Origin of the sequence: Methylobacterium sp., from assembly GCF_019750675.1 — a bacterium.
Lineage (GTDB): Bacteria > Pseudomonadota > Alphaproteobacteria > Rhizobiales > Beijerinckiaceae > Methylobacterium.
The window spans coordinates 1-42,330 of sequence record NZ_JAIEOF010000100.1 but is presented as its reverse complement, the minus strand read 5'-3'; the positions used below and the strand labels follow the sequence as shown (position 1 = coordinate 42,330).

Sequence of the window (42,330 nt, the reverse complement as noted above, 5' to 3'; positions counted from 1 at the left end):
TGGGAATCTCGCCAGTGGTTTGCAATGGTAAAAGCGTCACGAATCTGGTTCTCGGTTTCAGGATTCCAGGCGAGGTCACCCCCTATGACTTCGCTCGCCTGCCGTACGTCTTCAATTGAGTACGGAAACCCTTTGTGATTGGGCATTTGTTGCGGCCCTCGCCTATTTGTTGTTGCCAGTTTGAGTTAATGCCTACGCGATGTTGCCGACCAAGTTTCCATAACGAATAAAGCCATCGTATGCGCAGCATGAACCGCAAGTCGAGCATGCCGTGGCTCGATATTGTATCGACGCTGCTCAGTATCACCCTTACCGTGGGCAGACCCTTCATGGGTCCGAAGCGCGGCAATTCCATCCGCTAGGCTGTAAAGGCCCTGAAGAATGCGCTTTATGTCATCGTCGGCGACGGCAGCCGGGTTCAACCCTAGATGGCGTGCGGTCTCCGGCCAAACCGCCTGAAGGCCACGCATCTTCGGTGGCTCGATACCGGCGCTTTCCAGATAGGTGCGACACACACTTTCGAGGATTGCGCACGCTGCCGTCAGCGCCGCCCGCGAGTCGGACCCGATAGCGGCGTAAGCTCGCTGGTATTCATCCTCAACGGCTTTGATGCCCTCGCTACGGAGACGTTCGGCTAAAGACCGTGAAGGGCCTGAGAGATGAGCGCCAAGGATCATTCCGCCGCGCTGATAGCTAAGACCTTCCCTATCCAGCGCCGAGGCCAGAAACTGACGCGGGTCCGGCTTTTCCTCGCGCGGAGCCGACCATGAACTGGCGTACGGAATGCTCTGCTCCGTATCCATAAACTCGGCAATTAAGCGCCCGAACGACGCTAGAGGATCTGCCAGACGATGGTTCCCGCGCCGCAGCCAATCAAGACACTTCTTCTCCTTATTACCCTCCGGCGGGTCACCCGGGAAGCTGTTCGCCATGAACAGGGAGTTGAGTTCCGAGTGCGTGTACCTCTCCGCGAGAACAGGGGCGGCGGTGCCGATGATGGAAGGCGGTATCTGGGCCATGCGTCTAACAAGCTAGGCTAAACTCGCTGCTTGTACCATAAACGCCGCCTCGAATCCCCCGCCGACGATGGGGACTTCCGAACATACCCATAAGAGATTGCATTTCGGGCTTCTGCCACAGCGATTCTCGTCCGCAAGAGGTCGGTGACAGCCCACTGCAGCGCCTGGCTTAAATCACCTTCGGCCCCTCGACATAGGCGATGGCGGCAACGTCTACGTCGCTCATCGCCCTCACCTTCTCCGACTGCTTCGCGGTTGCCATGATCACTCTCATTGTAAGAACGAAAAAGGAACAAACGTAGCGCCATTAGAGTCAATGTGGGCTTGCCAACTACCCCCAACATCCTCATGGCTCAGTTGCAGAGGCCTTTGCACAACCCTTATCGGAAGGCGCCATGTACAACCTGTTTGTCTCCGGCAACGACGAGAGCTGGAACGGCGACCCGTGGAATATCGAAAAGGGTCGTTGCGTCTATGAGTATACCTCGGACGCCTTGCGGGACCGCTACGGAAACCTAGACGCAGCCGCTATCGCCGAGCTGAAACGCTATCCTTCCGTGTTCGCCTACGAATTAGGTCACGAGCTGGACCCAAAGTTCGGGATGATCCGCGACGTGATCGTTCGGCAAAACGACGTGCGGGTTGCGTATGAGCTTTTTGACGTTGATCCGTTTCTTGGCTTTGAGGATCTGGAGAAGCTGAGGTTCGAACTCGATATCGCGAAGATGGAGATGTACCGCACCCACTGGGCGGTGAAAGACGTGGACCTGACGGCTGTTCTAAATGCCCAAGGCATCGCCCTTCCGGGCTGGGCGCGGCATCCCGGCCGAGGTATAAATATCCGCACCCACGTGTTTGACGTAGCGCTGTCATTCCCCGGTGAAGAGCGAGACCTAATCGAGAAGATTGCGCGCGAGCTTGAGCACCGACTAGGGCCAGACAAATATTTCTACGACCGCAACTACCCGGGTCAGCTCGCCCGGCCGAACATGGATTTGCTCCTGCAGCAGATCTACGGCGAGCGCTCGAAGATCATCGTCGTTTTTATCAGCGGTCACTACCAGCTAAAGGACTGGTGCGGCATCGAGTTTCGCGCGATCCGCGATATCATCCTCCGTCGCGATCATGACCGGATCATGCTCATCCGAACGGGTGACGGTGACGTTGAAGGGATACGCGCCACGGATGGGTATGTGGACGCCCGCAGACACTCCCCCGAGGAGCTTGCCGCCTTCATCGAGCAGAGGATCGAAGAGCTTCAGCCGTAGCGCTCATCGAGCTTCCGAAAGAGCTTTTGGCGCTTTTCCTTGAAGCTCCGGTTCAGATTGGTGGTTCGGTTTCGCGGGGCCGACTTCCGGTTTTTCACCCCGAGCGGAAATTGCCCGGTAGCAAACCAATGGCCGCCTTCAGTAAGCGCCCATGGCGCCCCAGGCGACCGAGGCGGGTCGCAAACGGAACGTCTGCTTCCAGGCATGGGGCTGATGTCTGCTCATGGCGCAAATCGGCAGTTCGTCGAGACTCGTACGAACGTCAAATTTCAAGCTTTCATTTTCTAAAAGCAGAACGGCAAGGTCCTACTCGATTCGATCATAGAGCGGGCCGGCAGAAGCCGACCCGACCCAATCATTCGAGCTCCTAATTCCCTGGTCTGCATGCACCGCTGAGCGAGGGATCGGTGCGGCCAACGTAAGGACGGCCCCTTGCGGTGGTGCAGGTTCCGGGTGGCTCGCAGTCCTTCAACGCCGTGAACAGCCTGCGCGTGCTCGGGCGTTGGATCGGGATGGTCACGATCCCGAACCAATCCTCGGTGCCGATGGCCTACAAGGAGTTCGACGACGGCTGGATGAAGCCGGGCCCCCTCTACGACCGGGTAGAGGATGTCTCAGAGGAGCTAATGAAGTTCACGAGGGTGACACGCGCGCGGACAGACTACCTCGTGAACCGCTACAGCGAGCGGAAGGAGCGCGAGCCCGAACAGCTCGGGGCAGTCGCGGCCGACATCGGGTTCGTGAAACGGTAGGCGCAACTACCCAGCAACAAGGGAGAACTGTCGGTCGTGCCGACATAGTCCAAGCTGCGGGCTACAGATTGCACAGTTCGTTCTGCACGAAGGGAGCTGCGGCCCTCATCGCTTGCAGCGGGAGGGCGATCGATTTCATCCTCTGAGGAATTCACGTGAACCGAACGGAAGCTTGCATACGTTCTTGTTTTGTTCTATTCCCTCTCATATCGCCTATGAAGCAGGCGGTCTCCTGAAACCGACGTCCGCAGAGTGCTCCGACTACGAGCCAGCCACGTCGCTGCATCCGATCCAGCCATCATGCTGACGGCCGGCGCCGCTGCCCGGTCGCGGGAGATCATGCCATGTTGTCGACCTCAACAATCTCGCAGGACCAGCATCCGGACGCCGAACCCGCCGATTCACTGGCTCGAGCCTTCCTGCGAACCTTGGCGCAGAGCGAGCGCAGAAACCTTAAGGGCGCCCGGGACTTCGAGCCAGACTCCGAGTGCGATGAACCCACCAACGACCCCGTAGAACTCATCCTCGCCAAGACGGAAGGCGAGAGGAAGACCGAGCACGTACCCATCCCTGCGGATCTGGCTGCCGTGGCCGTGCTCGTCGCGCGCGCCATTGAGGCGGAAGACGGTTTGGTTCGTCGCCTGCGACGCGAGGCTCCGGTGGTCGTCATCACCACCCACCTGCCCGATCTCGTCGAGCCGGTGCGGGACGTTCTCGAGAGATGCGCCTTCAGACCCGGTGTTCGGGCAATGGATCTGAACGGCAACAGAGCTGTCGTTCTGGGACCGAAGCAGGGCGGTCTGCTCGTTCGCGATGGCTCCCACAAAGATCACAGACCGGAAATCGGCAATCTCATGGTGGCCTCGGCCCTCTATGCCCGGGTTCCCATTGTCGGCGTCGCCCCCGATCCGAAGCGCCAGCTGCCGCGAGATCTCCTGCGCGCTGCCGAGCATCGCATCTTGCTCCCGGTCCTAGATCAGAGCGGGCTCGACCTCGTCATCGAAGCGGTCACCGGTGGAATTCCTACGCGGCGGATCGATCCTGATCTCGTGCGTACCATCGAAATCTCCGATCTACCGATAGCACTCCGGGGAGCTGCCTCGCCGGACAACTGTTTGGATGCCGTTGCAAGGGTCATGGCCGCCAAGGCTGATTACCTCCAGACGGGCGTGACACTGGAAGAGCTCGACGGTTACGGCGCCGCGAAGGATTGGGGGCTGGCTCTTGCGTCCGATTTGCAGGCCTACCGCACTGGTGGTTTGATCTGGGATGCCATAGACAACCGAGGATTGCTTTTATCGGGTCCGCCCGGTGTTGGCAAAACAAGCTTCGCACGCGCATTGGCAAAGTCGGCACACGTTCCACTTGTAGCAACATCCGTCGCGGAGTGGTGCGCATCGGACTATCTCTCCGGCACCTTGCAGGCAATCCGCAAGGTGTTTGCGCAAGCTCGGGCGCAGGCGCCCTGCATCCTATTTATCGACGAGCTCGACGGCATCTCAGACCGCGCGCAGATCCGTGGCGAGAACGTCCAATACTGGACGCAGATCGTGAACCTGTTCCTCGAGTTGCTTGCTGGCGTCGAGGAGCGGCCGGGCGTGATCGTCGTTGCAGCCTCGAACCATCCCGACAGGATCGACCCGGCCGTAAAGCGGGCAGGGCGCTTGGATCGAGAGATCGTCATCGAAAAGCCTGACACGACAAACTTGGAGAAGATCTTCCGTCATCATCTCGGGGCCAACGTCCTCGCCGGCGATTCTCTGCTGCCACTCGCACTTGCCGCCCGTGGCAGAACGGGTGCCGATGTCGAAGCGTATGTACGCCGCGCTCGGGGCGCGGCGCGTCGTGCCGGGCGCCAGATCGACCTCAACGATGTCCTGATGGAGATCCGTCAGGGCCGAGATGGAATGCCCAGGGAGGCGCGCTTGCGCGCCGCAATCCACGAGGCAGGGCATGCAATCGTGGGCCGAGTGCTCGGTCGAGTCACGATCGTTGACCTATCGCTTCATGACGAAGGCGGCGAAGCTCAGTTCGCGCAGCTACCGAATGGTGCCGCAACGCTCCCGGAGATCGAAGCGGTACTCGCGGTTCTGCTGGCCGGACGCGCGGCCGAGGAGATAGAGTTCGGCGCAGCCTCGATCGGAAGCGGCCTCGGACCAAACTCCGATCTCGCCAAGGCGACCAAGATCGTGCGTTGCATGGATCTGCAGTTCGGCTACGGCAAACTGGGACTATTCCACGTCGACCCCGCCGAACGTGACCTCTTCCTCGCAAAGGGCATCGTCGATTCGATGGCCGATCGGTTGTGGGAGGCCTATGAGCGAGCCCGCGCAATACTGAAAACGCATTCGACCGCGCTGCGGGCTATTGCTTCGGAACTTGCCGAGGTCGGCTACCTCTCCGCACGAGACCTTGACCGAATCTTAAGGGATCAAGCAACCCACGCGCACTCAGCCGAGATGTCCGTACCGTCGGTTGCAACGGAGAAAGTCTGATGTTCGTGCTTCCTCTCGAAGAACCCGATATCGGCGAACTGCAGCCCCTGGTGGAAGCCATCGACGATTTTTGCAAAATTCTCGACGGCGACCGGGAGGCTGTCATCGAGGGCTTAGCCGAGATCCTGCGGCGTCGCATCGAGTTTGAAGCTTTAAGACAGCGAATGGACCCTCGGTAGGAATAACGGGCCGGGTTGGGCGCATCCTGTCGACTGGTTCGCCCTTCGTTCGTGAATGAAGCCGTAAGCTCGCCGGCTCCAATCAGATCGTCGCCGACCGAATCGACAGCGACGTTTTGAGCTGGCACCTCTTGGTGACAAGCGCCGACAAAGGAACGATGCTCTCGCGAAACGGACGAGCATGCCTTCCATTCGCAGATTACAGGATCCGAAAGAACCGACTGTGGTTGGAAAACCGCAAAGCTCCATCGCACCATTGTCTGCGGCTGAGTTTCGTGCGCGCCTGCGCGAGCTCGGCCGCACGCAAGACGGTTTCGCGCAGGAGATCGGCAGTTCGCTTCGCAGCGTCAACCGCTGGTCTAACGAGGGTCCACCGCCGGCGGTAGCATACCTCCTGGATCTGCTTGAGACCCTCGAATTGCATGTCGGGGCATCTCAGATGGAGCTTGCACCGAAACCACTAGACCTTGCAGTTCGAGACGAGCTCGACCGTGTTCTGGCACGGGCGACAGCGCTGGGACGCAGGACCGAAACTCTTAAAGATGTTCGCACTTGGCTGGCCGAAGTAGCAGACAAAGAAGATAGACCGGCCGGGCGACTATCAATCGAAGATTGAATCAAACCGAAAATCTATCAAAAGCAGTACGCAAACATAGCACGTCGGGTAATTCTCAAATTTACCACCGCAATCCACAGGCCCGACATTGGCATCTCAGCTTGTAATACGCCAATATGGCGCTACCATTACACCATAGCCATTTCGAGAAATTGTCCCTGCTTTGCGGTGATCCGCACTCTCGGCTATTAGTACCTAGCTAGATCGCAAATATGTTCCTGTCTATGGCATAGTCGACTTCGCGCAACGTTGTGATGCCGGCTTTTACGAGAGTGTGGAGCCGATCATCATGTTTGCACCAAGGCAAAAAGAACCTCAGCGACGGGAATTAATCACACAAAGGCCTGGCTTTAGATCCTGCAAGACCTTAGCCCCTATCCTCTATGTACAACGCTGGCATCGCGACATACTAATACAGCTCACGCTCGATGCCGCCGTACGACGAATAACAGCTGGACCAGGCTCGGCTTCAAGCGGAATTCTCGATCTCATCGTTGAGATGGACACTGGAGTTGTCCGTCTGCTCGGAGTTCGAGACGAGCTCGAGCTGCCGGCCGCTTTCGAAGATCAAGTGGATATTTGTCTTCGCAGATCCGCAGTGATCCAAGAACCCAGGATGAGTAATGCAAGAATAATATGGTCGATGCGAAAGAAAATCGTACCACCTGCGGATAGATTGAGAATCTTGATGCGCTTACAAAACGCACCAAGTGATGGAGTGGCAATCTCGGCGCTTATTTCCTGCGTTAACACATCTTCCATCGAGCCGGTGGACGCGGTCCTGTCCCTCGCTTGTGATGGCCTCCTCGTCCTTGATATCGACAGCCCGCTGGTTCCGGAGACGATGGTCCGGATTTGCCCTAGATCCGAAAAAGTCGACGAGTCGAATAGATCTCGGTCTCGAGATCCGGCCTGCTCACCGCACGATTGAACGTGACGAAGCATCTTGGTTGAGTCTGTCGTCCGAAGTGGCCGCAGCGTGTTGCATACTCTGACAGAACTCTCATCAGTTCGAAATGCATCCTCCTACAAATTCTTGATGAATTGTGAGACAGGCTTGGCCTTTCATCAGCCAGTGAAGCGACTGTACACGGTGGACATCTCACCGAACGATAAGCTGTGACCGCCTGCCGGAAAATCTCGCCCCCCAAATCTGTTCGATCACGACGTGTAAATATAGATATTCGGCAATAAAACTACACAGTTTCCGTAGTACAACCGCGAGTTTATAATCTGATACACAATTTTTTATATCTGATCAAAATTTTGAGACTGTTCCAGTGGAGCGAAGCGCGCACAACTTGATCGCAAGCGCACGTGTCTCGAGACGTTTTCTAGAAAGGCGTCGGCTCAGCCCCAACAAAGGAGCCAGAGGCAGTAAACCCGACGTTTGTTGGCGTGCTTCATTGCATCAATAGAGATTTTCACTCCTTCGAAGAAGGAGTGGCGGTGTGGCTGCGCGCACACGCAGAAGAGTCATCAAGAAGAAACGGGCCGATAGGATTTTTACCAACCTGAGGTAATAGAATTGGCTCGATTTGAGTGAATGGCTCGATCCGATGGTCTATAAGACTAGGAAGAAATCTTACTTTGCAGCTTCAAGCGAGCCTTCATTTGGATGGAGAGCAGTGGGATGACTTGCCCACATCATTCCTTCCCGATAGCATTCGGTGGCCGAAGCAGTGTCGGGAAAGACGTTCGGCTCTGAAAGCGACCCTCGGCCAAAGCCCGCGATCTTTCGAAGGAGAATGATCACCATGTCACGGAACAAGACCGATCCGCCTACAACGCAAGAAGCACGCGATCCTTTGGATCGCGTGCTTCCTCAAGCGCAGTAGGGTCAAGAGCGGGCGCCTTCGAAACCCTCGCTCAAAACCCAAATCTCGAACCACACCCGGCTGGCCGGACGCAATTGCGTTCGCTCTGCGACGACGTTTTTGCCAGATTCGGCAACGTCGCGCAACGAGCGCGCATGGATGCGCTTTGACCAGCAGGTGAGGTCGACCTTTCGAGGAGACTTCCCATGAATCTGTCGCGCATATCGAAACCAGACTTCCTGCCAAGCAGTTTTTCGGTTCTCCAGCCGATACAGAAGGCTTGGCGAAAATCTCATTGTGTGCTGTGGATCCACGAGTATGAATTCGAAGGCTGGGCAGTAGATCAGCCCGCTTCTCCGGGAGGATCTCAGGCGGCTAACCTACGCTTCTACATCGGGCTGCCATCGGCAGCGTTCGCGCCGTTTCAGATCAACTCCGAATATCAGCCGAGAGGAGGCTGACAGGCCTGGGGTCGAGATATCGAGGGCTGCCTACCGTGCCCCCCCGCCTGCAAAGCCGTCACGTCGGTCGGCCGAACCCATCACGCAAGCTAGTCACGGGACGACGCGACTGCATCACGGGTGAATTTCCATCTGGCAAGCCAGGAATGGGTTACCGCATGGTGGCCTACGAGGGGCTGCTCGCTAGGGACTTTATCATCCTACTCGAGCAGGACGATTCCGTCCTACGCTACCAGGAGGAACCCACCGCCTTTTGGTGGCACGATGGCTTCCGGAGACGAAGCTACACGCCAGATTTCGCCGTGGATCTCGACGATGGGCGCTCAATATGCGTCGAGGTCAAACCACTGAAGAAGGTGGTCAAGCTTGGCTGGGATGAATTCCGCCCCCTCATCGAAGTTGGAGCACGAGCAGCCGGCTACGATAGCTTCGAACTTTGGACCGAGATCGAGATCGACGCGCTCGGAGTTGCGAACGCGGCGCTGATTGCCAGCGAGCGTAGCTTCGTCGTCGACGAAACGGAGCAGCATACCATGCGGATGGTTTTGGATCGTTTTGGCGGCCTGGGCCGCGTCCGTGAACTTCGGGCAGCCTCAAGCCTCGGGGCTCGTGCTTTCCGAGCCATCGTCTCCCTTGTGGCCCGCGGAGAAGCCGAGCTCGCTGATTTAGGACGGCCCTTCGATGACTACGCTCTTATCCGACGTTCCACTGAGAGAAGGTAGATCCATGCCAGGACAAGCGTTTCGCTTCGGCACTTACCAGGATTCGCTCCCCAGTTGGCACCGAGATCCCTTTCGCATTGATGCGCAACGCGACGAGCGAATCTTGCGGCGACTTCGAACCGCTCGTACGGCGCCGCTCCCCAGCGAAGCTGCTACGGGTCTCCAGGACAGCAGTCAGCGGCGCCAAACTAGAAGCGTGATTGGACGGAGGCAGACATGCGCATGAGCGTCTGCCAAATCCGCCTGCACGAAGACGCCATCGTCATCATCGAAGGCGTGTATCACAAGGTGCTCTCGCGCGATGAAAGCGGCGTGACCCTACGCACTCTCGGAGCGCGACCAGTCTCGATCACGAAGACGCATGCTGAGCTCGCCGAGCTCTACTTTGGTGAGCCTAGACGACTACAGCTGATTACCGACTTAACTGACGGACTACCTCAGGCTGTCAAGGACAATATTCTTCGCAGCATTGATAGCTTCACCGTCCATCAGCAGGAGGTGGCATTGATGCGCCTGGACTATATGCAGGCCTGCGATCAGTGCTTCGCCTTGGGCACTCATACGAAGGTTCCCCAAGGTTTTGACGATATTTCGCAGCGCGTCGCAGCCGAGCGTCGCGAACGGGCCATCGAGCATGAATGCTCCAATCCGGCCGACGTGCCGCTCGAACGGTGGAGCGGCTCCGCGCTCAAGGGATGGTACGGGCGCTGGCGCAAGGGAGGCAGGTCTCTCGCGGCATTGATCCCGTTGGATGATCGGAAGGGGCGTACGGGTTTTCGCCTGGACCCGGAAGTCGAACACATTATCGCGAAACGGATACGCGAGGACTGGCTCCTACTAAACGGCCCTCCCTTGAGCCAAGTCATCAATCTCATCCAAGGTGAAATCGAGCGTAGAAACAACAAACAAGTTATAGCGTTGAAGACGCCGGACGGAATGACCATTCGGCGGTGGGTGAAGGCGAACGTCAGTCTGTTCGACCAAATCAGACATCGAGAGGGCAAGGCGGCGGCGGAGCAGCATTTCAGGCACGTCCAAAGGGCTCCTCAGTCAACGCGTCCGCTTGAGGTCGTCGAGATCGACCATACACCCCTCGACGTATTGGTCTTGGAAAGCGATGGAAGTCCGGCGCGGGACCGGCGTCGCAGGGAAAAGCGGACGAAGCGCGTCTGGCTTACGATCGCGATCTGCGCCACTACCCGGATGATTGTCGGATTTCACATCAGCGACGAACGCCCGTCTTGGACGTCGGTCATGCACTGTCTGCGCATGGCGGTGCTGCCGAAGGACTTATCCAACGTTCGAGTCATGACGGCTTGGCCTGTGTTCGGCATTCCCGAGGTGGTCAAACTCGACAATGGACGTGAATTCCACTCCCGCTCGATGAAGGCAGCTGCCGGGCAACTGCGGTTCGAACTCCGCTACATGCCGCGGCGCAAGCCACACCTTAAGGGGAAAGTCGAACGTGTCCTTGGCACGATTGCACGCGATTTCTGTGCCTACCTACCGGGTCGGACTTTTCGAGATGTCCGCGAGAAGGGCGATTACGACAGCGTCGGTCTGGCTGCTCTGACACTTCCCCAAATCGTCGAATACTTTACGTTATGGGTCGTCGACATCTATCACAATCGTGAGCATGGCGGCTTGCTTGGTCGCACGCCCCTGCAACGCTGGCAGGATCTGGGAGGTTGGGGCGTACGCCTGCCGCCGTCGGCCGACGACCTCGATCCACTGATCGCATTGGTCGTGCCAAGAACAATCCAACGGGATGGAATCACCTACCTCGGCCTTACCTATCAGTCGAACGAATTGAGGGGAGTCCGCCGCAGGAAAGGCTTCCACTTCGGCGATGAATTCCTCGTCAAGGTCGATGCATCCGATCTCAGTCACCTCCTTGTCCTCGTCGACGAAGGGGTCGGCTGGATCAAGGTCCCTTGCATTGATCCCCTGGCAGACGGCACCTCCCTTGCAGAGTGGCGCGACGTTGTCCGGACGGCCCGACGCATGACTCGAGAGGGCCAGCGCGTTGCACGTGCGACCCTTTTCCGTTCGATGGAGCTGCTTCGAGCCGAGTGCCGAAAGGCCGGCGTTAGGCCGCAACGGTTGGTCGATACCGATATCGACTGGTTCCGCGAGCACGCGGACGACCTGATGTTCGACATCGCTGGGGAGGCAGAGGACGATCAAGCCCATGGGGTCGAGCGCCTGCGTACGCGGCGCCCGGCGAGGTCTGCCCGGATGAACTCGGCCGAAAGCGGGAGAGCTTCGGCGCGTGTTGGACAAGGCGGCCGCCAGTTCATCGCTTCCCATGGCCAAACCGTAGCCCTGCCTGCGGTTTTTGCGGCGCAGGCGCACGCGTCGACCTCGTCGGCGGTGCCAAGCGCCGAGGCGTTCGACGCCGATGATCCCGACAACTGGACCGCCGAGTAGGGGCCAACCCATGCTGCAAGTGAACGATCCGAAGATCCTCCGTCCTGACGTCACGGTCACCGAGCTCCGAGAGGACGTCCCCAGGCTGCGCGAGCGATTTGCCGTTGCCGCAAGTTCTCAAGACTTGGAACGACGGGCATGGAAAAAGAGCGTCGACAGCATTCACATCAACACGAACGTCATTATCAATGGAGTTGCTCGCTTCAACCAAATGCTGGACAACGTTGCGGCAGAGATCGAAGGAGATTGCCTCATCATTCCGGCACCATCTGGAGCCGGGAAGTCACACCTTCTTGCTCGGCTACAGAAGAATTCGCTTCTCGCGCCGTTTAGCGACGAGACGGGTCCCGTCCGTCCGCTGGTCTTCATCAAGGCGCCGAGTCCCTGCACCCTAAAAACCTTGGGACTTTCTCTGTATAAATCTATGACAGGAGATGATCTAAGCGCAAATCTCAGAGAACACGACATCTGGTCCCGTGTTGTAAGCCAGATGCATGCCCAGCTTGTCTCCGTCCTTATTATCGATGAATTTCACCATACTTTGCGGGGACGCACCAGCGACGAGCGGCGAACCTTGGTAGAAACCTTGAAAAACCTCGTCATCCCGAACCCGGAAGATCCCCTTTTATCGCCCGGAGCAGTCACGCGGCCCATATGCCTCGTACTTTCGGGTATGCCCTGGTTGAGGCAAGTGCTCAAGGAAGATTTCCAACTGGTTCGACGACGTGCAGTTGTTTCCATCAAGCCCTTGGACCACACGGGTCCCGGTGTGAAGAAGGCCGAAAAATTCCTGAGCTTGGTTGAGCCAAAACTTGGATTCCCCGACCCTTCCGGCCTCTCCGACCCCGACATGGTCCAGCGCATGCTGAAGGCTTCGTCGGGATACACTGGGCGCATGATGCACCTAATCAAGAAGGCAGCCTTTCGCGCCATTGATCAGGGCGCCCCCTGCATCGATCAGACCAAGCACCTGGCCTTCGTATTCGAGGAAATCTTCGAAGTGGGCGCACGTCGCAATCCCTTCCTTGTACCGAACATCTCGATTTGCCCGAAAATCAAGGAAGCCGAGTTCGACACGCTCACTCGTCTGGTTGGCATGGGTGAAGACAAGACGCCCGCTGACGACGTCTCGTAGGAGGATGCCGATGCGCCTGACCATTATCCCGCCCGTGTTGAAGGGTGAGACCGCGGCCGCGCACTTACTTCGCGCCTTCGACATCAATGGCGAGCCTTGGAGCCGAGAGCGCCTCAGGACCGCCGGACACACCTTGAGCGACATCCTTCAGGGGCGCACGGCCAAACCCTTCCTGGATTTCCTAGGCCGAGACGACGATATGGTACGAAGGTGGACACCCGCCGAGGTGACGAAACGGGGAGTCACACTCGGGGGTGAGAAACTTCATAGGGATGACTGGACCACCTCGGAACGGCGCTGGTGTCCATGCTGCTGGGAGGACGATCTTCGCGCGCCTCCATCGGGACGTCATCTACATTGGAACATCTATCGCCGCTTCTGGTGGGACGTGGCCGTAGTCAAGACGTGTCCAATACATTGTACCCGCTTGGCCACGACTTGCATGACTTGCGGAACGGACGTCACTTGGGAAGCGGGCTCGCTGACCCGCTGCAGGAATGGCCACTCTCTGCTGACCTGCAAGGGTATATCGATCGCGGGTCGAGAAACGTTGGCGGACGCCTACGTCGTCGGACGTTTGGGCGGCATGCCTCGAGTAGATGTACCGATTCTCGACGGCCTAACGCTGGACGAGGCCTGCGATACGATGGAACGCTTGGGCGTTGCTCTCCTAGGGGGAGCAACTGGAGCCCTGTCAAAGTTTCCATCTGAACGCCATGCCGAGATACATTCAGCCGGTTTCGAAATTGCCCGAGACTGGCCTGACGCCTTCGATGCTCTACTAGACAAATTGGCGCGAGCTGATCACGTTGGGTTAGGTGCCTGGGGCGCAGAACAGGTTTATGGATATCTCTATCTATGGGCCAAGCGGCTACCAGTGGGCTTCAGCGGGAACGCCATCAGAGCGGCTCTTTTCACACATTCCGCAGCGCGAGGACCGGTTCACAAGACTTCGGTGGTGAACCGTCAGGCTGTTCAGCCCCTGCTTAGCCTTTCAGACCTCGCGACACGGTGCGGACGCTCACCACAGATTGCAGCAGGGTACCTCAAGGCACTCGGCGCATGGCCTAAACGAACAAAAAGGGGAACACCACTCGCCATTACTCAGGAAGTTGCCGACGAAATTTGTGCAATCCACGCCCGAATCGTTCGGGCAGATGAACTACCTGCCATGATTGGGCTGGCAAAGCGCCAGATCTACATGTTGGTTTCGGCTCGAATCATACTACCGGCCGAGATTCATCGACGATCAGGTGTGAAAACGGACGTGTTCGACAGAGACGAAATAACTGCTGTTTTAGACCGGCTCCGCGGTACTGCGCCGATCGTGGATGTCACTCCGATCGAACTTCTCCCGCTCGCACGTGCCAGCAAGTTCGCCAGAGTTGACGGTGTTCGAGGTAGCGCCGCCATGATCCTTGCCGGACACCTGAAGGTCAAAGCGGTCCTACGCGATGCACCCGGGTTTGCTGGTTTGCTCGTCGATCCGCAGGACATCAGGATTGCACGGCGTGCGCAGGCAGGCGGTGGCCTCACCCTTGAACAAGTTGGACGACGCATCAAGGTCCCAACCGACAACATCGGCCGGATAGTTCGAAAGGGCCTACTGAGAGGAGTCATGTCGCCCTGTGGAGAGATCTTGGTCAAGGAGGATGCATTGGCTGCCTTCGAGGCCACCTACGCAACCACAGGCGCGCTCGCCAGGGAGATCGGAACCGGCATCCGTTGGATGAGGGAAGCCCTGGATCAAGCCGGCATCGAGCCGGTCTTCGAAACGAGGGCCAGAAAGACGACGGCGGTGTGGTGCCGAAGCAAAGTACTGTCAGACCTCCAGCGACGAATGCAGAAGTCGCAGGCGCTGCAATCCTAGGCATGCCTGAGGCCTGTGTAAGCCTTAGTTCTCCTGCGAGCTCCTACAGCACCGCAAGCCCCGACTTCGACGGACCTCGCCATGCAGTGCGTCACTCTGGATCCACTTCTGAGAACGCGCGACAGATGATTGTACGGCCGGGTTGGGTCGAGGCCGTGTCAAAACGCATTGATCGTGGCCGCCAGCATCGATCAGCAGGATGACGACGGCGGCGCAGCGGGCAGCTTTAGGCTCGAATGGCCTGGATGAGCCAAGTTGCACCGAACAGGCGGATCATCCGCTTCACGTTGTAGGCGAGGATGGCGAGGCTCATCTCGGTTCTCACGCCTTTCAGGCCCTTCGTCAGGAAGGGCGTACTGCCCATCCAGGCTTTCAGCGTCCCGAAGACATGCTCGACCGTGGCGCGCCGGACCGCCATGGCATCGGGCATGGCATCGAGCCGCCTCTGCATGGCCTCCAGCACCGCCTCGTGCTTCCAGCGCTTGAAGCGCTTGACCTTCTCGGGCGTGCAGCGCGCCCGCGTCGCGCAGGCATGACAGGCGTCCAGGTTGCGGTAGTGGTCGATGTCACCGTGTCGATCGGAGCGCGCGTTGGACTTCGTCAGCACAGCGCCGGCGGGGCAGACGTAGTGATCGGCCGCGGCATCGTAGACGAAGGCGGCGCGCACGAAGAGCCCCTTCTTGGCCCGACCCGACGTGTCGGCCCGCGGCATGGCCGGCAGGACGCCCGTGCCTTCGCAGGCCAGAACCTCATCGCCGTTGTAGTAGCCGCGATCGGCCAGAACTGTGATCTCCTGCTCACCGATGGCCTGTCTGACCTGACCGCCCATCGGCACGAGCTGGGTGCGGTCGTGGCCCTCGTTGACGACCTCATGGGCCACGACGAGATGATGCTCGGGATCGACGGCGATCTGGACGTTGTAGCCGACGATGCCGGTGCCGCGCCCGCTCGTCGCCATCGAGCGGGCGTCCGGGTCGGTCAGGGAGACCTGCCCGTCGTCCGCGATCTCCACCTGCGCCTGCATCTCGCGCAGGAAGGCCATCTGTCGGCGCAGAGCGGCAATCTTCTCGCCGATGCGCTGCGTCCGCGCCTCGGGAACGTCGCTGCCTTCCCTGTCCGCCCGGTCGAGCGTCGCGAGATAGCGGGCGATGCTGACCTCCACCTGTTCCAGGCGCTTGGCGACCTTGGCCACGGTGTAGTTGCGGTCCCGGTTGTTGACCGCCTTGAACTTCGACCCGTCCAAGGCGACGGTTGCCCCAGCGAAGAGATGCAGATCGCGGCACAGCACCACGAACTGCCGACAGGCCGCCTGGATCGCAGGTCCGTTGTCGCGCCTGAAGTTGGCGATCGTTTTGTGATCGGGAGCCAGGCGGCCAGTCAGCCACATCACCTCGATGTTGCGCTGCGCCTCCCGCTCAAGCCGCCGGCTCGACGGGACCCGATTGAGGTAGCCATAGAGGTAGAGCTTCAGAAGCGTGGCCGGATCATAGGCAGGCCGTCCCGTCGCCGCGGGCTCGAAGCGGGTGAAGCCGAGGGTGCCGAGATCGAGTTCGTCGATGAAGGCCTCGATCACCCGAACCGGATTGTCCGCGGTGACATAATCGTCCAGCGAACTGGGCAGCAACCAGGACTGCCGACGATCCTGCCCTTCGACGAACCGACGCATGCTGGCCTCCGCAGATGAGGCCGCAAGTCTATCTCAGAAGGGACTTTTGACACAGCCTCGGTCGGAACCCGCCCGTCCTTTCGACGACCGGGTCGGGTGGTTTTCGGCCTGTCAGCTTTGGGGTGCGCGAATTGATAAAGCGGACGCTTGCTTCGAAGTCACCGCGAGTTGGCTCGTAGCGAGCCGCAAGCCTCCGCTCTTTCATGACGCGGCCAGCAAGGCCTCCGGCGTCCCGCGGCGGAAGACCGCTCCGGGATGGCTTGCCTTCAGGAGTGGGCCGCTGCCAGGGAAAAGCTTCTCGCGCATTGTGCCCTCCGCATACTGAGTCTTGAAGGCGCCACGCGTCTGGAGTTCCGGCACGACGAGGTCGACGAAAGCTTCCAGGGTTTCCGGCGCTACCGCGCGGGTCAGGTTGAAGCCGTCGGCGTCAGTGGCCTCGGCCCAGGCGACGAGTTCGTCGGCGACTTCCGAGGGCGCGCCGACGATGAAGGGCGCCCGGGCCCCGCGCGGGCCGAACGCTGCGAAGTCCGCCCGGGTGAAGGGCCGCTCCCCGGCTTGCGTCAGGGTCTCCACCAGGGACTGCATGGCGTTCGTCTGGACATAGGCCAAGCCCTCTTCGGGCCCCAGGGTCGAGAGGTCGATGCCGGTCCAGCCCGAGACCAGGGCGAGCTGGCCCTCGACGTCGATGTAGCGCGCATACTCGTCGCGTAAGGACAGGGCCTCGGCGCGGGTCGGCGCCACGATCACCGTGGCGCCGAGGAACATGCGGATGTCGTAAGGGTCACGCCCTGCGGCGCGGGCCGCCTCGCGCAGGTCGCGCACGGCCTTGGCGGCGAGCGGCTTCGTCTGGCCGTTGAGGAACACGGCCTCGGCGTGGCGCCCCGCGAAGAGCTTGCCCCGCCGGGAGGTGCCCGCCTGGTAGAGCACCGGCGTGCGCTGGGGCGAGGGCTCGGCGAGGTGGCGGCCGTCGACGCGGTAGTAAGGACCGTCGTGCCGGATGCGGTGGACCCGTTCCGGATCGGTGAAGACGCCGCCGGCCCGGTCGCGCCGCACGGCGCCCGCCTCCCAGCTGCCCTCCCACAGCTTGTAGGCGGCCTCCAGAAAGTCGTCCCCCGCCTCGTAGCGGGCGTCGTGCGCCCGGGCCGTGTCCTGGCCCATGCCGCGGGCGCCGCTCTCGAGATAGCCGGTGACGATGTTCCAGCCGACCCGGCCGCCGGTGAGGTGGTCGAGGGTCGTGATCCGGCGGGCGAAGAGATAGGGGTGCTCGTAGGTCAGATTGGCAGTGACGCCGAAACCAAGATGGCGCGTCGCCTGCGCCATGGCGGGCACCAGCAGGAACGGATCGAGATTGGGCGCCTGCGCGGCCCGCGCCAGGGCCGTGTCGGCGCTGCCGCCGTAGACGTCGTATTGCCCGAGCACGTCGGCGAGGAAAATTCCGTCGAAGAGGCCGCGCTCGGCGGTGCGCGCCAGATCGACCCAATAGTCGAGGCTGTAATAGGCGCTGCCGGTGTCGCGCGGATGCCGCCACAGGCCGGCCCAGGTATGGCCCGGCGAGGCCATCTGGAAGGCGTTCAGCCGCAGTTCTCGGCGCATCGTCATCGGAGGATCCGTCCGCAGGGTGGGAAGGTCAGGGTATTGGTCCCGTCCATCCGGTCAACAAGAACGTTCTTTTCCTCAATGACTTCGTAGTAGCAGGATCGTTCATCCATGGATGATCGAAGAGATACGCATCCCAAATTGGTGCGATATCACGGTATTATCGGCACGAAGACTTGAGTTTCGAGCGATAATCCCGGATTCCAACGGCTGCCGCCGCGTCTGGTCCGTTGGTTCGGACGCGGCTCAGGACGGGATTGCAGGATCATGTCGCAAACGGATGCGGGCTGGGGTGCCGGCCCGAGCGCTCGCTACGAGGACCTCGCCGCACGCTTCCGACCGGCCTTTGCCGAGATCCGTGCGACCGCCGTGGCCCGGGACGGCGAACGCCGGTTGCCGCATGCCGAGATCGGCTGGCTCAAGGAAGCGGGCTTCACCACCCTTCGGCTACCGGAAGCGGCGGGCGGGCACGGGGCGAGCCTGCCCGAACTGTTCAATCTGCTGATCGAGCTGTCGCAGGGAGATTCCAACGTCACCAACGCGCTGCGCGCGCATTTCGGCTTCACCAAGGACGTGCTGTGCTCGACCTCGCCCGAATGGCGGGCGCGCTGGACCGAGCGGATCGCCGCCGGGGAGACCATCGGCAGCGGCGTCTCCGAGACCGGGGAGGCCAAGGTCGGCCAGTTCGACACCATCCTCCGCCGGCGCGGGGCCGAGCGGGTCGTCGACGGTCGGAAGTTCTATACGACCGGCTCGCTCTTCGCCGACTGGATCCACCTCTCGGCCCAGGACGAGGACGGCGCGCCCGTGGTCGCGGTGGTCTCGACCCAGGCCCCGGGCGTCGAGATCGTCGACGACTGGGACGGGTTCGGGCAGGCGCTGACGGCGAGCGGCACCGCGCATTTCACCGGGGTGGTAGTCGAGGCCGATTGGATCAAGCCGGACCCGGCGCGCTTCCCCTACGCCATGGCGTTCTTCCAGCTCGTGCACCTCGCCACGCTGGCCGGCATCGGCCGGGCGGCGGCCGAGGACGTCGCCCGGCTCGTGGGCGAGCGCCGGCGCGTCTACAGCCACGGCAACGCGGCCCGCACCGGCGACGACCCGCAGATCCAGGCGGTGGTCGGCCGCGTGCGGGGCAACGCCTACGCGGCCGGCGCCATCGTGCTGAAGGCGGCCGAGGCGCTGCAGCGGGTGTTCGAGGTCCGCCGCGACGGGGCCGATCCGACGGGATCGGCGGCGCTTGCCGACGTCGAGGTCAACCAGGCGGTCACGGTGGTGACGAACCTCGTGCTGGAGGCCACCACCGGCCTGTTCGACGCGCTGGGCGCCTCCGCGGTGAAGGAGGGCCTGGGCCTCGACCGCTACTGGCGCAACGCCCGCACCATCGCCTCGCACAATCCGCGGATCTACCGCGACCGCATCGTCGGGGCCTTCGCGGTCAACGGCACCGCGCCGCCGCGCGAGTACCGAGTCGGTTCGGCCTGAGGTCAGCCCGCGATGCCGGCCCGCTCCGACCGCATGCGCCTCGGCGCCTTCCTGTATCCTGGCGGGCACCACGTCGCGGCCTGGCGGCACCCGTCCGCCCAGGCCGATGCCGGGGTCAACGCCGCGCATTACCGGCGGATCGCCAGGACGGCGGAGGCGGCGAAGTTCGATCTGATCTTCCTTGCCGACGGTGTCGCGGTCCGGGGCGAGGACATCGACGCCCTGAGCCGGACGGCGATCCGCTACGTCGGGCAGTTCGAGCCCCTGACCCTGCTCTCCCACCTCGCGGCGGTGACCGAGCGGATCGGCCTCGTGGCCACCGCCTCCACCACCTACAACGAGCCGTTCCACGTCGCCCGCAAGTTCGCCTCCCTCGACCACCTCAGCGAGGGCCGGGCCGGCTGGAACCTCGTGACCTCCGCCGATCCGCGCGAAGCCTGGAACTTCAGCCGCGAGAGCCACCTCGCCCATGCCCACCGCTACGCCCGGGCGGAGGAGTTCGTCGACGTGGTCCGGGGCCTGTGGGATTCCTACGCGGACGACGCCTTCGTGCGCGACCGGGAGTCCGGCCGGTTCTTCGACCCCGACCGGCTGCACCTGCTGGCCCACGAGGGCGCGCATTTCTCGGTGCGCGGCCCCCTCAACGTGCCGCGCCCGCCGCAGGGCCACCCGGTCGTGGTGCAGGCCGGCTCCTCCGAGGCCGGCAAGGCGCTGGCCGCCCGCACCGCCGAGATCGTCTTCACCGCGCAAGAGACCCTGGCGGATGCGACCGCCTTCTACGCCGACGTGAAGGGCCGCATGGCCGGCTTCGGGCGCGACCCCGATCATCTCAAGATCATGCCCGGCGCCTTCCCGGTCGTCGGGCGCACGGAGGGCGAGGCTCAGGACCGCTATGGGGAATTGCAGGATCTGATCCACCCCGTGGTCGGCCGCTCGCTCCTCGAACAGCTCGCCGGCGCCGACCTGTCGGCCTATCCGGACGAGGCCCCGGTGCCGGACCTGCCCGAGACCGAGGGCGGCAAGAGCCGGCAGGCCTTGATGCTGACGCTGGCAAGGCGCGAGGGGCTGACCATCCGCGAGCTCTACCTGCGCATCGCCGGCGCGCGCGGGCACTGGACCCTCGTCGGCACCCCGGGCCAGATCGCCGACGCGCTGCAGGAGCGTTTCGAGGCCCACGGCGCCGACGGCTTCAACATCATGCCGCCGACCCTGCCCGGCGGCCTCGACGACTTCGCCGCCCTGGTGATCCCCGAGCTTCAGCGCCGCGGCCTGTTCCGTACGGACTACGAGGGCCGCACCCTGCGCGAAAACCTCGGCTTGCCGCGGCCGCCCCATCGCCTCCCCGCCGCCGCGATCCGGGTGCCGACCGCCCCATGACCCGTCCCTCCTCTACGCATCAGGACCCCGAGCCCATGACGATCCGCCCGCGGCGCCGCCACGTCTCCCTCAACCGCCGCTTTCTCCTCGCCGCCGCCTGCGTGGCCCTCCTGCCGCTGGGCGCGGCCCGGCGGAGCGAGGCCGCCGAGGTGACGGAGGTTCGCCTCGACTGGGCGACCTACAACCCGGTCAGCCTTGTCCTGAAGGAGAGGGGCTTCCTCGAATCCGCCCTGAAGGAGCGGGGCATCGCCGTGCGCTGGACGCAGTCGCTCGGCTCGAACAAGGCGCTGGAATTCCTGAACGGCGGGGCCATCGACTTCGGCTCCTCGGCCGGGGCGGCCGCTCTGCTGGCGCGCCTCAACGGCAACCCGGTCAAGGCGATCTACGCCTACTCGCAGCCGGAATGGACCGCCCTGGTGACCACGAAGGACAGCGGTATTCGGACGCCCGCGGACCTCAAGGGCAAGCGGATCGCGGTGACGCGGGGCACCGATCCGCACATCTTCCTCGTCCGCGCCCTCCAAGGCGCAGGGCTCACCGAGAAGGACGCCAAGCTCGTCCTGCTCCAGCATGCCGACGGGCGCACCGCCCTGGAGCGCGGCGACGTCGACGCCTGGGCCGGCCTCGACCCGATGATGGCGGCCTCCGAGATCGAGGGCGGCACCCGCCTGTTCTTCCGGGACCCGGCCGCCAACACCTGGGGCGTCCTCGACGTGCGCGAGGATTTCGCCAAGGCCCATCCGGACCTCGTGAAAGTTGTCATCGCCGCCTACGAGCAGGCGCGCACCTATGCGATCGCCAACCCGGAGGCCGTGACGCGCGCCCTCGTGGCCGCGACCAAGCTGCCCGAAGCCGTGATCGCCCGCCAGCTCGCCCGCACCGATCTGAGCCGGCCCGAGATCGGCCGGGTCCAGGCCGAGAGCATCCGAGCGGCGGGTGTCGCCCTTCAGCAGGCCGGCGTGATCCCGGCGGAGACCGACGTGGCCGCGGCCGTCGACGGGCTGATCGATCCCCGCTTCACAGCCGGGTCCGAGCGGTGAGCGCGGGAACCGCGTCCCCGCTCCTCGCGTCCGGCACGGGAGGCGACGGCACCGCTCCGGCAATGCCCGGGCTGAACCGATCCTGGCGACGGGGTGCCGGTCGCACGGGCGGGCGCCTCGTCCTCGGCATCCTGATCCCCCTGGCCCTCGCCCTGGGCTGGGAGCTCGCTATCCGGTCGGGCCTCGCCCAGGGGCGGCTGCTGCCGCCGCCGAGCCGGGTCCTGGGGACGCTGCTGGCGCTGGCCCAGTCCGGGGACCTCCGCCTGCACGTCCAGGCGACGCTGCTGCGCGTCGCCCTCGGCTTCGTGGCCGGCGCCGGGGCGGGCATCCTCGTGGGCGCCCTCACCGGCACGCTGCCGCTGGCCCGTCACCTCCTCGACCCCAGCCTGCAGGCCCTGCGGGCGGTGCCCTCGCTCGCCTGGGTGCCGCTCTTCATCCTCTGGCTCGGCATCCTCGAGACGCCGAAGGTCGTGCTCATCGCCGTCGGGGTGTTCTTCCCGGTCTATGTTGGAGTTTCCGGCGCGATCGCGTCGGTGGATCGCAAGCTCGTGGAGGTCGGGCGCATCTTCCGCCTGTCGCGCCTCGCGCTCGCCCGCCGCATCCTCCTGCCGGCGGTACTACCCGGCACCCTGGTGGCGCTCCGCACCGGCCTCGGGCTCGGCTTCCTGTTCGTGGTGGCGGCCGAGCTGATGGGCGCCTCGGAAGGGCTCGGCTACCTCCTGGTGGACGGCCAGCAATTCGGGAAGCCGGACCAGATCCTGGCGGCCATCCTGGCCTTCGCCCTGTTGGGCAAGCTCGCCGACGGCCTCCTCGTCCTGGCGACCCGGCCGCTGCTGCGCTGGCAGGATGTCAGCCGCGGCGTCCTCTAGGACCGGCCCCGCCGAAATCATGGCTTCGGACACAGAGCGATGCTGACGATCCAGGACCTCTCGAAGACCTACGCGGACGGGACGCGGGCGCTCTCCGGCCTGACCCTCTCCCTCGCGCCCGGCGAGATCGTCGCCGTGGTGGGTGGCTCGGGCTGCGGGAAGACCACCCTCCTGCGCCTTGTGGCGGGCCTCGACGTGGCGACGGCGGGTTCCATCCGGCTCGACGGCGTCACCATTGACGGCCCGCATCCCGGCCTCGGCCTGGTCTTCCAGGAGCCGCGCCTGCTGCCCTGGCTCAGCATCGCCGAGAATGTGGGCTTCGGCCTCGCCGACCGGCCGGCGGCCGAGCGCCGGGCCCGGGTGGCCCGCGCCCTCGACCGCGTCGGTCTCGCCGAGCATGCGGGGCGCTGGCCGCGCGAGCTCTCCGGCGGCCAGCAGCAGCGCGTCGCCATCGCCCGGGCCTTCGTGGCCGACCCCCGGGTTCTCCTGCTCGACGAGCCCTTCTCGGCCCTCGACGCCGTCACGCGCGAGGACCTGCACCGCCACCTGCTGGCGCTCTGGGCCGAGGCCCGCCCGACCGTCGTCCTCGTCACCCACGACGTCGCCGAGGCCGCGTCCCTCGCGGACCGGGTCGTGGTCATGCGCCCCCATCCCGGCCGCATCCACGAGACGGTCGCGCTCGATGCGCCTCGCTCCGGGGACGCGGCGGCCCAGGATCTGACCGCGCGCACCCTGCGGGCCCTGCTGGACCAGTCCCTCGCCGCGCCCCCGCGTCCGGTGGCGCAGACCGCCTGACCGGCGCGGCCTACCAGCTCGTGAGCACCGCCCCGCCGAAGGTCGTCTCCACGAAGGCCTTGGTCTCCGGCGTGCGGTAGCTCTCCACCAGGGCCTTGACCCAGGGCTTGTCCTTGTCGGCCTCGCGGACCGCCAGCATGTTCACGTAGGGCCCCTTCGGCTCCTCCTTGAGGAGCGCGTCGGAGGGCTTGAGGCCGGCGGGCGTCGCGTAGTTGGTGTTGACCGCCGCGGCGTCCACGTCGTCGAGGGCGCGAGGCGTCTGGGCCGCGTCCACCTCGATGAAGCGGAGCCTGCGCGGATTCTCGACGATGTCTGCCACCGTCGGCTTGAACCCGGTGCCGGGGGCCAGCTTGATCACGCCGTTGTCCTGCAGGAGCAGCAGCGAGCGCCCGCCATTGGTCGGGTCGTTCTGGATCGCCACGGTGCCGCCGTTCGGCACCGCGTCGAAGCTTTTGTGGCGCTTCGAATAGATGCCGAGGGGGAAGTTCACCGTGAGGCCGACGCCGGTGATCCGGTAGCCCCGGTCGGCCTTCTGGTTGTCGAGGAAGGGCTGGTTCTGGAACGAGTTCGCCTCGATCTCGCCGGGCAAGAGGGCCTCGTTCGGCACGACGTAGCCGGAGAACTCGATGATCTGGAGATCGAGCCCCCGCTGCGCCGCGATCGGCTTCACCGCCTCGAGGATCTGCGCGTGCGGCCCCGGCGTCGCCCCGATGCGGAGCCGCGTCAGGGGTTCGGCCCGCACTGGAGCGGGCACAGCCGAGACGGACACGGCGAGGAGGGCGGCGAGGGTCAGGGCGCGCAGCATGGCGGATCGTCCGGGTTGGAGGCGGGAGGGGTGCGAAGGGGCGCGTCAGGCCTGCCGGATGCGCCGGTTCAGGCGCCGCGCCAGGCCCTCGCCGACGGTCTGCACCGCCTGGACGAGGACCACGAGGACGATGACCACGGCCAGCATCATCTCGGGCCGGAAGCGCTGGTAGCCGTAGCGGATGCCGAGATCGCCGAGGCCGCCGCCGCCGACGGCGCCGACCATGGCGGAGAAGCCGAGGAGGGAGACCACCGCCAGGGTCAGGCCCGACACGATGCCGGGCAGCGCCTCGGGGATCAGCACCTTGGCGATGATCTGCCCCGGGCTCGCCCCGAAGGCGCGGGCTGCCTCCACGAGGCCCGGATCGACCTCACGGATCGCCGCCTCGATCAGGCGCGCCAGGAAGGGCGTCGCCGCCACCGTGAGCGGGACCGTGGCGGCGAGGGTCCCGATGGAGGTGCCGGCGATGAGCCGGGTGAAGGGGATGATCGCCACCACTAGGATGATGAAGGGCGTCGAGCGGGTCGCGTTGACGACGAAGCCGAGCACGGCGTTTGCGATCGGCGCGGCGAGGAGCTCGCCCCGCCGGCTCGTGGCCAGGAAGATCCCCAGCGGCAGGCCGAACAGGGTGCCGAGGGAGGCGGCGAGCGCCACCATCGTGAGGGTGTCGCCGGTGGCCTGGACGAGGAGACGGATCAGTTCAGGCGACACGGGACGCCTCCTGGGCCGGCGGCAGGTATCCCAGGACCTGACTGTCGATGCCGTGCTGCGCCAGGTAGGCCCGCGCCCGTGCCGCCACGTCGGGCGCCGGCGGCAGCCCGATCGCCAGGGAGCCGAACGAACGACCGCCGATCTCGTCCACGGTGCCGGCCAGGATCGCGGCCTCGATGCCGGTGTCGCGGGCGAGCCGCGCCAGGATCGCGCTGCCGTCCGGGGCATCCTCGAAGGCGATGCGCAGCACCACGGTCGCGCCCGGGCGTGGGCCGGCTCCGATCCGCGCCGCCAGGACCGGGGGCAGCCCGTGGCCCATTTCGCCCGCGAGGAGGGAGCGCGTGATCTCGGTCTGCGGCCGGGTGAAGACGTCGAAGGCCGAGCCCTGCTCGACGATGGCGCCGTGCTCGATCACTGCGACGCGGTCGGCCACGGCGCGGATCACCGACATCTCGTGGGTGATGAGCACGATGGTGAGGCCGAGCTCCCGGTTGATGCGCGCGAGGAGCGCCAGGATCGACCGGGTGGTCTCGGGGTCCAGGGCCGAGGTCGCCTCGTCGGAGAGCAGCACCTCCGGCCGCGTCGCCAGGGCCCGGGCAATGCCGACGCGCTGCTTCTGTCCGCCCGACAGCTCGGCGGGATAGCGCCCCGCCTGATCCGTGAGCCCCACGAGATCGAGCAACTCGGCGACCCGCGCCCGGATCGCGACCGGTGCCCAGCTGGCGATCTCCAGGGGCAGCGCGACGTTGCCGGCGGCGTCCCGGGACGAGAGCAGGTTGAAGTGCTGGAAGATCATCCCGACCCGGGCCCGCAGGGCGCGCAGCTCCCGCGCACGCAGGGCCGACACCTCGGCATCCCCGACCCAGACACGGCCCGCACTCGGCCGCTCCAGGCCGTTGATCAGGCGGATCAGGGTCGACTTGCCGGCACCCGAGCGCCCGATGATGCCCAGGATCGACCCGGCCGGAACCGCGAGGTCGATGCCGTCCAGGGCGGCGACCGCCGCCCCGTTGCGCCGGGGCGCGTAGGTCTTCGAGACGGATTCGAAGCGGATCACGGCCTCGGCGGAATGGATGGTCGACGGCATGGACGGGATGATCCGCGGCCCGGCCCCGCGCTTGCCGATCTCGGGAGCCGGAAGACGAGGTCAGGTCTCTTGAAGCAAAGAAATGAGCTTCATTTATTCACGACCATTCCGCACTCAGTCAATGAAAGCAGAGGCCAAATTGCGACGCCATCAAGGATGAAAGCCGTGGTGCCGGACGGTCGCGCGAGAAGGGTCTTCCCCGGGCCCGCGATCCGCGCACCGGAGGCGTGATCCCGCTCCTGGCCATGATCAATGCCTCCCGGTGGAAAGAGGGGTGTGGGCCGCGTCACCCCGCGATGCAGTCCTGGACCGCCACCATTCTCGAGCATTGTCGATCCGCAGGCGCATTCCCCCAAGAAAGCGCACAAATTCGAAAAACTATTTTCTTTCGAAATCTTGGCGCGCGCCGGTAAATCTTCGGCACGGGATCGTGATCTCACAGCAACGGCACAAGTGATCCGCGAACGGTCCCGCGAAGACCGTCGGCGGCGCGGTGCGCGACGTTGTCCCACGAGACTTTCCACTGCGGGACTTGCGCCCTGCGGGACTTGCTCCGTGCAAGACTTGCCACCCGGAGACGATTCATGACCGACGACACGCCGCGCGGGACCGTCCTGTCGCGCCGGAGGATCCTGCGCGCCGGCCTCGGGGCCGCAGCGCTGGCGCCCCTCGGGATGCCGGCGCTCCACGCTGCCGAGCGGACCGTCCGCCTGAGCTACCAGCGCTCCTCGACCCTGCTCACCGTCCTGAAGGCGAAGGGTACCCTGGACGAGCGCCTGAAGGCCCTGGGCTTCGCGCCCTCCTGGCACCTCTTCACCAGCGTGATTGAGCCGATGAACGCCGGGGCCGTCGATCTCCACGCGGACGTCGCCGACGCGGTGCCGATCTTCACCCAGGCTGCCGATGCGCCGCTCACCTTCTATGCCCGCGAGGTCGGCTCGCCCTCGGCGGAAGCCATCATCGTCCCCGAGGACTCGCCGATCCGCTCCATCGCCGACCTGAAGGGCCGCATGGTCGGCGTCTCGCGCGGGTCGGGCTGCCACTTCATCCTGGCAGCCGCCCTCAAGCGGGCGGGCCTCGCCTTCACCGACATCAAGCCGGCCTATCTCCAAGCGCCGGAGGGGCTGGCGGCCTTCGGCCAGGGCAGCCTCGACGCCTGGGTGATCTGGGACCCGTTCCTCGCTATCGCGCAGGCCAAGCGGCCGGTGCGGGTGTTGGCCGACGCCACCGGCTTGTCGAGCTACCACCGCTACTATCTCGCCAACGACCGCTTCGTAGCCGAGAACCCGGGGGTCGTCAGGATCGTCTACGACGCGCTCCGGCAAGCGGGACGCTGGGTCAAGGCCGAGCCCGATGCGGCGGTGGCGCTCCTCGCGCCGATCTGGGGCGACCTCTCCCCGGAGGTGGTCGCCACCGTGAACCGGCGCCGGACCTACGAGGTCACGCCGGTGGTGCGGTCAGAGCTCGGCGAGCAGCAGGCCATCGCCGACACCTTCCGCGAGGCCAGGCTGATTCCCCGCGACCTCGACGCGACCGCGGTGAAGATCTGGCAGCCAGCGGCGGAGCGGGGCTGAGCGCATGACCCATCCCCTCCGCTTCGGGATCTGGGCGGCCGTCCACGGCTCCCGCGCCGCCCACCACGATCCGGACGAGGCCGACGACGCCAGCTGGGACCGCAACCGCGCCCTGGTGCTGGAGGCCGAGGCCCTGGGCTTCGACGCCGTGCTCGTCGCCCAGCACACCGCCAACCCCTACGACGACGGGCGCGACCAGCTCGAGGCCTGGACCGCCTCGGCCGCCCTGGCCGCCCTGACCCGGCGCATCGAGATTATCGCGGCGATCAAGCCCGGGCTCTACCACCCCGTGGTCCTGGCCAAGATGGCCCTGCAGATCGAGCACATCGCGCAGGGGCGGTTCGCCCTCAACCTCGTGAATGCCTGGAACCGGGCCGAGTTCGAGCGAGCGGGCCTGCCCTTCCCGGCCCACGACGCGCGCTACGCCTACGGCGCCGAATGGATCGGCCTCGTCGACCGGCTGATGCGGGGCGAGCGCGTCACCCATGCGGGTCCGCACTTTCGGGTGTCGGATTACCAGCTGCGCCCGGCCGGCAGCTTCCGGCCGCGCCCGACGATCTATCTCGGCGGCGAATCCGAACCGGCCCGGGCGCTGGCGGCGAGCGAAGCCGACGTCTGGTTCATCAACGGCCAGCCCCTCGCGGATGTCGCGGCGCTGATCGCCGACGTCGCCCGCCGGCCCGCTGCCAACGGCCCCCTGCGCTACGGGCTCTCGGCCTTCGTCATCGCCCGCGAGACCGATGCGGCGGCGCAGGCCGAACACGCGCGCCTCCTGGCCCTGGCCGACCGCGACGCGGGCCTGCGGGCGGACACCCGGGCGCGTACGGACACGGCGAGCGTGATGTTCGCCAAGACCGACGCCGCGGCCTCCCGCCATGTCGGGACCAACGGCGGCACCGCCGCCGGACTCGTCGGCAGCTACGACACCGTCGCGTCCCGCATCCGCGCCTTCCATGCCGCCGGCATCGAGCTCTTCATGCTGCAATTCCAGCCATTCGAGGCCGAGATGCGGCGCTTCGCAGAGAAGGTCTTATCCCGGGTACGCTGAGATTCAGGCCCGGGCGACGAACCGCTGGTGGACGGCCATGCCCACCAGCATGGCGGCGACGAAGATCGCCACGGGCAACGCCCCCGTCGACAGGGCCGCCACGGCGGGGCCGGGACAGAGGCCCGACAAGCCCCAGCCGATCCCGAACAGGGCCGCGCCCCCGATCAACGGCTGGTCGATCCGGCGGTTCGTCGGCAACTCGAAGGCGGCTGCCAGGGCCGGGCGCGGCAGGCGCCGGGCCAGAGCGTAGCCGAGGCCGGCGACGCTCACCGCGCCGCCGAGCACGAAGGCCAGGGTCGGGTCCCAGGCCTGACGCCCGTCGAAGGCGCCGGTCACGTCGAGGAAGCCCTGGACCCGGGCCGGGTCGAGCATGCCCGAGAGCGACAGGCCGAGCCCGAAGATCAGTCCGGCGGCGAGGGCCGCGAGCAGCCGGAGCGCCGCGCTCACGCCAGCGCCCGCAACAGGGCGGCGGTGAGCATGCCGGCCCCCAGGAAGGTCAGGACCGCCGCCAGCGAGCGGGCCGAGAGCCGGGCGAGGCCGGCGACACCGTGGCCGCTGGTGCAGCCCGAGCCGAGGCGCGTGCCGAATCCGACGAGGAGGCCGGCGACGGCGAGCACCGGCAGCGGGGCGACGAACCGCATCGCCGGCCAGGCCCCGGTGGCGAGGGCGAAGACCGGCGGCCCGGCGATCAGGCCGGCGACGAAGGCGGCATCGACCCACCGGCGCAGGCCCCGATCCCGGCCGAGGCCGGCCACGAGGCCGCTGATCCCCGCGATGCGCCCGTTCAGGAGCATCAGGAGCGCCACCGACAGGCCGACCAGCGCGCCGCCGGCGAACCCTGACGCATAGGTGTTCATCGGGATGGGTCCTGCTCCGCCACCGCGTGTCGCCTCATACTCTACCGAGCCCTATCCTAGCGGGCCATGCCCCAGCGCCGCACGGTCAGCCGCTCGAAGGCCGCGAACACGAGGTTCTCGACCACGAGGCCGATGACGATGACCAGGACGAGCCCGGCGAAGACCCGGTCGGTGTAGAGCTCGTTGCGGTTCTGGAAGATGTACCAGCCGAGGCCACCCCGCCCCGAGGAAGCCCCGAACACGAGCTCGGCCGCGATCAGGGTGCGCCAGGCGAAGGCCCAGCCGATCTTCAGGCCGGACAGGATCGCCGGCAGGGCGGCCGGGATCAGGATCTGCAGGACGTAGGACGGCCCGCGCAGGCCGTAGTTGCGCCCCGCCATCCGCAGGGTCTCGGGTACGCCCTGGAAGCCCGCATAGGTGTTGAGCGCCATCGGCCACAGCACCGAGTGGATCAGCACGAAGATCAGGCTGCCGGAGCCGAGGCCGAACCAGAGCAGGGCGAGCGGCAGCAGGGCGATGGCCGGCAGCGGATTGAACATCGCCGTCAGGGTCGAGAGCAGGTCGCGGCCGAACTGCGTCGAGACCGCGAGCGTCGTCAGCCCGAAGGCCAGCACGATGCCGGCGAGGTAGCCCTGCACCAGCACGGTGAGCGAGATCCGCATCCGGTCGATGAGCTCGCCGTTGGCGAGGCCGTCGAAGAGGGCCGACATCGTGGCCAGGAATCCGGGCAGCAGCAGGTCGTTGTCCTGCCAGCGCGCCAGCCCCTCCCAGACCAGCGCCAGGGCGGCGATGATCAGGCCCTTGCGCAGCCAGTCTCGCTGCCACAGCCGCGCGCCGAGCGGCAGCGTGCGTTCCACCGGTGCCTCCACGAAGGGCGCGAGCACCCGGTCGTATTCCGGGCGGACCGGCGGCACCAGATCGCGCGGGACGCGGTTCCGGGTGAAGCGATCGGGGCGGGTCGCGGACGCGCTCATCGGGCCGCCTCCGCAGGGGCGTCGGTCTCGAACAGACGCGCGTGCAGCCGCTGCACCGCTCCCTGGAAGGCCTCGCTGCCGATGCTGGAGAGATCGAAGGCGTGGCTGTTGAACTCCGCCCGCACCCGGCCGGGATGGGGCGAGAGCAGGGCCACCCGGTTGCCGACCACGAGCGCCTCCTCGATCGAATGCGTGACGAAGAGCAGGGTGAAGCGGGCCTCGTCCCAGAGGGCGAGCAGCTCTTCCTGCATCCGCCGCCGGGTCAGGGCGTCGAGCGCCGCGAAGGGCTCGTCCATCATCAGCACCCGGGGCTGCATCGCCAGGGCGCGGGCGATGGCGACGCGTTGCTTCATGCCGCCCGAGAGCTGGTGCGGGTAGCTGTCGGCGAAGGGGGTGAGCCCGACCTTGTCGATGTAGTGGCGCGCGCGCTCCTGCGCCTCCCGCCGGCCGAGCGCCTTGGCGGCGCGCAGCGGGAAGGCGACGTTCTGCGCCACCGTCTTCCAGGGCGGCAGCTGATCGAATTCCTGGAACACCACAATGCGGTCGGGCCCGGGCGCCCGCACCGGAGCGCCCGCTAGGGTGATCGCGCCCTCCACCGGCGTGATAAAGCCGGCCGCTGCTTTCAGCAGGGTGGACTTGCCGCAGCCCGATGGCCCGAGCAGGACGAAGCGGTCGCCCGCATGGATGTCGAGGTCGATCCGGTGCGTGGCCCGCACCACCCGCTGCGGCGTGCGGTATTCCAGGGTGACGCCGCGGATCTGCAGCAGGGGCGACGGGTCGGGCGCGGGGGGAGGCGCGGGCTCCGGTGCCGGCCGGGCGGGCGCGGCGTCGCGCCGGCCGCCGTCGCGCGGGCGCGGCTCGGCCAGTTCGAGAACGGAGAGGTCGGACAGGGTGGCGGCGCAGAGCATCGCGGGCCGCTCAGCTGCCGGTATCGATGCGCGGATCGGCGAAGAAGTAGTCGCCGATGGCCTGGGGCGCGGACTTGATCGCCCCGACCCGATGCATGAACTGGCCCAGCCCGAGGGTGTTCTCCGGCGCCACCTTGAAGGTCACGGCCGGGTTGGTGATGATCGTCTTGAGCAGCGCCGGATCGAGCTTGCTGTTGGTCGTCCGGACGTAGATTTCGGCCGCCTTGTCGGGGTTCTCGGTGATGAACTTCGCCGCCTCGTCGAGCGCGTCCAGGAAGGCCTTGTAGGTCTTCGGGCTGGATTTGTAGAACGCCTCCGTCCCGTAGAGCACTGTCGAGGAGGACGGGCCGCCCTGGACGTCGTACGAATTCAGGACGATGCGCGCCTTGGGGTTCTCGGCCAGTTCCTGGTCCTGGAAGGGCGGGTTGCCGAAATGGCCGGTGATCTCGGTGCCGCCCTTGATGATCGCGGCGGCCGCCTCCGGGTGCGGGACCGCGACGCTGATCCGGTCGAGCTTGGCGAAGTCCTTGTCGCCCCAGAGCTTGGCCGAGGCCCATTGCAGGATGCGCGACTGCACCGAGACGCCCACCGCCGGAACCGCGATCCGGTCCTTCTCACCGAAGTCGGCGATGCTCTTCACGTCGGGATTGTTGGTGACGAGGTAGTAGGGAAAGTTGCCGAGCGAGGCGATGCCCTTGACGTTCTGCCGGCCCCGGGTGCGGTCCCAGAGGGTGAAGAGCGGCCCGACGCCGGCCCCTGCGACCTCGATGTTGCCTGACAGCAGCGCGTCGTTGACGGCCGAGCCGCCCGAGAGCTGGACGTAGTCGACCTTGATGTTGAGGCCGGCTGCCTTGCCGTGCTTCTCGATGAGCTTCTGGTCCTCGACCACGTTGAGGAGCAGGTAGACGACGCCGAATTGCTTGGCGATCCGCAACTGTCCCTCGGCCGCCGCCGCGCCGCCGGCGAGCGACGCGCACAGAGCAAGCACGCCGATCAGTGCACCCGCCAGCCGCCGCGAGAGGAAGGTGTGTTGCCTGGTCGTCATCGTGTTCGCCGCCGACATGTCTGGAGAAGCTGTCTTATCTGAAGACAATTCAAGTGAACTGGGTCGTTCAAAAGCCCTGGATCAATGAAGAAGATGGTATCCTGTGTTCGAGGCGGGTCAATAAAAACGCTGTCTTTATTCCGGTCGCTCCGGAGATTGTTCGTATTTCACGTTCGGTCTTCGGGAGAGTATTTCTCCCGACGTGCAAATTAGCGCCGGAAGCCCCGCTCCGATGCGGGCAAGTGCCGCTCCTTTCGCCAGCGCTCTCTGCTGGCGTTGCGCCCTCCGCGGAAACCGGAGCCCGGTCGAACGTCTTGGCAAGAATTTCACCCCGGAACCGGCTCGTCCGGAGGCTATTTCTCTCGCAGTCCGCTGAAAATGGAAAGATCATTTCGTTGATCGCCCCGCCTGAATACAGTTGAATGCTGGACTTCGGGGCATCGTCGATCCGGCACACTCGCGCACCGTCGCGTGCGGCCTTCGTGCCCCGATCCTACCCACTCTCGTGCGGATTCCGTCCCATGTCCCTTGCCCATGCCCCCTGACGCACTGCGCCGGCTCGCACATCGACGCAGTTTCCTCCGCCTCGCCGCCGGCGCCGCCGGTGGGGTCGGGTTCGCCGCGAGGGCCCGCGCCGCGGGCGCCGTGGAGCCCCTGGAGGTTCCCCCGTGGAGCCGCACCCCCGGGGCGCCGGTGGCCTCGCCGGCCTATGGTCAGCCGTCTTCCTTCGAGCGGCTGGGACGACGGCCCCGCACGCCGCCGCCCTTCCCGGGGGCGGCGTCGACGGGCACGCCGCTTCAGCACCTACATGGAATCATCACCCCGAACGGGCTCCATTTCGAGCGTCACCATGCCGGCGTGCCGGCGATCGACCCGGACCGGCACCGGCTGGCGATCCACGGTCTGGTGGAGCGCCCCCTCGTCCTGACCATGGACGACCTGGTGCGGATGCCCGCCGTGTCGCGCATCCACTTCCTCGAATGCTCGGGCAACACGCCCTGGCTCGGGGCCAAGCCGTCCTGGACCCTGCAGGAGAGCCACGGCCTGCTCTCCTGCTCCGAGTGGACCGGGGTCGAGCTCTCCACCTTGCTCGACGAGGTCGGCGTGAAGCCGGGGGCCGCCTGGATCCTCGCCGAGGGCGCCGACGCCTCGGGAATGAGCCGCAGCCTTCCCCTCGACCTCGCCCGCGACGGGGCGATCCTGGCCTATGCCCAGAACGGCGAGCGCCTGCGGCCGGAGCAGGGCTATCCCCTGCGGCTGTTCGTGCCGGGCGTGGAGGGCAACCTCAGCGTCAAGTGGCTGCGCCGCCTCAAGGTCGGCGACCAGCCGTTCCAGACCCGCGAAGAGACCGCGAAGTACACCGACCTGATGCCGGACGGCACGGCCCGGCAGTTCACCTTCGTGATGGAGGCCAAATCCGTCATCACCACGCCTTCGGGCGGCGAGCGCCTGGGCGCGCCGGGCTTCCGCGAGATCCGGGGCCTCGCCTGGACCGGGCGAGGGCGGATCGCCCGGGTCGAGGTCTCGACGGACGGGGGCGCTCGCTGGCAGGCGGCGACCCTCGAGGGTCCGGTCCTGCCGCGCTGCCTCACCCGGTTCCGGCTGCCCTGGCGCTGGGAGGGCGGCCCGGCCCAGCTCCTCAGCCGCGCCACCGACGAGACCGGCTACGTCCAGCCCGACCGCGCCGCCCTGATCGCGGTTCGGGGCACCCAGTCCTTCTACCACAACAACGCGACGTTCGGCTGGCAGGTCGCCGCCGATGGAGGCGTCAGCCATGCGGGTTAGCCTCCTCGGAACCCTTGCCTGCCTTGTCCTGACCGGTGCGGCCCTGGCCGATCCCAGTGGGCCCGCCGCCAGCCTGCACCGCCCGTCGGATCGCCTCGGCCTCGGCCAAGCGGCCACACCCGAACGCTTGGCCGCCTGGGATATCGACGTCCGGGCCGACGGCCGGGGCCTGCCTCCGGGCCACGGCAGCGTCCGCGACGGCGCTGCCCTGTTCGGGGCTCGCTGTGCGGCCTGCCACGGGGCGAAGGGCGAAGGCGGCGCGGCCGACGTTCTCGTGGGCGGCCAGGGCTCCCTCGCCACACCGAAGCCGGTCCGGACTGTGGGCAGCTACTGGCCCTACGCCACCACCTTATTCGACTACATCCGCCGCGCCATGCCCTTCGATGCGCCGCAATCCCTCAGCGCGGACGAGACCTACGCCCTGAGCGCCTACGTTCTCCACCTCAATGGCCTCCTGCCGGAGGATGCCGCGCTGGACGCCGGCACGCTCCCGGCGGTGGCGATGCCGAACCGGAACGGCTTCACCAGGGACGCGCGCCCCGACATCCCGGTGCCGGCCCGCTGAGCCGGCCGGAATCGCCCGCGCAGGACAAGCCTGCTCCCGGGACCCGTTCGGGAGGAAGGCTGTGCCCGCGGGCGGGCGATCTTTGGAAACCGCTCTCATTGACCCTGGAGGCCCCGGATCGGCACACTTCCCCGAGGCGCGGCCCCTCCCGTCCGCGCCCCGCGACGGCCCGCTCGCGGACCCCGGACCGCGCCACCGGCACCCCCTCGCCACCCTCCTCGAGCGACGACGTACAGACCGGAGAAAACGATGGTTCTCGGAGATCAGGTTGTGTTCGCCCGGCTCGACGTGGCCGATGCCCTCGGCATCTGGCGCCACGCCACCGGTCGCATCGTCGACGTCCTGCCGGCCCGGGACGGGGCGCAGGTGGTGGACGTGCAGTTCGAGGGGCACGGCCTCCTGGTGGGCTACATCGCCGCTCTGTTCCAGCGCGTCGGGTGAGGCCGATGCCGCCGCGCACCGCCCGGACCTCGCGATCCGCATGAGCCTATCCGCATGACCGCCGGCAGCCAGGCCTCGCGCGGTCCCAGCAACCTCCTGCGCCCGCCCCTGCGCAGCGTGAGCCAGACCACGGCCGGCTCGGACGTCTGGCGGGCGATGCGCGCCGAGGCGGAGGCGGCCCTGATCGAAGAGCCGCTCTATGCCGGCATCATCCAGGCGACGGTGCTCGACCAGCCGAGCCTGGTCCACGCCTTCGCCTACCGCCTCGCCCATCGCCTCGGCGACGGCGACCTCGCGCGGCTCTCCACCCGCGACCTCTGCCTCTCGGCCTTCGAGGCCGACCCGCATGCGGGCGAGCACGCCGTGCGCGACCTCGTGGCCATCCGCGAGCGCGACCCGACCTGCCGGCGCTACCTCGACCCCTTCCTGTTCTACAAGGGGCTCGCCGCCCTGGAGGGCTACCGGGTGGCGCACTGGCTCTGGCACCAGGGCCGCGCAACCCTGGCGCTGCACATCCAGAGCCGGATCTCCGAGGTGTTCGGCGCCGACATCCACCCGGCGGCGCGGATTGGCTCGGGTGTCTTCATCGACCACGCCACCGGCGTCGTCATCGGCGAGACCACGGTGATCGCCGACGACGTCTCAATCCTGCAATCGGTGACGCTCGGGGGCAACGGCAAGGAGAGCGGCGACCGCCACCCGAAGATCGAGCGCGGCGTGCTCCTCAGCGTCGGCGCCAAGGTGCTCGGCAACATCCGGGTCGGCGAGGGCGCGAAGGTGGCCGCCGCGGCCGTCGTCCTGCACGACGTACCAGCCCACACCACCGTGGCGGGCGTGCCGGCCCGCGTCGTGTCGCGAATCACTGCCGCCGAGGACCCCGCCCAGACCATGGACCAGTTCTTCGGCGACGGAATCTGAGGGTTCGGGGGCCGGACGGGCGGACTCGAGGGCTTCGGTGGAGCCGACTTTCCATCCTAGGGCAAACGCAGCGACCTGCCGCGTGCACGGGTCACCCCTGCTAGGCGGATGGCTCACGGACCAGATTGTTCCAACCGTTTCTCCAGATCACCCTCTTTGGAGAATGGTATTCTCTATTTATCCATTGCATAAGCAACCTATTCTGCATACGAACGAATTATAGTTATATTCGTCTAATACAGGCTATATTTTAGAATATTATTCCATTGACGCTGGGTCGCCACCACGATTAGTACCGCATTACATCCAGCGCAGTGCAAATAATCGCGCCGGATATGACAAGAATTAGATGTGGTCGCTGCAGCGTTATTCTTGAGCGCGCAGTCGCTCGACTGTGGCCGCGCCGATCCATGGCCGGATTCGCACGCCATCACCCGACAATCCAGACGGAGACGACCAACCATGAGCGGACAGGGGCAGAGCGTGGGCGCATCCGCAGCACGCAATCTATCGACGGCGACCGTCACGTCGGTCCAGAACCTCGCCAACACCCCGCGCTGGCTCCTGCGGCTCCTGCCCTTCGTCAACGTGGATGGCGGCGTCTACCGCGTGAACCGGCGCGCCGTCGTGCTGGCCAAGCCCGGCCGCATCGCGTTCGCCGCCGCCGACAAGGGGCGCGCGATCAGCCCCGCTTCCTTACGCGCCGTGCCGCCGTTCAGCCGGCTGGGCGATGCCGAACTCGCGGCCCTCGCCGATCGGTTCACCGAGAGCAAGCACAGCGCCGGCGAGACGATCTCGGACGGTGGCGCGGGCGATCGCCGCCTGACCATCGTCGTCGACGGCACCGTCGAGCTGTCCCTGTCCGGCCCCTACCAGAACCGCCTGCGCTCGGGGCTCGCCACACGCGGCGACTTCTTCGGCGACGACACCCTCACGGGCGACGGCCAGCCCGCGCCCGCCGTCAAGGCGCTCTCGGCCGTCACGCTGCTGACCCTCGACCGGGCGGCCCTGGACGACGACGCCGTCAAGAATCGCATCGCGCAGTATGTCGAGGAGCGTGACCGTCTGAAGGGTCACACCAACAGCCACGGCGAGCAGGGCATCGAGCTGCTCGCGGTGCAGACCGGCGCGCCGCGCCTGCCGAGCACCTTCGTGGATTACGAGATCGACCCGCGCGAGTACCACCTCTCCACGATCCAGACGATCCTCAACACCCATACCCGCGTCACCGACCTCTACTCCAACGAGATCGACCAGCTGCGCGAGCAGATCCGCCTCACGGTCGACGCCGTGAAGGAGCGGGAGGAGTGGGAGCTGCTCAACAATTCCGAGTTCGGCCTGCTGAACGAGGTCGGCGGACGCCAGCGCATCCCCACCCGCGGCGGCCCGCCGACCCCGGACGACCTCGACGAGCTGCTGACGCTGGTATGGAAGAAGCCCGCGTTCTTCGTGGCGCATCCCCGCGCCATCGCGGCCTTCGGCCGGGAAGCCACCCGCCGCGGCGTGCCCCCGGTGGTGATCCACCTGTTCGGTGCGCCGTTCATCACCTGGCGCGGCGTGCCGCTGGTGCCGAGCGACAAGCTGCCGATCGACATCGATCCGGTCAGCGGTGCCCAGACCACCTCGATCCTGCTGCTGCGCGTCGGCGAGGGCGAGCAGGGCGTGGTCGGCCTGCAGAAGTCCGGCGTCACCGGTGAGATCGAGCCGGGCCTGTCGGTGCGCTACATGGGCACCAACGACCATTCCATCGCCTCGCACCTGGTGACCCGCTACTTCTCCGCCGCCGTGCTGGTGGAGGACGCCATCGCACGCCTCGATAACGTTCTGCTGGGCAACTACCATGACTACGCCTGAGGCCGGCGTGTTGGGATCCTCGGCCTTCGGCCTCCCCACGGGCGCGGCCGGCGACTCCGCCGGTTCCTTGGCGCATGCCGACCTCGTCGGGCGCCTCGCCCGCGAGATCTACCGCCAGGGCCAGGCGGCGTCCGCGCCGCTGGCCCCCGAGCTGCCCGCGCCGCAGGGTCCCCAGGGTCTGGAGAGCCTTCCCCAGGCCCCCGGGCAGCCATTGCTTCCGGGTACCATCATTGGTACGCCCTTGGTGCCCTCGGGCGCCCTGCCGTCGGGCCTCGGGGCGCGCAACGTCGGTGGCCCGAGCATCGGGCTACCGGGCCTGACCGGGCCGTCGGCCGCCAACCCGTTCGGCGCCACACCAGCGCCGGCGGGCGCCGGTTTCCTCGACACGGCGACGATCCCCTCGGTCCATCCCCTCGCCGACTCCCTGTCGGCGAGACGCAGCCTGCCGGAGTTCTTCGTCCCCACCGTGCCGGAAGTGGCTGCCTTCCTGCCCGGCGGCCAGGACTTGCACCGGACGATCGCGAGAGTCCATCCGCGCGCAAACGCCTTCGCGCACGCGATCGCACCGAGCCTCGTGCCGGCCGATCCCTCGAAGCGAGGCGGGGACGTCGCCCAGGCAAACTTCCAGCGCACAGGGCGCCTTTCGGGCGAGCCCGTCCACTCGGCGCAGCCGGGCGGTAACGCGGCGTCCGCGTCGGGCGACTATTATTTCCTGTCCGATTCTTCCCCGACGCAGTCCCGGCGCGTCTCGCGGCCCCACGCCTCCCCGCGCGCCGAGCCCTCGCGGCACGGTGGGCCGGCCCCGCGCGTGACCGCCCACGGATCGAGCCCAGTGGCGGCGCCCTTCGATGTCGAGCGCGTCCGCAAGGATTTCCCGGCCCTTCACCAGAGGGTCAACGGGCACCCCCTGGTCTGGCTCGACAATGCGGCCACCACCCATAAGCCGCAGAGCGTCATCGACGCCACGTCCGAGTTCTACGCGCGCCACAACTCGAACATCCACCGGGCCGCCCACACACTGGCGGCGCGCTCCACCGACCTGTTCGAGGGCGGGCGCGAGAAGGTCCGGCGCTTCCTCAACGCCCCCTCCAAGGACGACATCGTCTTCCTGCGTGGCACCACGGAGGCGATCAACCTCGTGGCCAACGCGTATGGCCGCGCCAACATCGGTCCAGGCGACGAGATCATCGTCTCTCAGATCGAGCACCACGCCAACATCGTGCCCTGGCAGCTCCTGACCCAGGCCACGGGCGCGACCCTGCGGGTGATCCCGGTGGACGACCGCGGTGAGATCATCTTCGAGCAGTTCGCCGCCCTGCTCTCGGGCCGCACCAGGATCGTCTCGGTGACCCACGTCGCGAACGCCCTCGGCACCATCAACCCGGTCCGTGAGATCATCGCACTGTCCCACGCCTACGGCGTGCCGGTGCTGGTGGATGCGGCGCAGTCCTCGCCCCACATCCCCCTCGACGTGCAGGCGCTCGATGCCGACTTCCTTGTCTTCTCCGGCCACAAGGTGTTCGGGCCGACGGGAATCGGCGCCCTCTACGGCAAGAAGCACCTCCTGGAGGCGATGCCGCCCTGGCAGGGCGGCGGCCACATGATCGAGGACGTCACCTTCACGAAGACCGTCTACAAGGGCGCGCCGGAGAAGTTCGAGGCCGGCACGCCCGACATTGCCGGCGCGGTCGGCCTCGGCGCCGCCCTCGACTACCTGGAAGGGGTCGGCCTGCCCGGCATCGCCGCCTACGAGCACGATCTGCTGGACTACGCGCAGGCCGGCCTCGCCGACGTGAAGGGTCTGCGCCTGATCGGCACCGCCCGCCAGAAGGCGAGCGTGATGTCCTTCGTCATCGACGGGCACGAGAACGAGGCGGTGGCCCACCATCTCGACGCACGCGGCATCGCGGTGCGATCGGGCCACCATTGCGCCCTGCCCGCCCTGCGCCGTTTCGGCGTCGACCAGTCGGTGCGGGCCTCGCTGGCCTTCTACAATACCCGGGCGGACGTGGACGCCTTCCTGAAGGCGCTGCACAGTCTTCCACGGCGATAGGACGAGGAGATCTCGCCTCGTCCGGGTTCCGAGAAGACCGGTCGTTGTGGTCTGCAATCCGACGGCCATTGCGGCCGCATCTACAACCGGGTTGGGTCGGAAGCGGGATGGCTGCTTGGGGTGGATTTCCGCCAGTCGGCTTCTGGGCGCCAGATCGGACGAGCGGACGTTCCGCGATATTCAGCAGGCGGGTTTGGATAATTTGCTGCAGATATATAAAACTCCGACGTTGAGCCACCCAACTCCAAAATGGAACCGTGTCGCACCTCCCGTCCGCAAACGGCTCGGCTGCATCGTCGATGTCCCAATAATATCTGAAATGACAGGATACCGATCGTTCTACAGCGCTGAACCATTCTTTGGGAACGACACCACTGGTTTCTATGGCCGGCCCGATAGAGCTTGCTCCGGCGAACTGGCCGAAACAGCACGCCCGATGCATGAGTTATAAGCAACTAAGCCGCGCGCACGCAAGCTGATGACAAGTTTTGCGATTATCTTGCACACTGATACTCAACGATCTTGTCAAGATCGTCCGGAAAGTCGTTTTTCAGATCGAGAAGCTTTTTATAAAAAAGATCTTCATCTGTGCTAGGAAACATGAATTCCTGCGTTAGGCCATTGTCATATTCGAAATCTTTATCGAGTTCTATTATGCAATCGATGTCTGTTATAGCTATATTTCTTTCATAATCTCCTATCAGTGGAAGCCCACAACTCTGACGAATGATCCGCTCGGGTCGATGCTTCTTGAAGAAATCGAAATCACGTATCAGATATTCTGTCCTATTCACTGACGGCATGGTGAATCGGAACAGGTACAATACTCCTTGGTGCTCGCCTTTCGAGATCGACCGGTAAAATGCTTTTCCTTGCTCGTCCCTCATAAATTGATTGGTTGCAAAGAAGAGCGCCGAGCGAATATCGAAGGCAAGATCCAGCCCCCTGGTCTGCGTTGCGTAGTGTTGCTCGGTCCTCATTAAATCGTAGCTAAATTGGTCGCCTAGACCGCTGTATTCATCGTGATCTTCTATAATACCAGTCAAAAATTCGAACGTTCGATGCTCGTTTACGTCGGCAGCTAAGGAGTATTTATCTGTTCCTTGACGGTACGCCCCCGGCATAATCGAAATCTCACGGCCCGATGCATCACTGCGTAACGGGTTCGGAATACGACGACGAACATAGTACTCACGGGGCTGACCTCGGAAAGTCAGTGATCCGTCCTGGGCGTATCTGGCTAAGTGTTTAGTCCTGAGTATTTCTTGAACATCAGCAAACGATTTCGCGCAAATACGGTGAAATGGCGGTAAATTATTCGAAATTGGTCTCTCGCCTTTAATGTGGGAAATAAAATCAACCGTAGAAAAACTGCTCGAGAATTGTTTGCTTCCGTAAAAAGGATCACTTACTGTCGTATACAATCCCCTGGAAGGGTCACTCCAAGTCCTGAAGAAATATCCAGAATCGATAACGTCTTCTATAATCTGCTCAGATACATCATTTTCTCTCAAGTGTTTGATGAGACTATCCTGTTTCATTAAACTTCCTCGTTTGCTCGTGCAATATCTTGGACTGCACGCTGTCATCGCACGGTCGCTTGAGAGTTTGCTAAAGGCGTATGAAGCGGAGGGTGCTTTGTCCTAGCAGAGTCGTTCCGTTTAGTAACTTATGGCTTGGCCTTATTTAACGTCCGCTTCGGAGGAGCCACCTAGGGCGCTGGAACGGCGAAAATGGGTCGGGACCCGCCTGTCCGCATTCGTCTGGATCGGGTGAATCTCCGCCGGTCCGCTGTGGGGTGGCAATGCAATGAGGCCGAAATTCAAGCACTTCGCGGCGCATAACAGGCTCAACCCTGTAAGACCCTATCAGCTGCGTTGGCTCCATCTCCAGCCTGTAATCGGAGCGCATGCTGTACGCCGATCCATGCTTCTGTTCCCAATATTTCGTACCGCATTTCAAATATTTAGTTTATTCGTTCGTGATTAAGGCTAACTTCTTTGAGAGTGGCGCAGCCCAAGGGCAGGATTCTTGGAGAAACGAGTCAAACCCGATTGAGACGATCATTCGAGCCGAGGCCGAAATTGAGATAAACTTTGCTGAGAAATCACAC

At 65.0% G+C, this 42,330-nt stretch carries 35 protein-coding genes and 2 pseudogenes; 25 read left to right on the top strand and 12 right to left on the bottom strand.

The genetic code is table 11. The annotated features are described in order from the left end of the window. Positions 1 to 185: 185 nt before the first annotated feature. Positions 186 to 1,019: an abortive infection family protein gene (locus K2X24_RS05230; protein WP_292495344.1), complete on the bottom strand. Its 834-nt coding sequence runs from the start codon at positions 1,017 to 1,019 to the stop codon at positions 186 to 188. Positions 1,020 to 1,414: 395 nt separating this feature from the next. Here K2X24_RS05230 and K2X24_RS05225 point away from each other — a divergent pair, with 395 nt between their 5' ends. The 11 genes and pseudogenes from K2X24_RS05225 to K2X24_RS05175 all read left to right on the top strand — a co-directional run bounded on the left by K2X24_RS05225 (position 1,415) and on the right by K2X24_RS05175 (position 14,764). Next, entirely contained in the window at positions 1,415 to 2,287 is an 873-nt protein-coding gene (locus tag K2X24_RS05225) for a TIR domain-containing protein (RefSeq protein ID WP_292495342.1), read from the top strand. A gap of 389 nt (positions 2,288 to 2,676) precedes the next feature. Beyond that, positions 2,677 to 3,039, top strand: a pseudogene (locus tag K2X24_RS05220) (arsenical resistance protein ArsH); the annotation flags it as partial. A 344-nt stretch (positions 3,040 to 3,383) separates the two neighbouring features. After that, the gene (locus K2X24_RS05215) at positions 3,384 to 5,534 is read left to right on the top strand and encodes an AAA family ATPase (protein ID WP_292495340.1); all 2,151 of its coding nucleotides are present in this window, start codon (positions 3,384 to 3,386) and stop codon (positions 5,532 to 5,534) included. Next, positions 5,534 to 5,713 (top strand): hypothetical protein, encoded by a 180-nt coding sequence (locus K2X24_RS05210; RefSeq protein ID WP_292495338.1) that lies wholly within the window; start codon positions 5,534 to 5,536, stop codon positions 5,711 to 5,713. The genes K2X24_RS05215 and K2X24_RS05210 overlap by 1 nt, the downstream gene beginning before the upstream one ends. A 181-nt stretch (positions 5,714 to 5,894) precedes the next feature. Beyond that, positions 5,895 to 6,329, top strand: coding sequence for a hypothetical protein (locus tag K2X24_RS05205; RefSeq protein ID WP_292495337.1), 435 nt, complete (start codon positions 5,895 to 5,897; stop codon positions 6,327 to 6,329). A 2,023-nt stretch (positions 6,330 to 8,352) separates the two neighbouring features. Next, positions 8,353 to 8,607: a hypothetical protein gene (locus tag K2X24_RS05200; protein ID WP_292495335.1), complete on the top strand. Its 255-nt coding sequence runs from the start codon at positions 8,353 to 8,355 to the stop codon at positions 8,605 to 8,607. A 158-nt stretch (positions 8,608 to 8,765) separates the two neighbouring features. Beyond that, positions 8,766 to 9,329, top strand: a complete 564-nt coding sequence (locus tag K2X24_RS05195; RefSeq protein WP_292495333.1) for a hypothetical protein — start codon at positions 8,766 to 8,768, stop codon at positions 9,327 to 9,329. 216 nt (positions 9,330 to 9,545) lie between these two features. After that, positions 9,546 to 11,759, top strand: coding sequence for a DDE-type integrase/transposase/recombinase (locus K2X24_RS05190; RefSeq protein ID WP_292495331.1), 2,214 nt, complete (start codon positions 9,546 to 9,548; stop codon positions 11,757 to 11,759). A gap of 10 nt (positions 11,760 to 11,769) precedes the next feature. After that, positions 11,770 to 12,894 carry an ATP-binding protein gene (locus tag K2X24_RS05185; RefSeq protein ID WP_292495330.1) on the top strand — a complete coding sequence of 375 codons (1,125 nt, stop codon included), beginning with the start codon at positions 11,770 to 11,772 and terminating at the stop codon, positions 12,892 to 12,894. Between the two features lie 4 nt (positions 12,895 to 12,898). Further along, positions 12,899 to 13,312: pseudogene (locus K2X24_RS05180) on the top strand (TniQ family protein); the annotation flags it as partial. 132 nt (positions 13,313 to 13,444) lie between these two features. Then, a complete protein-coding gene (locus tag K2X24_RS05175; RefSeq protein WP_292495351.1) occupies positions 13,445 to 14,764 on the top strand; it encodes a hypothetical protein in 1,320 nt (439 codons plus the stop codon). A gap of 226 nt (positions 14,765 to 14,990) precedes the next feature. Here K2X24_RS05175 and K2X24_RS05170 read toward each other — a convergent pair whose 3' ends face one another. Both K2X24_RS05170 and K2X24_RS05165 read right to left on the bottom strand, forming a co-directional pair. After that, positions 14,991 to 16,430 (bottom strand): IS1182 family transposase, encoded by a 1,440-nt coding sequence (locus K2X24_RS05170; RefSeq protein ID WP_292495328.1) that lies wholly within the window; start codon positions 16,428 to 16,430, stop codon positions 14,991 to 14,993. A 201-nt stretch (positions 16,431 to 16,631) separates the two neighbouring features. Beyond that, complete coding sequence (locus K2X24_RS05165) at positions 16,632 to 18,023, bottom strand: LLM class flavin-dependent oxidoreductase (RefSeq protein ID WP_292495349.1); 1,392 nt, start codon at positions 18,021 to 18,023, stop codon at positions 16,632 to 16,634. A gap of 270 nt (positions 18,024 to 18,293) precedes the next feature. Here K2X24_RS05165 and K2X24_RS05160 point away from each other — a divergent pair, with 270 nt between their 5' ends. The 5 genes from K2X24_RS05160 (at position 18,294) to K2X24_RS05140 (ending at position 23,592) form a co-directional block, all read left to right on the top strand. Next, a complete protein-coding gene (locus K2X24_RS05160; protein ID WP_292495326.1) occupies positions 18,294 to 19,511 on the top strand; it encodes an acyl-CoA dehydrogenase family protein in 1,218 nt (405 codons plus the stop codon). A gap of 12 nt (positions 19,512 to 19,523) precedes the next feature. Next, positions 19,524 to 20,888 carry an LLM class flavin-dependent oxidoreductase gene (locus tag K2X24_RS05155; RefSeq protein WP_292495324.1) on the top strand — a complete coding sequence of 455 codons (1,365 nt, stop codon included), beginning with the start codon at positions 19,524 to 19,526 and terminating at the stop codon, positions 20,886 to 20,888. 35 nt (positions 20,889 to 20,923) lie between these two features. Further along, entirely contained in the window at positions 20,924 to 21,928 is a 1,005-nt protein-coding gene (locus K2X24_RS05150; protein WP_292495322.1) for an aliphatic sulfonate ABC transporter substrate-binding protein, read from the top strand. 62 nt (positions 21,929 to 21,990) lie between these two features. Further along, positions 21,991 to 22,797, top strand: a complete 807-nt coding sequence (locus K2X24_RS05145; protein ID WP_056488800.1) for an ABC transporter permease — start codon at positions 21,991 to 21,993, stop codon at positions 22,795 to 22,797. Positions 22,798 to 22,836: 39 nt separating this feature from the next. After that, positions 22,837 to 23,592 carry an ABC transporter ATP-binding protein gene (locus tag K2X24_RS05140; RefSeq protein WP_292495320.1) on the top strand — a complete coding sequence of 252 codons (756 nt, stop codon included), beginning with the start codon at positions 22,837 to 22,839 and terminating at the stop codon, positions 23,590 to 23,592. A gap of 10 nt (positions 23,593 to 23,602) precedes the next feature. Here K2X24_RS05140 and K2X24_RS05135 read toward each other — a convergent pair whose 3' ends face one another. Genes K2X24_RS05135 through K2X24_RS05125 form a run of 3 tightly spaced genes read right to left on the bottom strand, consistent with a single transcriptional unit; the run spans position 23,603 to position 26,195 of the window. Further along, entirely contained in the window at positions 23,603 to 24,397 is a 795-nt protein-coding gene (locus K2X24_RS05135) for a MetQ/NlpA family ABC transporter substrate-binding protein (protein ID WP_292495318.1), read from the bottom strand. A gap of 45 nt (positions 24,398 to 24,442) precedes the next feature. Then, positions 24,443 to 25,108 (bottom strand): methionine ABC transporter permease, encoded by a 666-nt coding sequence (locus tag K2X24_RS05130; RefSeq protein ID WP_056488684.1) that lies wholly within the window; start codon positions 25,106 to 25,108, stop codon positions 24,443 to 24,445. After that, entirely contained in the window at positions 25,098 to 26,195 is a 1,098-nt protein-coding gene (locus K2X24_RS05125) for an ATP-binding cassette domain-containing protein (protein ID WP_292495316.1), read from the bottom strand. Before K2X24_RS05125 ends, K2X24_RS05130 begins: the two co-directional genes overlap by 11 nt. Before the next feature lie 674 nt (positions 26,196 to 26,869). Between K2X24_RS05125 and K2X24_RS05120 the strand changes: the two genes are divergently transcribed. Then, complete coding sequence (locus K2X24_RS05120) at positions 26,870 to 27,769, top strand: ABC transporter substrate-binding protein (RefSeq protein WP_292495346.1); 900 nt, start codon at positions 26,870 to 26,872, stop codon at positions 27,767 to 27,769. 4 nt (positions 27,770 to 27,773) lie between these two features. Next, complete coding sequence (locus tag K2X24_RS05115; RefSeq protein ID WP_056488678.1) at positions 27,774 to 28,817, top strand: LLM class flavin-dependent oxidoreductase; 1,044 nt, start codon at positions 27,774 to 27,776, stop codon at positions 28,815 to 28,817. A 3-nt stretch (positions 28,818 to 28,820) separates the two neighbouring features. On the opposite strand, the gene K2X24_RS05110 is transcribed toward K2X24_RS05115, so the two are convergent. From K2X24_RS05110 to K2X24_RS05090, 5 genes are read right to left on the bottom strand one after another with little or no spacing between them, the layout of a single operon-like run. Further along, complete coding sequence (locus K2X24_RS05110; protein ID WP_056488675.1) at positions 28,821 to 29,264, bottom strand: YeeE/YedE family protein; 444 nt, start codon at positions 29,262 to 29,264, stop codon at positions 28,821 to 28,823. Next, positions 29,261 to 29,674 carry a YeeE/YedE thiosulfate transporter family protein gene (locus K2X24_RS05105; protein WP_056488672.1) on the bottom strand — a complete coding sequence of 138 codons (414 nt, stop codon included), beginning with the start codon at positions 29,672 to 29,674 and terminating at the stop codon, positions 29,261 to 29,263. Before K2X24_RS05105 ends, K2X24_RS05110 begins: the two co-directional genes overlap by 4 nt. Positions 29,675 to 29,730: 56 nt before the next feature. Further along, on the bottom strand, positions 29,731 to 30,648 hold the full coding sequence (locus tag K2X24_RS05100) for an ABC transporter permease (protein WP_056488669.1): 918 nt from the start codon (positions 30,646 to 30,648) through the stop codon (positions 29,731 to 29,733). Then, complete coding sequence (locus tag K2X24_RS05095) at positions 30,645 to 31,556, bottom strand: ABC transporter ATP-binding protein (RefSeq protein WP_292495311.1); 912 nt, start codon at positions 31,554 to 31,556, stop codon at positions 30,645 to 30,647. The genes K2X24_RS05100 and K2X24_RS05095 overlap by 4 nt, the downstream gene beginning before the upstream one ends. Before the next feature lie 10 nt (positions 31,557 to 31,566). Further along, on the bottom strand, positions 31,567 to 32,601 hold the full coding sequence (locus tag K2X24_RS05090; protein WP_292495310.1) for an ABC transporter substrate-binding protein: 1,035 nt from the start codon (positions 32,599 to 32,601) through the stop codon (positions 31,567 to 31,569). 534 nt (positions 32,602 to 33,135) lie between these two features. Here K2X24_RS05090 and soxC point away from each other — a divergent pair. The 6 genes from soxC to K2X24_RS05060 all read left to right on the top strand — a co-directional run bounded on the left by soxC (position 33,136) and on the right by K2X24_RS05060 (position 40,217). After that, complete coding sequence (gene soxC / locus K2X24_RS05085) at positions 33,136 to 34,386, top strand: sulfite dehydrogenase (protein WP_056488663.1); 1,251 nt, start codon at positions 33,136 to 33,138, stop codon at positions 34,384 to 34,386. Beyond that, positions 34,376 to 34,951 carry a cytochrome c gene (locus K2X24_RS05080; RefSeq protein WP_056488749.1) on the top strand — a complete coding sequence of 192 codons (576 nt, stop codon included), beginning with the start codon at positions 34,376 to 34,378 and terminating at the stop codon, positions 34,949 to 34,951. Before soxC ends, K2X24_RS05080 begins: the two co-directional genes overlap by 11 nt. 249 nt (positions 34,952 to 35,200) lie before the next feature. Beyond that, positions 35,201 to 35,392 (top strand): hypothetical protein, encoded by a 192-nt coding sequence (locus K2X24_RS05075; protein WP_056180629.1) that lies wholly within the window; start codon positions 35,201 to 35,203, stop codon positions 35,390 to 35,392. A gap of 54 nt (positions 35,393 to 35,446) precedes the next feature. Next, positions 35,447 to 36,310: a serine O-acetyltransferase gene (gene cysE / locus K2X24_RS05070; RefSeq protein WP_056488660.1), complete on the top strand. Its 864-nt coding sequence runs from the start codon at positions 35,447 to 35,449 to the stop codon at positions 36,308 to 36,310. Positions 36,311 to 36,772: 462 nt separating this feature from the next. Continuing rightward, on the top strand, positions 36,773 to 38,164 hold the full coding sequence (locus K2X24_RS05065; RefSeq protein WP_292495303.1) for a family 2B encapsulin nanocompartment shell protein: 1,392 nt from the start codon (positions 36,773 to 36,775) through the stop codon (positions 38,162 to 38,164). Continuing rightward, the gene (locus K2X24_RS05060) at positions 38,151 to 40,217 is read left to right on the top strand and encodes a family 2A encapsulin nanocompartment cargo protein cysteine desulfurase (RefSeq protein ID WP_292495301.1); all 2,067 of its coding nucleotides are present in this window, start codon (positions 38,151 to 38,153) and stop codon (positions 40,215 to 40,217) included. Before K2X24_RS05065 ends, K2X24_RS05060 begins: the two co-directional genes overlap by 14 nt. Positions 40,218 to 40,711: 494 nt before the next feature. On the opposite strand, the gene K2X24_RS05055 is transcribed toward K2X24_RS05060, so the two are convergent. Continuing rightward, a complete protein-coding gene (locus K2X24_RS05055) occupies positions 40,712 to 41,758 on the bottom strand; it encodes a hypothetical protein (protein ID WP_292495299.1) in 1,047 nt (348 codons plus the stop codon). 368 nt (positions 41,759 to 42,126) lie between these two features. Between K2X24_RS05055 and K2X24_RS05050 the strand changes: the two genes are divergently transcribed. After that, the coding region (locus K2X24_RS05050; protein WP_292495297.1) for a hypothetical protein at positions 42,127 to 42,330 on the top strand (204 nt) is incomplete at its 3' end.

Coding starts and splice junctions, on each gene's coding strand:
- K2X24_RS05230 (WP_292495344.1), bottom strand. CDS start 1,019: ATGGCCCAGATACCGCCTTCCATCATCGGCACCGCCGCCCCTGTTCTC.
- K2X24_RS05225 (WP_292495342.1), top strand. CDS start 1,415: ATGTACAACCTGTTTGTCTCCGGCAACGACGAGAGCTGGAACGGCGAC.
- K2X24_RS05215 (WP_292495340.1), top strand. CDS start 3,384: ATGTTGTCGACCTCAACAATCTCGCAGGACCAGCATCCGGACGCCGAA.
- K2X24_RS05210 (WP_292495338.1), top strand. CDS start 5,534: ATGTTCGTGCTTCCTCTCGAAGAACCCGATATCGGCGAACTGCAGCCC.
- K2X24_RS05205 (WP_292495337.1), top strand. CDS start 5,895: ATGCCTTCCATTCGCAGATTACAGGATCCGAAAGAACCGACTGTGGTT.
- K2X24_RS05200 (WP_292495335.1), top strand. CDS start 8,353: ATGAATCTGTCGCGCATATCGAAACCAGACTTCCTGCCAAGCAGTTTT.
- K2X24_RS05195 (WP_292495333.1), top strand. CDS start 8,766: ATGGTGGCCTACGAGGGGCTGCTCGCTAGGGACTTTATCATCCTACTC.
- K2X24_RS05190 (WP_292495331.1), top strand. CDS start 9,546: ATGCGCATGAGCGTCTGCCAAATCCGCCTGCACGAAGACGCCATCGTC.
- K2X24_RS05185 (WP_292495330.1), top strand. CDS start 11,770: ATGCTGCAAGTGAACGATCCGAAGATCCTCCGTCCTGACGTCACGGTC.
- K2X24_RS05170 (WP_292495328.1), bottom strand. CDS start 16,430: ATGCGTCGGTTCGTCGAAGGGCAGGATCGTCGGCAGTCCTGGTTGCTG.
- K2X24_RS05165 (WP_292495349.1), bottom strand. CDS start 18,023: ATGCGCCGAGAACTGCGGCTGAACGCCTTCCAGATGGCCTCGCCGGGC.
- K2X24_RS05160 (WP_292495326.1), top strand. CDS start 18,294: ATGTCGCAAACGGATGCGGGCTGGGGTGCCGGCCCGAGCGCTCGCTAC.
- K2X24_RS05155 (WP_292495324.1), top strand. CDS start 19,524: ATGCCGGCCCGCTCCGACCGCATGCGCCTCGGCGCCTTCCTGTATCCT.
- K2X24_RS05150 (WP_292495322.1), top strand. CDS start 20,924: ATGACGATCCGCCCGCGGCGCCGCCACGTCTCCCTCAACCGCCGCTTT.
- K2X24_RS05145 (WP_056488800.1), top strand. CDS start 21,991: ATGCCCGGGCTGAACCGATCCTGGCGACGGGGTGCCGGTCGCACGGGC.
- K2X24_RS05140 (WP_292495320.1), top strand. CDS start 22,837: ATGCTGACGATCCAGGACCTCTCGAAGACCTACGCGGACGGGACGCGG.
- K2X24_RS05135 (WP_292495318.1), bottom strand. CDS start 24,397: ATGCTGCGCGCCCTGACCCTCGCCGCCCTCCTCGCCGTGTCCGTCTCG.
- K2X24_RS05125 (WP_292495316.1), bottom strand. CDS start 26,195: ATGCCGTCGACCATCCATTCCGCCGAGGCCGTGATCCGCTTCGAATCC.
- K2X24_RS05120 (WP_292495346.1), top strand. CDS start 26,870: ATGCCGGCGCTCCACGCTGCCGAGCGGACCGTCCGCCTGAGCTACCAG.
- K2X24_RS05115 (WP_056488678.1), top strand. CDS start 27,774: ATGACCCATCCCCTCCGCTTCGGGATCTGGGCGGCCGTCCACGGCTCC.
- K2X24_RS05105 (WP_056488672.1), bottom strand. CDS start 29,674: ATGAACACCTATGCGTCAGGGTTCGCCGGCGGCGCGCTGGTCGGCCTG.
- K2X24_RS05100 (WP_056488669.1), bottom strand. CDS start 30,648: ATGAGCGCGTCCGCGACCCGCCCCGATCGCTTCACCCGGAACCGCGTC.
- K2X24_RS05095 (WP_292495311.1), bottom strand. CDS start 31,556: ATGCTCTGCGCCGCCACCCTGTCCGACCTCTCCGTTCTCGAACTGGCC.
- K2X24_RS05090 (WP_292495310.1), bottom strand. CDS start 32,601: ATGACGACCAGGCAACACACCTTCCTCTCGCGGCGGCTGGCGGGTGCA.
- soxC (WP_056488663.1), top strand. CDS start 33,136: ATGCCCCCTGACGCACTGCGCCGGCTCGCACATCGACGCAGTTTCCTC.
- K2X24_RS05080 (WP_056488749.1), top strand. CDS start 34,376: ATGCGGGTTAGCCTCCTCGGAACCCTTGCCTGCCTTGTCCTGACCGGT.
- K2X24_RS05075 (WP_056180629.1), top strand. CDS start 35,201: ATGGTTCTCGGAGATCAGGTTGTGTTCGCCCGGCTCGACGTGGCCGAT.
- cysE (WP_056488660.1), top strand. CDS start 35,447: ATGACCGCCGGCAGCCAGGCCTCGCGCGGTCCCAGCAACCTCCTGCGC.
- K2X24_RS05065 (WP_292495303.1), top strand. CDS start 36,773: ATGAGCGGACAGGGGCAGAGCGTGGGCGCATCCGCAGCACGCAATCTA.
- K2X24_RS05060 (WP_292495301.1), top strand. CDS start 38,151: ATGACTACGCCTGAGGCCGGCGTGTTGGGATCCTCGGCCTTCGGCCTC.
- K2X24_RS05055 (WP_292495299.1), bottom strand. CDS start 41,758: ATGAAACAGGATAGTCTCATCAAACACTTGAGAGAAAATGATGTATCT.